The following is a 57671-nucleotide window of genomic DNA, read 5'->3' as shown; positions in this document are numbered from 1 at the left end:
TGTCGTAGAGCACGAGGTTCAGCACGCGCACGAGGTCCTTCGGCCGCGCCGACGGATCCTCCCGGCCGAGCGCGGCGATCGCGCTCTGCACCATGAGCATCACGAGCCCCGATTGCAGCCCGTGCCCCGCCACGTCGCCGATCGCGAGGATGCCGCCTCCCTCCACGGGGAACACGTCGTAGTAGTCGCCGCCGACCTCGCTCGCCGGGATCATCCGCGCTGCCACTTCGAGCCCGGGCACGTCGAGGCGCCGCGGCAGGATCGACGTCTGGATCCGCGCGCTGATCTCGAGCTCCTTTTCGAGCCGCTCCTTCGCCGCCATCTGCTCGCGTGACTCCGCGAGCTCACGCGCCATCCGGTTCATCGCCTCGCCGAGCGCGCGGAGCTCCGTCGGACCTGCCACGGCCGCTTGCGCATCGAGCTTGCCGCGCGACACGTCGCCCACGAACGCCATGAGCCCGTCGAGCGGGCGTGAGAGCCTACGCGAGAGCACGATCGCGAGCGCCGCCGCCGCCGCGAGCGCGACGAGCGCGATGAGCGCCACGCGCACTTCGAGCTCGCGCGACGGCGCGAGCGCGCGATCGAGCGAGCGCGCGAGGTGAACGGTCCGCGCCGCGCCCGCGCCCGTATCCAGCGTCCGCGACGTCGACAGATACGGACCGCTTTCATGCGCGGACGACGCCGTGATCATCCGGAGCACCTCGCTCGGCGCCTCCGATCCATCTTCGAGCTTCGAGTGCGCCACCACCGTGGCCCCATCCGTCACCGCCACGAGGCTGCCCGTCTGGAGACGCACCTCCTCGACGAGCGCATGGTCGAGCTTGAAGCCGAGCACCAGCACGCCGACCGTCTCGGTCCCGAACGAGAGCCGCCGCGCGACCACCTCGTACAGCTTGCCCTCGTTCGTCCACAGCCCGGACCTCTCGCCGTCGCGCAGCGCGCCCGCGAGGATCGGATCCTTCGACATGTCGAAGCCCGACGCCTTCGGATCGGCCACGTCCGCGAGCAGGATCCCCGTCCCGTCCGTCATCAGGAACAGGTCGCTCTTCACGGCCTTGCGCATCTCGTCGGCCACGCCGTAGACGGTCTCCGGGGACACGTCCTCCGTCGCCACCACGGCCTTGAGCCGTGGCTCTTCCGCCACCACGTGCGCCTTCGCCGCGTGCGCGCGCAGCCGTTCGGTGCGGTGCGCCTCGAAGACGCGCGCGCTCCGTTCGAGCGCCTCTCCGAGCTCCTGCTTCGCGCGCCGCTCCAGCACGATCGCCGCGCTTCCCGCCGTGGCCACCGTGATCGCTGCGATGAGCAGCACGATCCAGAGGAGCAACGTGCTCCGGAACTTCATGGCCGCGCCACCACCGTCTTCGGCAGGTGCTCGCGCCCCTTGCCGGTTCGCTGCCCGCCGAACGGAATCTCGATCTTCCCCATCGAACGCTCCTCCGCGGGCACGCCGAGCGCCTCCGCGAGCGCCGGCGACGCCGAGCGCCACGCCACCTCGATCACGACCGATCCCGATCGCGGCGCGTCGAGCTCGAACGCGAGCGTGCGCGTCTCGCCCGGCGTGATCCGCTCGTCGCGCTTCTCGGCGATCGCCGCGTAAAACGGCACCTCGCGCCCCGACTCGTCGACGAGCACCCGCCCGATCGTGCGCTCCTCGCGCGCTTGCGCTCGTCCCTTCTCGTCGAGCGCTTGCACGCGCACCACGACCTGCCTCCCGGGCACCCCTGCCGGCACCGCGTGCCCTGCGCCTTCGTTCTTCAGCACCACGGACACGGCGAGTTTACCTGCGTGGTCCGCCGCCGACGCCACGATCCCGAGCGCCTTCTGCACGATCTCGCCCTTCTCGCCCATGAACCCGTGATGCGCCACGCGCACCTTCCGCTCCGTGCCCGTCGCCGCGTGCGTCGTCTCCGCCGGCATGTGGCATTCCTGGCAGGCCGTGCCCGAGACCCCGAAGCTCGACGCGCGCCACTCGGCGAACTCGGTGATGATCGGCAAGCTCTTGCCGTTCGCGAGCGGCATCGAGAACGCGTGACAGCCGCCGCAGACGCGCGCATCGCGGAACGCGGGCGCGCAACCCATCTTGTGGAAGTAGTTGTCCTTCGCGTCGCAGTACGGACCGAATTTCCGATTTCCTTGGAGGTCAAACGTATACTGCGGCTCGGCAGCATTGTCCCCGACGTCGCGGATGGCGTGGCACGCCTCGCACGTCACGCCCTCGTCGACCGATAACTCCGCCGGATCCGTGAGCCCCGCGAGCGGCGCGTGGCAGACCTCGCACACGGGGTTCTTCGAGCGATCCCGCATCGCGACGTAGAGCGGCGATCTTCGCGCGCGCGCGTGCGCCGACGTCTTCCACTCCGCGTGGAGCATGCCGTGGCAATCGCCGCATCGATCGGCGGGGAACGCGCGGGCGCGCGGCGTTTCGAGGGAGGGTTTGTCCGGGGACGGGGACGCGGACGCTTCGGGGTTCGTCCCTGCGCGCGGGGATCCTTCCCGCGGCGTGGAGGGATCACAGGCGAACGTGAACGCGAGGAGCGCCGTTACTTGTAGCGACCGTATGGCGTCCCGTCCTTTCTCAGGTGCCGCTTCGGCGCCGCGCCTTCCGCGAGCGTCGGCTTGAACGACGCCGTCCCGCCCGCCGCCACCGTCACCTCGCCCCGCACCTCCGGCCCGTGCACTTGCCACGCCACGACCGGATAGGTCCCCGCGGGCACGTTCTTGATCTGGAACGATCCATCCGCGCCCGTCACGGCATAAAAGCCGTTGTCGAGCACCTTGATCTTCGTGACCATGTGCGGGTGGATGTTGCAGTAGACGTCCACCACGCCGGCCTCGCGGAACGTGACGGACTTGCTCTCGCCGCTCTTGTAGAGCCCGAGATCGAAGCGCGCCGCCTTCGAGACCGAAAACACGTTGTGGAAGACCTTGTCGTCGTTCGGGAACTCCACGGTCGTCCCCTTCACGATGACCATCAGCCCCGGCGTGAACGTCAGGTTCTTCTGGCGAATCTCGCGCTTGCCGGCCGGAGCCGGCGGGCCGGGCACGTTCTCCAGGTAGACCACGACGCCCGATCGATCGGCCTTCGGCGCGTCGTCCACGAGGACCGTCACCACGCCCGAGACGTTGCCCACGGCCGGCGCCTCGGCGCGGCTCACGCGCGGGGAGAAGGACAAGGTGAGCGGGATCGTCACCACGCCGAGGGGGATCACGAGGCCTAGGAGGCGAGACCAGAGACGCATGCGCCATTCTCCTCGGGAGCGTCAGTATTTCAGGAGCATCGAGCTCGTGAACACGTCGTTCGGAAACTGGGGGGCGCGGCTCAGCTCGCGGTTCAGATTGTACTCGGCCTTGAGGATGAGATGGGTCCCGAGCTCCATCCGCACCCCGGCCGTCGCGCGCAGGACCTGGGACAGGTAGACGAAGCTCACGCCGCTTCGATGGACCGCGTCGCGCGCGTCGACCCGGGCATATGGCGTGAGCCAGTTCAGCAGCCGATACCCCACCTGCACATAACCGCCGCGGTACCGAAGGCAGGGGGCGAGGCCACATTTCGTGGCGCCCGCGTTTTTTCCGTCGATCACGCCTTGCATGACCTCGGCCGTCACATCGAAATCGTGCCAATCGAGGTGCAGGTCCACGCCGACGTGCGTGTGCAGCGCGTCCTCGGCGCTTTGCAGGTCCTGCGCGCCGATCGAGCCCGAGAGCCCCACCTCGAGCCCCGCCCCGAGCGGCGCGCGCGAGGCGATCCGGCCCGCCACGGTCTTCCAGTCGTTTCGATCGATCTCGCCGTGAAATGGAAACGATTCGCTCCCGTGGCTCCCGTTCGTCACGGCCACGTTCAGGATCATCGCGCCGTCCCAGAATTTCCCGCGCGCCTTCACGCCGAGCGGCGATCCGCAGGTGTATCGACAGAGCAAAGACGGCGTCACGGTGAGCCTGTCGGGCGCCTCGCGGCTCCGGTACTCCCAGCCGAGCACCGAATCGAACTTCCCGGCATAAAGGCTGAGCTCGAAGCGCTCGATCGGGACGAGGTACTCGGCGTACGCGAGCTTGACGTCGATGAAATCGCCGAGCGCCCGATCCCCGGGCACCGACACGTCCCGCGACCGCGGCGCGAAGTCGATCGACGCCGTCAGCGTGAGGTCCTCGCGCGGCGCCGCGAAGAGCTGCATGTTGAGCGCGTTCACCGCGAACGACGATTTTCCGCCGCTATCGATCGCGTCGAACGTGAGCGCCCGCGATTCCCCGGTGTCGGCCGGCTCGCCGCGCGCGTTCACCATCGTCGAGAGCGGGTCCCCATAAAAGACCCACGACGCCGGGATGTCTCCCTCGTACTCCGGGAAATACCGGTACCCGCGGTCGCTCCGTATGCCCGAACCGTTGCCCGTGGCCCGGAAAAACCCGAAGTCGAGGTAGCCGCCGAGCTTGCTCACGATCGGCAAAAGCCGCGTGATCTGCTGGTCGAAGTAGCTCGTGTCGTCCTCGAGCTTCGCGACTTTCTCGGCCGTGGCTGCGTTCTGCTTTGCCGCGCGTTCGAGCTCCGCCACGCGCTCGCGCATGCGGCGGTTCTCCTCTTCGAGCGCCCGGAGCCGCGCCTCGACCCGCTCCGCGGCCGCTGCTTCACGCGCGTTCGTCGTGGCGCTTCCATCCCCGTCCGCGGCTCGCGTAGCACGAGGCACGATTCCGACGATGGACAGGAAGAGCACGAACCCGAGCGGCTTCCTCATGTCCCGACGCGACCCTACAGGGACCGAACGGCCTCGTCGAGCGTTGATTGCGCTCCCGCTTCGCTCTTTGCTTCGGTATGATGCCTCCCGTCCAGGGGGCGCAATTGTTGTCCGAAACCGTGAGCGATCCTGCCGTGCGGCGAGGGGCGCCTTGAGCCAGGCGGCGCTTCCCAGCGAGCTCCTCGCGCGTTTCCGCGGCGTGGCGCTCGAACGGCTCGACCGCGTCGAGGGCGATTGGGGCAACTTCATGCACGGCGAGAGCGGGCCCGAGGTCGCCGCCGTCATGCAGCAGGAGCTGCACACGCTCAAAGGCGAAGCCCGCATGATGCACTTCGGCGGGCTCGCCACGCTCTGCCACGCGCTCGAAGGCCTCGTCGCGGCCGTGGCGCGGCGCGGCCGGCGCGTGCCCGAGGAGGTCGATCTCGTCGTGACCATGGCCATCCGGTTCATGGTCGTGATGCTGCGCAAGAAGGACGCGGCCCCGAGCGCGGGCATGGACGTCGACGGGTTCGTGCGGCAAATCGAGGAGGTCCTCGCCGAGATCTCGGCCGACGAGCCCGAGGCCCCGGTGCCCGTCCCCGAGTCCCGCAGCGCCCCGGTCGACCTGCCCGATCGCGTGTCGATGGCCACGCAGCAGCGCCTCGCGGCCCTCGCGGTGCGGGTCTTTCTGGAGCACGTCGCGGCCGGGCGCGCGCGCGGGCGGCTCGGCGACGTGGTCCGCGCCCTCTCCGAGGAGGTCACGTCCCTCTCGGCCGTCGCCCTCGCGCCGCGGCTCGCGCCCCACGAGCTCGGGGCGCGTGGCCTCGCGGAGAGCCTCGGCAAGGACGTCCACGTCGCCTTCGACGTGGCCGACGTCCGCGTCCGCGCCGAGGTCGCCGAGTCCGTCGAGGTCGTCCTGCTCCACGCGCTCCGCAACGCCGTGGATCACGGCATCGAGCGGCCCGAGGCGCGCCGCGCCGCGGGCAAGTCGCCCGAGGCCTCGATTCGCGTCTCGGCGCGGCAAAAGGGAGGCGAGATCGAGATCTCGGTCGAGGACGACGGCGCGGGCGTGAACCTCGAAGCGGTGCGCAGGCGCGCGATCGACCTCGGCCTCTCCACGCCGGAGATCGCCCTGCGCGCGCATGACGACGAGCTCGCGGAGCTGCTCTTTCGCCCGGGCCTGTCCACGCGCACCGAGGTCACGGACGTCTCGGGCCGTGGTATCGGCCTCGACGCGGCGCGCGCGGCCATCCAGCGGGTCGGCGGCTGTATCTCCATCTCCACGCGCCGCGGCCAGGGCACGACGCTCCGGCTCCGCGTCCCCCAGGCGAGCCACCTGCTCTCCGTCACGTGTTTTCCCGCGCGGGGCGCCGACCTCGTCCTCGCTGTTGCGACGGGCCCCGGCGTCCGCGTCTTGCCGGCCGAAGGGGGCATGCCGGCCATCGATCCGGTGGAATACTTCGATATGGCCCCACCGGGCGGCGCGCGGAGCGGCGAGGGCGTGCGGTTCGAGGTCCGGCGGGGCGACGCACGCTTCACGCTCCGCGCCGGCGGCGCGCCGTATGCGGCCGTGGCTACGCGCCTTTGTCCGACTGCCGACGATTGCCCGGCCGAGATCGTGATGGTCGACGGGACCGAAGTCTTGCTCGTGCGGCCCGAGGTATTCTGACTCCGTCCATACCCCCGTTTTTCCGTCGCGCGCGTGAATCGTGCCCTGGGTTTACGTCCTTCTTGCCGTGGAAGCGGCTCCTCGATACGATGCCGCCAATGGCCCGCGCATGACGCTCGGGCAGGAACCACCCCTCGTCCGGCGAGAGGCCATCCATGAGCGCGAGCACGACGAAGCGACGAATTCTCGTGGTCGACGACAGCGAGATTTGCCGTGAGCTCGTCAAGCTGCTCCTGCAATCTCGTGGCTTCGAGGTGATCACGCTCGACTCGCCGTTCGGCTTCGGCGCCGCCGTCGCGCGCGAGCAGCCGGATCTCGTGCTCGTGGACGTGAACATGCCGGCGCTGCACGGGGGCAAGCTGGTCGAGGTGGCGCTCCAGAAGGGCATCCTCTCGTGCCCGATCGTTTTTCACTCCGACCGGCCGGCGCGGGAGCTCCAGAGCCTCGTTTTGAGCACGGGCGCGTCGGGGTTCATCCCGAAGACGAACGACGGCGACGAACTCGCCTCGCGCATCGAAGAGTATCTGAATGGCACGTGGCAGAAGCGGGATCGCGCTCCGGAGAGCATCCGGCCGAGCACGGCGCCGCCGGGCCCGCGCACGGACGTCCCGCCGCGCATGACGCGCCCCTCGGAGGTCCCGCCCCTCTCCGGCACCTCGTCGCAGTCGCTCCCGCCCTTGTCCGCCGCCGCGCTCTCCTCGCGCACCTCGGACGCCGCGCCGCTCTCGCAACGCAGCTTCGACGCGGCGCCGCTCTCGCAACGATCGCCGGACGCGGCGCCCCACTCGCAGCGGACGATGACCTCGTCGACGGGCTGGGTGCGCGGAAAATTCTGAAATCGCGCGGTTACGGCAGATTGCAGGTCGTGTTGACGTAGGTCCGCCAGACCTGCTGGGCCGAGCCGATGGGCCTTCCGAGCGCGCTCGTGAGCTGGGCATTGCGCCGGATGAGCCGAGCGCAGCCGTGGTTCTGGAATCGCCGGAGATACTGGGCCGCCGCGTTTTTGCATTCGACGACGTCCTGCCAGGTGCACGTCCGCTCCGGCTCCGGCAGCGGGATGAACTCCCCGTGCATTCCCCGTCGATGGCCCCAAGGCATGGGTGTATACCCCTGCGCGATGTCCTGACATGCCTGATTGGCGGCATCCCAGCCCATCTGGAAGGGATTCCTGGTGCAAGCCGCGTCGGCGGCCGCGCTCGTGAAGAGGCCCGCGATCAGCAATGCGGCGAAGGGCCACTGGATCTTCATGATGATTCCCCCGCGGGAATGCCGGGCCCGACCCCCGCGGCCGAGCAGGCAGCCCCGTCTGTGGCGGGACATGGAGCCCGTCCGTCCGGCGTCAATCACCCGCCCGGCGCCCGAACACCCGCGCGCCGAGCTCCGGATCGTCGGTCATGATCCCATCGACGCCCATCGCGAGGAGCGCGCGCATCTCGGCCTCCTCGTTGATCACCCACGCGTGCACTTCGAGCCCACACGTGTGCGCGACCTCCACGAAATGCGGCGTCACGATCGGGATCCCCGAGAAGCTCGTCGGCACCTGCAAGGCGAACCCCCGCGCCACGTAGCCCGGGTTTCCCCCATTGCAGAGGAATTCCAGCGATTCGGGCAAACTCATCCCCGTCAGCACGCCGGGGATGCGCCGCCGGATCTTCTCCATCAAGGACCCGGGCTCCGCCGTCAAGAGCACCCGCTCCCGCGCGTCGTGCCGATCGAGCACCCATTGCACTGCGGAGACCAGCGCCTCCTCGTCCATCTTGAGCTCGATGTTGAGCGGCACGCCCGGCAGCGCCGTCAAAAGCTCGGCGAGCGTCGGGATCCGGATGCCGCGGCCCCGGAAGGGGTACGCGCCGTCCGGATCCCGGAACCGATATCCCGCGTCGAGATCCCGAACCTCGGAAAAACGTTTCTTCGCGGCCGGCCCCTCGCCGTCCGTCGTGCGCGCCACGTCGTCGTCGTGCAGCACGATCACCTCCTCGTCGGCGGTGAGGTGTACGTCGAGCTCGAGGCGGTCCGCCCCCGCCGCGAGCGCGGCGGCGAAGGCGGGCAGCGTGTTCTCGGGCGCCGTGGCGGAGGCGCCGCGGTGCGCGAACAGGCGGGGGCGGGGGCCGTCCTTGTAATGCATGGCGATTACGGAATCGTCACCGGCACCGTGGCCGTGTTGTTGTCGAGGCTGACCTCCTCGAACTCTCGGCTCGGGTTGAGCTTCACCTGGATGAAGTATTCACCCGCCGGCACGTCCGTGATGTCGAGCCACTGGCAATCGAGCGTGTTGCCGTAGAGATCCGACCATCCGCGCTGGATGCCCTGATCCTCGCACGTGTAGATCTTGTTGCAGCCCACGTTCGGGCCGAGGGCGATCTGCTGCGTGTCCTCCATGCAATACGCCTGCTTGCGCCCGGTCACGACCTCCTTGCCGTTCTGGTCGAGCAGCGCGTACGTCGCGAACCCGTTGAAGTGGTAATGGCCGTGGCAGGGCGAGAACAGGAACAGATCCGGCCGCTCCGCCGGCGGCGGCACCGTGAGCGTCGCCATGCCCTGGTTCTTCGCCTCCACGCTGAAGCGGAGGAGCTTGCGCTCGCCCGTCCCGCCCACGCATTGCTCGATGAACGCGCACGAGTTCGGGCTCACGTCGAGCTTGTCGAAGAGGATCTCCTCGGCGAGCCGCTTCTCGTCGATCACGAGGTCCGCCATCGGCTCGTTCGCCGCGTGGCAGCCGCAGTCCGTCCCGCAGAACTCGCCCGCGCCGCAGGGCGGGTCGCACACGGGCGCCTCGTTGTCGCAGTTCGCGAAGACCTGGCATTTCGACGTCGCCGGCACGCAGAGCGAGCCCTCCGCGCACGCGCCGCACGTCCCGCCGCAGCCGTCGTCGCCGCATTGTTTGTCCTTGCAATCCGGCACGCACGGGTCGGGTCGGCATTTGCCCTCGGCCGAGCAGGCGAAGCCCGTGTCGCACGTCCCGCAATCACCGCCGCAGCCGTCGTCCGTGCCGCAATACAGGCCGTCGCAATGCGGCACGCAGCCGTTCGCCGTGAACTTCACCTGCAGGTCGAACGCGCCGTACTGGGAGGCGTCGAACCCGTCGACGATGAGGTAATACGTCCCCACATCGAGAGCCGCGTCCACGCGCGAGCCGTAATCGCCGGGCGGCGCGGCGTCGTCGCTGCAGCCCACGGTCGCCGCGGGTTTGTCGTCCAGGCATTCGTTCGAGGGCGTCGCCGGATTCTCTTTTCGGATGTGGAGCACCGTATCGTAGCCGTAGACACGCGCCTCGATGCCCATCTTCTCCGTCAGCTCGAACTTGTAGACCGACTCCACCGCCGTGCTCGTCGAGTTGCACGTCGGCACGACCTCGTGCAGGCCGTTCGTCGTATCCCCCGTGATGTGATGAACCCCGAGCAGCGCCGTGCCCGCCGGGAGCAGGTCGAGCGGCGACGCGCAGGAACCCGGCTGGTTCGCGGGTTTGCACTCGTTCGTCGCGTTCGCGCACGCCTCGCCCGCGGGACAGCTCCCGCAGCTCCCGCCGCAGCCGTTGTCGCCGCAGACCTTGCCCGTGCAGTCGGGCGTGCAATCCGAGGTGCAGGACGCACACCCCGGCCCGAGCGTATGGTTGCAGGTGTCCTTGTCCTCGTCGCACGTGTCCGTCGTGCATTCGGCGCCGTCGTCGCACGGGTCCTTCCCACTCACGCACTGGCCCGCGACGAGCCGCTCCGCGCCGTTGCAGTAAACGCCGTCGCTGCACGTGAGCTCCGTCGCGGGCGAGACGATCGGCTCGCCGAATCTCGCGCCCTCGTATTGTGCGTTGAAGTTCAGCTTGAAGAGGCCCGTGCGCACGGGCGCCGTCAGCGTGCCCGTGAACGTGCCGCGGCCGTCCGGATCCACCTCGCCGGAGAGCGCGAGCGACGCGCTCGCGAAGCCTTGCCCCTCCGGGAGCGTGAGCGTGACCTCGCCGGGCACCCACGTCGCTTGCCCGCTGTTTCGTGCGTCGACCTTGACGTTGACGGCGCCGCCGGGCTTGGCGCGCGCGTCGATCGTGACGACCGCGTCTGCGATCGCGAACTCGGAGACGTCGTCCGAGCAGCCGGGAACGAGCAGGTGCAGGGCCGGGAGGAAGCAGAGCGGGATGAGCCGTCGATATCGCATGCGAAGCCTCGCCTTTGGAGTCCGGAACGGGTCGAGGGCGCGGCCCTCGAAGCTCGCATGATAAGCGGACCCGCGGCGCGAGCCACGCGCGAAATGTGGGGGATGCGGGAGGTTCCGATGGCAAGCGTCGCAGCTTCAGCCGCCCGCGCGCTCGGGGTTCTTCTCCATGTACTCGGCGAGCCCCTTCTTCGCCATTGCGCGGACCTTGCCCTGCAAGAAGGGCGTCCATCCGAGCAGGATCCCCGCGGGCCCGAGCGCCATACGCGTCCAGCGCCAGAGGTCGAATCGGTCCGTGTGGCGGATGATCTTGCCGTCCTTGAACTCGAACGAGGCGTCGATCACGTTGTGCACGTGCCTCCCCGTGGTCGAGAACGAGTAGTGCGCCTCCCAGTGCGCGCTTCCCGTGGAATCATCGGCGCGCACGTCGCTGAATTCGAGCGTGAGGTCCTTTCCTCGCTCGCAGAGCATGCGCCACATCGCGCGCGCCCCGGCCGCGTCGAGGCCCACGAAAACCGAGTCCGAGAACGTGACGTCCCGGTGATAACAGGCGATCATGCCCTCGGCGTCGCGCTTCTGGAACGCCCGATAAAATTGCTCGATCAAAGCTTGATTGGGGTGCATGGCAGGCGGGCGAGCGGACCACGGGCCGCCGAGGACGTCAAGCCGAAGGGCCACGCGAGCCCGTGCGTGTCGTTCGGCCGTTGACGCCGCGCCCAGGTTCGACCAGACCCACGGCTCGACCTAGGGGAGCCTCGGGCTGAGACGGCCTCTCGCTTTTTGTGGCGGGCCGAACCCTTGGAACCTGAACCGGTTCGTACCGGCGGAGGGAAGTGTCATGAGCACCGTGAAACAGCAGCGGGTCGACGAGGCCCGCCTCCAGACCATCACGCGCGGGCCGCTGCCCGGATCGAAGAAGACCTACCAGACGGGCGTCCTCCACCCGGACCTCCGCGTCCCGCTGCGCGAAATCTCGCAAACACCGACGCGCGAAGGTCACGGCGACGCGGTGCGTCTCGTGCCGAACCCGCCCGTCGCCGTCTACGACACGAGCGGCCCGTACACCGATCCCGACGCCGAGATCGACGTCAAGAAGGGCCTCCCGCCGCTCCGCGCCGCGTGGATCCGCTCGCGCGAGGACGTGGTCGAGCTCTCCGGCGTGAGCTCCGAATACGGAAAGAAGCGCCTCGACGATCGCTCGCTCGACGCATTGCGGTTTCACGCGCCCCGCCGGCCGCTCCGCGCCGCGGCCGGGAAAAACGTCACGCAGATGCATTATGCGCGGCGCGGGATCATCACGCCCGAGATGGAGTACGTCGCGATCCGCGAGCAGCAGCGGGCGAATGCGCGCATTCGCAAGCAGCACCCGGGGCGCTCGTTCGGCGCGGCGATCCCCGAGCGGATCACGCCCGAGTTCGTCCGGGACGAGGTCGCCCGCGGCAGGGCGATCATCCCGGCGAACATCAATCACCCCGAGATCGAGCCGATGATCATCGGCCGGAACTTCCTCGTGAAGATCAACGCGAACATCGGCAACAGCGCGGTCACCTCCTCGATCGAGGAGGAGGTCGAGAAGATGGTCTGGGCCATCCGCTGGGGCGCCGATACCGTGATGGATCTCTCCACGGGCCGGAACATCCACGAGACGCGCGAGTGGATCCTGCGCAATGCCCCCGTCCCGATCGGCACCGTGCCGATCTACCAGGCGCTCGAAAAGGTCGGCGGCAAGGCCGAGGACCTCACCTGGGAGATCTACCGCGACACGCTGATCGAGCAGGCCGAGCAGGGCGTCGATTACTTCACGATCCACGCGGGCGTCCTGCTCCGTTACGTCCCGCTCACGGCGAACCGATTGACGGGCATCGTCTCGCGCGGCGGATCGATCCTCGCGAAATGGTGCCTCGCGCACCACGAGGAGAACTTCCTCTACACGCATTTCGAGGAGATCTGCGAGATCATGCGGGCCTACGACGTGAGCTTCTCGCTCGGCGACGGTCTCCGGCCCGGCAGCATCGCGGACGCGAATGACGACGCGCAGATGGGCGAGCTCGCGACGCTCGGCGAGCTCACGCAGATCGCGTGGAAGCACGACGTGCAGGTCATGATCGAGGGCCCCGGCCACGTGCCGATGCACATGATCGAGCACAACATGACCGAGCAGCTCCGCATCTGTCACGAGGCGCCTTTTTATACGCTCGGGCCGCTCACGACCGACATCGCCCCCGGCTACGACCATTTCACGAGCGGCATCGGCGCCGCCATGATCGGCTGGTTCGGCACGGCGATGCTCTGTTACGTCACGCCGAAGGAGCACCTCGGGCTGCCGAACCGCGACGACGTGAAGGAGGGCGTGATCACCTACAAGATCGCGGCGCACGCGGCCGATCTCGCGAAGGGCCACCCGGGCGCGCAGGCGCGCGACGACGCGATGAGCAAGGCGCGTTTCGAGTTCCGCTGGGAGGACCAGTTCAACCTGGGCCTCGATCCGGAGCGGGCCCGCGCGTTCCACGACGAGACGCTCCCGAGCGAGAATGCCAAGGTCGCCCATTTCTGCTCGATGTGCGGCCCCCATTTCTGCTCGATGAAGATCACCGAGGACGTGCGCAAATACGCCGCCGAAAAAGGCGAGGTATTGCCGGAGAAGGCGCTCGTGCGCGGCATGAAGGAAAAAAGCGCCGAGTTCGTCGAGGGCGGGAGCGAGATCTACCGGAAGGTCTGAGGCTCGAATGGGGGAGGGGAGGGGTGAGGGGGGCGCCCCTTCACCCCTGATCGTTGCCCTCGCCGTCCGTCTTGGCCGTCCTCTTTGCCGGAGCCGCCTGCCACGTCGTGAGCGGGTGCAGGAGCGCGTCCGCGAGCTCCTTCGTCGCCGGCTTCTTCCGCTGAACCGAGCCCAGCACGGCGGCCACGTAATGCCGCAGCGAATCCGTGAGCGCGTCGAGCCGCGGGCGTACGACCGCGCGCTCCTCCGCGGGCACGGAATGGACCATGCCGAGCGCCTTCCCGTATTGCTCGTGCACCTCGCGCAGGTGGTGGAGCAGTGGGGCGAGGCCGATCTGCGCGAGCTTCGGCTCGAGGTTCTCCCGCGTGATCGTCTTCAGCTTCGTGTCGACGACACCATACTCGTCCCGCGGCCGCATGTTGATGAAGCCTAGGCCCTCCTCGACGCCGAGGTGCGCGCCGAGCTCCGCGGCGACGTCCCCGAGCTCGAATTGGCCACGCACCCGCGACCATCCTGCGAGGATCAGGAGCAGCGCCGCGATGGCATTGTCCTCCAGCTTGTCGATGGGCTTGATTTCGCTCGTCGTCGGCTCCGGACCGAGGGCATCTTGCAGGGCTGGAGAGGCGCGTCGAGGCGCACAGGTGCACGGCATACGCAGAGCCGGGCCAGACGCGAAGGCGTGGCAGCACGGGCGCGCGGATCTGCACGAGGGGCCTCGTCCACCGGGGCCGCACGGAGCAGGTCGTCGCGGACAATCAGCCCAGGGAGATCGAGCCGCCCGCGCTGGTGAGGTTGTCCGAGGAGGCGGCGCGGGAGTATGAGGACTGGGGGCTCAGCCCGGCGGATACCTCCGCGCTCGCGGAGGACCGAGCCAGGGAGTGCCTCCAGGGCCTCTGCCATGCCCGGCATCCGAACTTCGTTCCGAAGGACAAGAAGAAGCCCGCCGAGACGCATAGCGGGCAGTCGTTGTCAAGCGGAGGGAAGGCACCTTCGGCAGGCGGCGCGAAGACGACGACGGTCAAGACGACGACGCGGCCCGCCTCCCAGATCGAAATGCATTCAAGGCGCAACGCGAGGCATTTTGGAAAGCAGAGGCGAAGAACAACCCTGGCAAGTATAGCCCGGAAAACCTCGAAAAGATGCGTAATGGTCGTGCTCCCACCGGTCCAGACGGTAAACCCATGGAGCTGCACCACGTCGACAAGACACCCGAAGGAGGGTTGCGCCCCATGAGCAGAACGGAGCACCGACTAGGAAAAAACTACAAGAAAAACCATCCGTAGGAGAGCATCATGGCAACGGAAGAGATCTTCGAGAGCTGCGTTCGATCCGCAGGCGATCTCGCGGGCGTATTCGAGTACGACGGGGAGACGGGCTACTTCTACCTGTACGCCACGGGGGCCACCGGCGAGGCACGAGTCCTCGATGCCATTCATGTGCTATCCGGCGAGGCCGATTTTGCAGTTTCGGATATCGTGATCGCGTGGGACCAAGGCGAGACACGCGTTGGCCTGGCCATTCGTGGCCAACTGCGGGCGTCGTTCGACACGACGAACATGGCCAAGCTGCGTGGAGCTCCTCGAAATGAACCGCAGACCGCGACGCCCAAGAAGAGCAACAAGTGAAGCCGTTTCAAGCAGAGGAGGGGAACGTTGCAGTCGTCACCACTTCTGCAGTCCTCGCGGGCGCCCCCATCTTGCTGGTTTCCCACGATGCCGATGACGGGGGCTGGCAGTTTTTGTGTGGGACGACCAGCGACCCTGCGGACGGGCGCATCGTCCACGTGCGCGAGATCCTCGCGACGGATCCGAGCGTGGTTGAAGTGGCCGATCTCCCGTTGGGGTGGGTCGCTTTTCGCGGCGCCGTAGGAGGTGAATGGACGCGAGAACCCGCCTGAAATACAGACCTGTGTACGCGCCTGGTCTCGGAAGGCACCCCCCACTCCACCCAACCCCACCCACCCCCGTCCCCCCGGAACCCCCCCGCCACGCTCCCGATTGCGTCCAAAGTCGCCCCCGCAGGGTCGAGCAACGCAACGTCGAGCGGTGAACGTGACCCCCCGAGGGTCGGCCGCCGCTCCGCCATGCGCGCCTCGGCACCTCCGAGGTACCTTCCGCCGCTCCCCGTTCCGGCCCCCGAGCCCCGCCGGGCCACGATCCTCGCAAGCCGGAGCGTCGAGCGAGCCCCCCGAGCCTCGATCGCCGCAACGACGAGCGCCGAAAGAGCCTGCCGGACCATCGATCCTCGCTCGACGAAGCACCAATCGACCCCTCGGAAGCCTCACCGCCCGCATCGCCGAGCGCTCCCCGGCACCCTCCCGGGCAGATCACACGCTCGATGCTGCGGATCACCACCCCCCGAAGGGCCCGACGCCCGCTTCGTCTTGCATGGTGCCTCGCCCCCTAACCTCCGCGGCCCGGGCGCTTGCGCGGGCGGCCGAGCAGGCGCCGGCCCGCTTCGAGCAGGTGCTCGCGCAGGGTATCGTCGTCGATGCCTGCATATTCGGGCGAGCCGCCGACCATCGCGAGCCCCGTGAACACGACGTGCACTGCAATCGCGTCGGCGAGGCTCGGGTTTTCCCCGGCGAGAACCGCCTTCATTCGTGTTTTGACGTCCTCGCCGCGTGGCGCCTGGAATGCCCGGTTGACGACCCGCTGGATGCCGGGATCGCTGTTGTACAGGCCGAGCAGCGAGCGCTGGCGGACGATGAGCGCGACGAACCCCGAAAGCGCGTGATCGATCTGCGCGCTCCGGCTCCGGAGCGCGTGCGCCTCTGCGATGATCTGGTCGAGCTCCTGGACCGCGGGCGCGGCGACGGCCTCCGTGATCTCGTCCTTCGTCTTGAAGTGGTAGTAGACGGCGGCCTTCGTGATGCCGAGCTCGTCGGCGATCATCTGCAGCGACGTGCCCTCCACCCCGTGTTCGCTGAACAGCTTCAGCGCGGTGTCGAGCAGTCGTGATCGGGTGTCGGTGGCGGCGGTGCCGGCGGTCATGCGCTCTCCTCGCGGAACGCCAGACAGTACCCGGCTCCTCGCCGCCCGGCACGCTTTCCGAGAGGTCACAGGACTCGCGTCGGGCACTTGCCGGTCGGCTTGTGCCTTGCTTGCCGCTCGGCTAGGCTCTTCGCCCGAATCGAGGTGCAACCATGTCAGCCGATGCCGTTCCGACGCTTCCCGTCACCCGAACCTGCCCCTACGCGCCGCCCGCGGAGCACCTCCGGCTCCGCGAAGAGTGCCCGATCGCCAAGGTAAAACTCCCCAATGACACGACCGTGTGGGTCGCCACGAGCCACAAGGACATCCGGGCGATCCTATCCGATCCGCGGTTCAGCTCCAACCGGCGCCACCCCAATTTCCCCACGCTCTCGTACGACCGTCCGCCCGCGAGCAACCTCAAGCCGATGCTGCTCGAGCTCGACCCGCCCGACCACGGGCCGGCGCGCCGCGCCCTGCTCGGTGAGTTCACGATCCAGCGGATCAACGCGCTCGGGCCGCGCATCCAGCAAATCGTGGACGAGCACATCGACGCCATGCTCGCCGGGCCGCGCCCGGTCGACCTCGTGCAGGCGCTCTCCTTGCCGGTGCCTTCGCTCGTCATCTGCGAGCTGCTCGGCGTGCCCTACACCGATCACGAATTCTTCCAGACGCACTCTGCGCAGGTCGTGAACAACAAGACGCCAGGCGACGTGAAGTTGCAATCGGTCGTCGAGCTCATGACGTATCTCGGGAAGCTCGTGGGCGCCAAGGCGCAGAACCCCACCGATGATTTGCTGGGTCGCCAGATCCAGAAGCAGCTTCAGGAGACCGGCTCTCTCGATTTCGAGGGCATGGTCAGCATGGCGTTCCTGCTCCTCATCGCCGGGCACGAGACCACCGCGAACATGATCTCGCTGAGCACGCTCGTTCTGCTGCAGCACCCGGAGAAGCTCGCCGCCATCAAGCAGGACCCCTCGAAGACCATCGGGGCCGTCGAGGAGCTCTTGCGGTACTTCACCATTGCGGAGTCCGCGCTCGGTCGGGTCGCCAAGGAGGACGTGGAAATCGGCGGCGTGGTCATCAAGGCCGGCGAAGGCATCTTCGCCCTGGCCAACACGGCGAACCGCGATCCGGAGGTCTTCGAGAACGCCGACGAGCTCGACCTCGAACGAGGCTCGCGCAACCACCTCGCGTTTGGCTTCGGCCCGCACCAATGCCTCGGACAAAACCTGGCCCGGCTGGAGCTGCAGATCGTCATCGACACGTTGTTCCGGCGCATTCCCGAGCTCAGGGCTGCCGTGCCTTTCGAGGAGCTCTCGTTCAAGGACAGCTCCACCGTCTACGGCATGAACGAATTCCCCGTCACCTGGTGAGCCGGGCGCGCCGCCGGCCCTCTCTGGTCCTCGGCCCGCCTTTGCCGTAGCATCCGGGTTCTTTCTTGAACCACGGAGGGCGTATGGCATCGGTGGGCATCATCGGGGGCGGATTGAGTGGGCTCGTGGCCGCGAAGACGTTCCTGCGGGGCGGCTTCGACGTCACGGTGTTCGAAAAGGAAGACGAGGTCGGCGGCGTCTGGGCGCGCTCGCGCCGCTACCCCGGCCTCCAGACGCAAAACGCCCGCGATACCTACGCATTCTCCGATTTCCCCATGCCCCGCCACTATCCCGAGTGGCCCGAGGGCGCCCAGGTCCAGGCTTATCTGAAGAGCTACGCCGACCATTTCGGCGTCACGCCGCGCGTCCGCCTCCGCACCCAGGTGGACGAGATCCGCCGCCGCGACGGGGGCGGTTTTTCCGTGGACACGCGGCCTGTGGGCGCCGCCGAATCCGAGCGGAAAACCCACGCCTTCGACCAGGTGATCATCTCGACCGGCCTCTTCAGCCTGCCGCACATCCCCGAGACCCCGGGCCGCGAGGCGTTCGAGGCGAACGGCGGCCGCGTGCTGCACACGACGTCGTTCCACGACACGAGCCTCGTGCGGGGCAAACGTGTGGTCGTCGTGGGTTTTTCGAAGTCGGCGTGCGACGTGGCGTCCGTCTCGGTGGAGCCCGCGCGCGAGGTGACGCTCGTTCACCGGAGCCTCGGCTGGAAGGCGCCGCGGTTCCTCTTCGGGCTCGTGCCGACGAAGTTCCTGCTCCTGAGCCGCTTCTCCGAGATGTTCTTCCCGCATCCACGCGCGGACGGCTTCGAGCGCGCGCTGCACGAAAAAGCCGGCCCGTTCGTCGCCTGGTACTGGAACCAGGTCATGGGCGCGCTCGACAAGGACCTCGGGCTCACGAAGACCGGCCTTCGTCCCGAGCTGCCCCTGAGCGGCGTCGCTTGCTCCCTCAACATGGCGCCCGTGGGCTTCTACGAGGCCGCAGAGCGCGGGGCGCTCAAGCTCCACCGGGGCGAGATCGCGCGTTTCCACGAGGGCGCCGTCGAGACCACCGATGGGAGGCGCATCCCGGCCGACGTCGTGATCTTCGGGACGGGCTTCCGCCAGGAGATGCCCTTCCTCGAACCCTCGCTCCGGCGCGTCGTGCAGGACGAGGAGGGCACGTTCCGGCTTTATCGCGGCCTCTACCACCCCGATGTCCCGGGACTCGGCTTTTGCGGCTTCATCAACAGCCTCTACAGCCAGCTCACCTCGGAGGTCGGGGCGCGGTGGCTCTGCGAGCTCTTCCGGGGCCGGATGAAGCTGCCGCCGCGCGAGGAGGTGATCGCCCGCATCGACGAGCACCTCGCCTTCCGCAAGCGCGAGCGGCCGGACGCGTTCACGGGCGGAGCCTGCGTCGTGCCGTGGAACTTCCACTACATCGACGACCTTTGCCGGGACATGGGGGCGCGGGTGCCGAGGCTGCCGCAAAATCCCTTCCGCGAGTTCCTGCTTCCGGTGGATCCTTCGCTCTACGCGGACCTCGAGGAGGAGCTCGATGCGCGCGCCCGCGAGGCGCGTGATCGCCAGGAAGCATGCACAACCCCCGAGACTTCAAGAAGCTCTTCAAACGCCTTCTCCTGAGCCCCGTCGCGGGCATGTCCTGGGAGGACAAGCTCGCGTTCGTGCGCGCGTACATGCGCGAGCTCGAGTCGCGCAAGGACCCGATGGAGGAGTCCGCCGAGCTCGAACCGGCGATCGAGATCGTCCCGTTCGAGGCCGGTCGAAGGCCCATGGACGAGGCGCTCGGCCCCGGGCTCGGCGCGAGCGAGCACGCGGGCCTCGTGTCGACCGCGGCAAACGGCGCGCACACCGACGACCTCTGCCTGCTCTACCAGGTGAAGGACCTCTACGCGTACGTCGCGCCGTTCCATCGATCGTTCGAGGTCCGCATGTCGGTCGCGTTCCTGCCGCACGTCGAGGGCGACGGCGCGCCGTGCCCCGTCCCGGGGCTTCAGGGCATCGTGCTCAAGCCGCACGTCGTCTCGGCCGCCGCGTACCCGTTCCCCGCGATCGCGGAGGCGTCGTGGAACGAGTTCTACAAGACCGTCTACGTCGCGACGTTGAACCCGGCCGAGCTCCTGCCGCGGCGCGAAGGCAGCCCCGAGGGGCGCGGCTACGACTGGTCCGAGGTCGACGCGTCGCTGCGCGCGCGTACGCCCGACGGCGCCGATCCGTTCACGTTCGCGCACCTCTTCCACCAGAAGCTGCGCGTCACGCTCGCCTTGCACACGGATCACAAATACGTCGCCGAAGACACGATCGAGGCCGAGATCTACGACACGGGCCGCTTCGGATCGCTTTACGCGCGGCTCTGCGAGCGGCTCATCCCGGCCGACACGAAGCTGCAGGCCGAGGCGCTCGACATCCCGGATCTGCACGTCGGCTACCACCCGTGGTTTCCGGTCCTCACGATCGGGACCGACAAAGCGATGCTCTACCTGCACGCCATCCGGCAGGACCTCGGCGAGCAGCGGCGAAACCTGCCCGATCCCGCGTGGCTTTTGCGGGTCGGGTTGTACCTGGAGCTGCTCACGTGCCTCGGCATCTTCGAGGCCGTGCGGGCCGAGCACCCGGATCTGCTCTCGCCGGCCGAGCGCCAGGCGTTCGAGAAGAGCCCGGTCTTCGCGCGGATCCGCGAGCGGCTCGACGTCGCCGCGTGGAAGCGGGTGTGGGCCATGCGCGAGATCGTCCCACGTTCGTCCGACCTGCTCGCGGCCGGGCCCGTGAGCTTCGCGAACCTCCTCCGCAAGCAGAAGGCGACGCTCGCGTTCCTGCACGCGCACCACGAGGATCTGAAGCACGCCATCGCGCTCGCCGGGCCGAACGTCGAGAACGCGCAGGAGACCTGGCACCGCGTCTTCCGCGACGCCGAGCGCGCGGTCCTCAAGAACGGGCTCGCCGCGTTCCCCGAGCTCGGCTGGCTCGACAAACGCACGCGGGACTTCGCCATGTGGCATCAGCGCGGCGTCTTCGGCAGCTATGCGCTCCCCGAGTCGTTGACGGGCGCCTTCGGGGATCAGGACGGCCTCTTCCCCTCGGCGTGCCGGCAGTACCGCCAGTCGATGAACGAGGTCGCGCGTTTTGCCCGCGAGCGTGGGCTCATGGATCACACGGGCGACGAGTGCATCCCGCGCACTGCGAGCCTCTTCGAGGCGTACATGCGCGGCGACAGCGCCCTCGTCGATGCGCTGCAGCGGCGTGACGGCTACGGCGGTGGGCTCGACGCGGCCGAGCCGCTCTCCCTCGGGCCCGAGCCCACGCATGCCGAGATCGCGACCTTGCTCCGGCGCGTGCCGGTCTTCAAGCCGCTCACGGATCGCGAGGTCGAGCGGCTCGCGCAGAAGACGCGCCCTGTCGTGTACGGCCCGCATGATCGCGTGGTGCGCGAGGGGGAGCGGGGCTCGTCGCTCTTCGTGCTCGCCTCGGGCACGGTCGAGGTCCTCGTGCGCCAGCAAGGGGGCCAGGACGTCGCCGTCGCGACGCTGGAGCGTGGCGCGGTCTTCGGCGAGGTCGCGCTGCTCACGGGCAGCGAGCGCACGGCGACCGTGCGCACGACGAGCGAGGCGACGCTCTACGAGATCAGCAAGCAGGCGCTCGCGCCGATCATCGAGTCACGGCCGCAGCTCGTGGTCGAGCTCGGCTTGCTCATCGCGGCGCGGCAGCTCGATCGGGAGGGTCGCATGCGGCAAGCGAGCACGGACGGGCTCACGGGTCGGATCCGGAAGTTCTTGCTCGGCTGACCCTCGTGCATCGACCGCATCGCGGTCGATGCATCAACGGTCCAGGGCTTGCCCTGGTCCGGGTCGAGGGGCGGACAGCCCCTCGTCGGGTCCGGGGTGAAACCCCGGCGCGACGCTGTGAAAGCCCATCTACGTCCCGTCGAGCAGCCAGATCATGGCCTCGGCCTCGTCCTGAAAAAACGCGAACGACGCCAGGCCTTGCTCGGCGGACATGCGGGCGAGTTGCATCTTCGTCAGCGTGCTCGACACGATGTTCGCGGCGCGCACGCAGCCGTTTTTCTGGGCGACCTCCATCGTCCGCTCCACGAAGGCGCTCACGTCGGGCTTCTGGGCCGCGAACTCCGAGGTGTCCGCGAGCACGCGCCAGCGTTTTCCCCAGAGCGGCTGCGTCACGCGCGCGAACTCCTCGTAGTAGGCCCGCGCTTGATCCACGGTCCAGAAGCCCCAGACCGAAAGCCGCACGAGCCTGCGCTCTCGCTCCACGCGGATCACGTGGCCGCTCCGGGGCCGCGATACGGACGACTTTACCCGGTCCTGCGAGGTCGGCGGCGTCGAGTGCCGGCTCGTCCGTGACGGCGTCGGGTGCCTCGTCTCGCCGCTCGGCGGTGGGGTCGACGGGCGGGAGCCGCGTGCTGCCGGGACCGGGGTCGATTCGTACGAGACCGAAATGTACGGCTCCCGCGGCGGAGGCGTGGTCTGGCGAGGGGCTGCGGGATCTTCGGGGAAGAGGGCGTCGGAGAGCGCGACGATCGCGGCGGAGGCGCTCGGGAATCGATCGCTCGGGTTTCGCGCGACGCACTGCGAAAACCAGGCGTCGATCGCCGCGGGCAGCTCCACGCCGTGGCGCCGCCGCGCCCGTATCGACGGGGGCTCGGGCAGCGGGTTGTCGAGGCAACGCGCGAGCGTGATGATCGACGGCGCTTTCTCGAACTCCTCGGTCCAGTAGGGCGCGCCCGCGAGCAGCATGAAGGCCGTGTGCCCGAGCGCGTAGACGTCGACGGCGGGGCCGATGGGCTGGTCCATGAAGATCTGCTCGGGCGCCATGAAGTAGGGGCTGCCGAGGATGCTCTTCGTCTGCATGCCGATGCCGAGGTGGCCGTCGGCCTTGGCGATGCCGAAGTCGAGCAGCTTGATGCACGGCGAGCCGTCGTCGCGGTGCGTGAGGAAGAGGTTGTCGGGCTTGATGTCGCGGTGCACGACGCCCGCGGCGTGGGTCTTGTCGAGCGCGAAGGCGGCCTGCGCGAGGTAGGTGCGCACCTCGCCGAAGGGCAGGGCGCCGCGCTCGGCGACGACCATGCCGAGGTCCCGGCCGCGCAAAAGCTCCATCGCGAGGAAGGGCAGCCCCGAGGGCGCGTCCACGCCGGCGTCGATCACGCGGACGATGTGATCACTCTCGAGCTCCCCGAGGATCCGCGCCTCGCGTTCGAAGCGTGGCTTGAAGTCCGCGTGCTCGGCGAGCAGGGTCGGGTGGATGATCTTCAGGGCCCGGCGTCCGGCCGTGCGCTCGTCCGTGGCCTCGTAGACGGCGCCCATCCCGCCCGTGCGGATCGTGCGCACGATGCGGTATCGCTCGTGGAAGAGCTGCGCGGGGGCGAGAAGGAAGATCGGCACCGTGTCCGCGCCGGGGTCCGACATGTCCCGAGCGTAAGGGCAGACAAACGCCGATTCAAGGCAAGCCGAGATCGTCGTCTTCGAGCTCGGTGGTGCGACCGAGCGCCTTGCAGAGCTCGGTCCACGCCTCTTGCATCGACGTGTAGCGATTCGCCGGCTGGCTCGCGAGCACCCGCGCGACCCAGGGATCCACGGCCTCCGGCAGATCGGGCCGGAGCACGCGCAGGCTCGGTCGCGGGTCGGTCGAGACCGCGCGGAGCAGCTCCACCATCTTGCGCGCCGGGAACGGGAGCCTTCCGCCGATCATGCGGAAGACGACGGCGCCGAACGAGTAGACGTCGGCGCGATGATCGAGGTCCTTGGGTTTGCCCGCCCAGATCTCGGGCGCCATGTACGTCGGGGAGCCGGCGATGGTCCCGTCGCGCGTGACCGTGAAGCCTCCGACCTCCTTGGCGAGGCCGAAGTCGAGCAGCCGCACGCGGCCCCGCGCTCGCGTGCGCAGGACGAAGATGTTCGCGGGTTTGACGTCGCGGTGCACGATGCCGCGCGCGTGGGCGGCGGAGAGCGTCTCGGCGACGGGGCGCATGATCTCGAGGGCGCGATCGACGGGCATCGGCCCGCCTTTCGCCTCGACGCCGCGCACATAGGCCTCGAGATCCTTGCCTTCGAGCAGCTCCATCACGATGTAGAGCGTGCCGTTGTCCGAGCGGTTGAAGGCGAGGATCTGCGTCGCGGCCGTGCCGCTGAGCAGGCCCATGGCGCGGGCCTCGCGGGCGATACGCGTCGTGAAGATGGGCTCGCTCGTGATGTTCGGAAGCAGGCACTTCACGGCGACGGGCGCGCTGAGGTCCATGTCCTCGGCGCGGAACACGTAGCCGTGGCCGCCGCTGCCAATGAGGTCGAGGAGCTTGTACCGACCGTCGATGACATCACCCGCTCGATACGACATGGCGCTCCTCGTCTCCCGCGCGTCCTCGGGCCGCGGCAGGCTCGTACGATACCGAAGGCGCCCCGAGGGCCGCAACGGGCAGCCGGACCTCGCGGCGGGACGCGGAAATCCGCGGGCGCGCCGCGCTCTCGCGGCACCCGGGAGCGTTTCGGGTTGCCTGCCCTCGTCGGCGACGGTAGGAGCCAAAGGCCCCAGCGATCGTCATGGACCGGGACGCGATGGCCGAGCCCGGGCGCGGCGCGGACCCACCGGCCGGGCCTTCGAGGATGGAAGAGCGCCTGCGCGCCACCTTCGAGCACGCGGCCGTGGGCATGGCGCACGCCGACGAGGCGGGCCGGTATCTCGCGGTGAACCCCGCGCTCGCGCGGCTCACGGGCTACAGCGTCGACGAGCTCATGTCGAAGAGCTTCGTCGACATCACCCACCCGGACGATCTCGACGCGGACCTCTTCCAGTCGCGGCGCCTGCTCGCCGGGGAGATCACGTCGTACTCGCTCGAGAAGCGATACATCCGCAAGGACGGCCGGGTCGTCTGGGTGAACCTCAGCGTCTCGCAGGCATGCGAGGCGTCGACGGGGCAGCGCTTCTTGATCGGCGTCGTCGAGGACATCGACGACAAGAAAAACGCCGAGCGCGAGCGGGAGAAGCTCGTCGACGCCTTGATCACCGCCGAGGAGGCGCTCCGGGAGGCGGATCGTCGCAAGGACCAGTTCATCGCGATGCTCGCGCACGAGCTGCGCAACCCCCTCGCGCCCGTCCGCAACGCCGTGGAGGTCCTCCTGCGATCCGGGGCCATGGAGCCGCGGCTCGAGCGGGCGCGCGGCGTCATCGATCGCCAGGTCACCCACATGGCGCGGCTGATCGACGATCTGCTCGACGTCTCGCGGATCGCCCGCGGCAAGCTCGAGCTGCGCAAGGAGCGGTGCGACCTCGGTGTCATCGCGCGGCAGACCGCGGAGGATCATCGCGCGGGCCTGGAGGGCGCGGGCCTGCGCCTGCTCGTCGCCGAGTCCGAGCACCCGCTCTGGGTCGACGGCGATCCGGTGAGGCTCGCGCAGATGATCACGAACCTCCTGCAAAACGCGGGGCGATTCACGAACCAGGGGGGCTTCGTGGAGCTTTACGCGGAGCTCGACCTCCCGCACCGGCAGGCCGTGGTCAGCGTCTGCGATACCGGCGTGGGCATCGAGCCTTCGCTCCTTCCTCGCCTGTTCGATCCGTTCAGCCAGGCGGATCAGGGGCTCGCGCGAACGAAAGGAGGCCTCGGCCTCGGTTTGGCGCTCACGAAGGGGCTCGCCGAGCTGCACGGCGGCGAGGTCACGGCCGAGAGCGAAGGCAAGGATTGCGGTGCGACGTTCACCTTGCGGATTCCGCTCCGGGAGGCGCGCGCCGCCGCCGCCGCGCCCGAGAGCTGCGTCGCCGTGGCGGGCGAAGTGCGCCTCCGGATCCTGGTCGTCGAGGACAACCGAGATTCGGCGGAGAGCCTGGTCGACCTGCTGGTGCTCGCGGGGCACGAGGTGCGGCTCGCCGAGAATGGCGTGGAGGCGCTCGGGGCGGCGTGGGCGTTCCGTCCCGAGGTCGTCATTTCCGACCTCGGCTTGCCTGGAGAGCTCGATGGGTTCGCGATCGCGCGTGCGCTCCGCGCGGAGCCGACGTTTGCGGGGATCGCGCTCATCGCGTTGTCCGGATATGCCGACGAGGAGGCGCGCCATCGCTCGCGCGAGGCCGGGTTCGACACGCACCTGGCAAAGCCGCCCGATATCGCGAAGCTCGAGCAGGCGCTTTCGAATTGCGGGAGCAAGTGACGGCGAATTTGGGCTATCCTTCGCCGCGATGACCCGACGCACTCCGTTCGTCCTTCCGATCCTCCTCGTCCTCGGCTGTTCGGGCGAGGGCCTGCCGCCGGCGCCCGCGCCGACCACGAGCTTGCCGGCCGCGACGCCGCCCGCCGCGACGAGCGCCGCCGCCGCGGAAAAACCGGCTCCGAAGGGCCCCGTCGCGCCGATCGCGAAGAAGGAGCCACGCGTCACCGAGCTCCACGGCCTGAAGCTCGTCGACGACTATGCGTGGCTGCGCAAGAAGGATTCGCCCGAGGTGCTCGAGCACCTGCGCGCGGAGAACGCGTACAGCGAGGCCATGACCGCCTCGCTCGCGCCGCTGAAGGAGCGCATCTACGGCGAGATGCTGGGCCGGCTGAAGGAATCCGACGTGGAGGTCCCTTTCCGGGAGGGCGCGTATCTTTATTACACGCGCACCGAGCAAGGGAAACAATACCCGATTTACTGCCGCAAGGCCGCGGCGGGCGGGGACAAGGCGCCCGAGGAGATCGTGATCGATCCGAACGAGATCGCGAAGACCGAGAAATACGTGGGCCTCGGCCCGCTCGCGCTCTCCGAGGACGGTCATTTCCTCGCGTATGGCCTCGACACCACCGGCTTCCGGCAATTCGTGCTGCACGTGCGGGACCTCAGGACGGGCAAGGAGCTTCCGGATCGGGCCGAGCGCGTCACGTCGGTCGTGTTCGCCAAGGGTGGAAAGACGCTCTTTTATACGGTCGAGGATGCGGTCACGAAGCGCTCGCACCAGTTTTTCCGGCACAACCTCGGCGAAGAGGCGGCCAAGGACGCGCTGCTCTACGAGGAAAAGGACGAGCGGTTCCGCCTGTATGCGGCGCGATCGAGCAGCAAGAAGCTCATCTTCGTCCAGTCGAACAGCCATACGACGAGCGAGGTGCGTTTCCTGCCCACGGACAAACCCAATGCGTCGCTCACGCTCGTCGAGCCGCGGGAGCAGGATCACGAGTACGACGTGGATCATCGCGGCGACGAGCTCGTGATCCGCACGAACAGCCCCGCGAAGCCCGGGGATCCGAAATCGACGAACTTCCGGCTCGTGGTGACGAAGGTCTCGTCTCCGGGGCGCAAAGCGTGGAAGGAGACGATCGCCCACCGCAAGGACGTGATGATCGAGTCCGTCGAGCTCTTCTCGACGTTCGCCGTGGCCTTCGAGCGCGAGGACGGCCTGCGCCAGATCCGGGTGCTCGATCCGAAGAAGCTCTCGCTCGACGGTTCGCATCGGGTCTCGCTGCCCGAGCCGATCTTCACGCTGCGGCAAGGCGAGAACCGCGAGTTCGACGCGCCGTTTTATCGATTCCGCTTCGAATCGCCGACGACGCCCTCCACCGTCTACGATTACGAGCCGAAGAAACGCGCGCTCGTGCTGCAGAAGCGGAGCGAGGTCCCGAACTACGATCCCGGCCGGTACGAATCGAAGCGCGTGCACGCGACGGCCAAGGACGGCACGAAGATCCCGGTCTCGCTGCTCTACAAGAAAGGGACGAACCCGGACGGGAAGAACCCGCTCTTCCTTTATGCGTACGGCTCGTACGGCTTCCCGATCTTCCCGCTCTTCTCGGCGCCGACGTTTTCGCTCGTGGATCGCGGCGTCGTCTGCGCGATCGCGCACATCCGCGGCGGCGGCGAGCTCGGCGAGACCTGGCACGAAGCCGGGCGCATGAAGACGAAGATGAACACGTTCACCGATTTCGTGGACGCGACCGAAGGCCTCGTGCAAATGGGCTGGGCCGCGAAGGATCGCATCGCGATCCAGGGCGGGAGCGCGGGCGGCTTGCTCATGGGCGCGGTCCTGAACATGCGCCCGGACCTTTATCGCGCGGCCATCGCGGACGTGCCCTTCGTCGACGTGATCAACACGATGCTCGACGAATCCCTGCCGCTCACGGTGGAGGAGTTCGAGGAGTGGGGCAACCCGAAGAAAAAGGACGAATTCGAATACATCGCCCGCTACAGCCCGTATGAAAACGTCGGGAAGAAGGCGTATCCGTCGATCCTCGTGAACACGTCGTACAACGACAGCCAGGTGATGTACTGGGAGCCCGCGAAATGGGTGGCGAAGCTCCGCGAGATGAAGACGGACCAGAACGAGCTCCTCCTGCGCATTCACCTCGACCCGGCCGGGCACGGGGGCAAATCCGGGCGTTACGAGCGGATGCAGGAGATGTCGTTCAAATATGCGTGGCTGCTCGACAGGCTCGACGTGAAGGACGGGAAGTAGAGCAGAAGGCGCTGGGGGCCCTTGCGGGTCCTCCGCCGCGGCGGCATCCATGGGGGGATGACCACCGAGCCACGGCTCGCCCTGATCGCCGCCGTCGCGGAGAACGGCGTCATCGGCGTCGAAAACCGCCTGCCCTGGCGGCTCCCGGGCGACCTCGCCCATTTCAAGGCCACGACCATGGGCAAACCCATCCTCATGGGCCGCAAGACTTGGGAGAGTATCGGGGGAAAACCGCTGCCCGGCCGCAAGAACCTGGTCGTCACGCGGAAGGACGACTATCACGCGCCGGGCGCGGTGGTTTGCCACGGCTTTGCCGAGGCCCTCGAACGGGCGCGGCGTTTGGCGGTGGAGAGCGGCGCCGGCGAGGTCGTGGTCATCGGCGGGGAGGGGCTCTTCGCGGAGGCGCTCGTGGAGGCCGATCGGCTGTATTTGACGGAGGTCCACGCCCGGCCCGCGGGCGACGCCTTTTTCCCCGCATTCGATCGGGCGGCGTGGCGGGAGATCTCGCGCCGCGACGAACCCGAGCGGGGGCCGGAATCCCCCGCGTACAGCATCCTCGTGCTGGACCGGGATCACCCGGCCTTCTGACCTCGTCGCTGGAAACCTCAGGCCTGCCGGGGCACGGACCGCGCAGGCTTGCGGGCCTTGCCGCGCTCCTGCATCGCCCACGCGATTCCGTCCTTCAGGCTGCGCACCGTGATCACGCCATGTACGTCGATGCCCATGGTGATGAGCGTCTGCGCCACGTGGGGCTGGATCCCGGTGAATACGGCCTTGGCGCCGATGAGCTTCACGGCGTGCGCCGTGCGCACGAGCGCCTCGGCGACCTGCGTGTCGACCGTCGTGATACCCGTGACGTCGAGCAGGACCGTCTCGGCCGCCATCCGCACGACTCCTTCGAGCAGCGTCTCCAGCACGAGCTGCGCGCGCTTCTCATCGATACGCCCGACGAGCGGCATCGCGAGCACGTCGTCGGCAATGGGGATGAGCGGCGCCGAGAGCTCCCGGAGCGCCTGCTCCTGCGCGTGAATGAGCTCCAGGCGCAAAAGCTCGTTCCGCTCCGCGTGCTCCTCCGCGCGCCGCCGATCCGTGACGTCAATCCCGACGGCCTGAAACTCTGCGACGTTGCCGTCGTCGTCGAAGATCACGCGATCGATCCAGTTGAGCCAGCGAATCTCGCCCCCGGGCGTCAGTACCCGGTGCTCGTTCGAAAGGATCGGCTCCTTCGGCCCGAGCCGAGCGAGCACCTCGGCGATGAGCGCCTGGTCCTCCTCCGGAACGAGCGGCGTGAAGTGGCGGCCGATGAGCTCCTCGCGCGTCTTGCCGAAGTAGCGGCAGTACGCGTCGTTCACGAAGGAGAGCGTGCCATCCAGATTGAACCGGCAGATGAGCTCGCGCTGGTCCTCCACCAGCGCGGCATACATCTGCGTCTTCAACGACAGCTCCCGCTGGAGCTCCGCGTTGCGGCGCTGGAGTTCCGCCACCTGTGCTTCGAGCGAATCCGTGTCCTGACTCATCCCCTCGACCCGTTGAATCGATCGACCGTAAGGCAACACGCCGCGCCGACGCAAGCGCGGCGTGAGGAGGATCCCGAAAGAGAGAGGGAAAGTGTGTAGGGAAACGCCGGATTTACGCTGTCACGAGACGCTCGACCTCGCCGTATGTAGCCGCGATGGCCTCGTCGAGCTTGCCGGCCTCGGGGCCGCCGGCCTGCGCCATGTCGGGCCGGCCGCCGCCGCGCCCGCCCACGATGGCCGCCACGTTCTTGATCACGTCGCCGGCCTTCACCCGGTTCGTCGCGGCCTTCGAGACCATCACCGCGAGCTGCGCCTTGCCCGCGTCCACCGCGCCCACGAGCACGAGGCTCGTCTCGCCGAGTTTGTCCCGCAGCTTCTCCGCGATCTCGCGCAGCGCCGCCGCCTGCGTGCCGTCGGGCATGCGCCGGGCGAGGACCTTGATGCCCGAGATCTCGCGGGCCTCCGCGAGCATCGCGTCGATCCCGCCGCCCCCGCCGCCGCCGGGGCCGCCGCCCTCGATGAGCCGGCGCTCGAGCTCGGCGACCTTCTTCTCGAGCTCGCGCTCGTGCGCCACGATCTTGCCGATCTTGTCCGCGAGGTCGCCGCCTTGCGCCTTCGCCACCTGGCGCGCCTTCTGGATGTCGTCTTCCAGGCCGCGCACGTAGCCGAGCGCGTTTTTGCCCGTCGCCGCGAGGACACGCCGCACGCCGGCCGCGACGCCGCCCTCGCCCGTGATCTTGAAGAGGCCGATGTCGCCGAGCGCCCGCGCGTGCGTGCCGCCGCAGAGCTCGATCGAGTCCTGGGTCATCGTCAGCATGCGGACGACGTCGCCGTACTTCTCCTCGAAGATCGCGACGGCGCCGCGCTTGCGGGCCTCGTCGACGGGCAGGACCTCCGTGAGCACCGGCGCGTTCTCCAGGACCTTGCCGTTCACGAGGTCCTCGATGCGCTCGATCTCGTCGCGCGTGAGGGGCTTGTTGTGGGCGAAGTCGAACCGGAGCATGTCCGGCCCGACGCGCGAGCCCTTCTGCTGCGCGTGCTCGCCGAGCACCGTGCGCAGGGCCCAGTGGAGCAGGTGCGTCGCGGAGTGGTTGCGCCGCGTGGCCGAGCGCGCCGCGTGATCGACGGTGAGCGTGACCTTCTGGCCCACGCTGACCTCGCCCGCCTCGACCACGCCTTCGTGCACGACGAGCCCGGTGAGCGGGCGCTGCGTGTCGGTGACGCGGATGCGTAGATCGCCGGCCGTGATCACGCCGATGTCGCCGACCTGGCCGCCGCTCTCCGCGTAGAAGGGCGTCTCCTTCACGACGACCTCGACGCTCGTGCCCGCGCTCGCCCGATCCACGAGCGCGCGGGTGGGTTTGCCTTCGCCGTCTTTCTTTTCGACCGCGAGGATCACGACGACCTCGCTCTCGCCCGCCTCGCGCTCGTAGCCGGTGAAGACCACGGGCGCGCCGAGCTTTTCACGCGCCTGCCGGTACGCAGGGTCGAGGGCCGCGGTGGGATCGATCGGCCCGTCGGCCTCGTCCGCACCCTTGATGATCTTCTCGGCGCCTTCGAGGTCGACGCCGTAGCCCTGCTCGCCGCAGATGACCTGCGTGAGATCCAGGGGGAAGCCGTACGTCGTGTAGAGGTCCGCGGCCGCGGGGGCCGAGAGCGTCTTGTCGCCCTTCTCGCGCATCTCGTCGAAGCGCTCGTCGAGGATCTTCATGCCGCGCTTCAACGTGGCGCGGAAGCGGACCTCCTCGTCCTCGGTGACACGCGCGATGAGCTCACGCCGATCGCGGAGCTCGGGGTAGACGTCGCCCATGCGATCCACGACGAGCAGCGCGACCTCGTGGAGGAACGGCTTTTCGATCCCGAGCCGGTAGCCGTGCCGGATCGCGCGGCGCATGACGCGGCGGAGCACGTACTCGCGCCGCTGCTTCTCGGGCATCACGCCCTCGGCCACGAGGAAGGCCGTCGTGCGGGCGTGGTCGGCGATGACGCGCATCGAGATGTCGTCCGGCGCGAGGGTCCCGCCGTACTTCTTGCCCGCGATCTCGGCCGCGCGCTCGACGAGCGGGCGCAGGAGGTCGGTGTCGTAGTTCGACGTGACCCCTTGGAGCACGAACGAAATGCGCTCGAGGCCCATGCCCGTGTCGATGCTCGGCGCAGGCAGCGGCGTGACGGGCGCGTCCTTCTCCGCACGGTCGTACTGCATGAAGACGAGGTTCCAGATCTCGGTCCAGCCCGAGCCGTCGAGCCGCGGCTCTTCGCCGAACCGCGCGAGGTCGACCTCGTCGCCCGTGAAGAAGTGGATCTCCGAGCAGGGGCCACACGGGCCGGTGTCGCCCATGCTCCAGAAGTTGTCGGCCATGCCGAGCCGGAGGATGCGATCGTCGCCGAAGCCCGTGACCTTGCGCCAGATCGCGGCCGCTTCCTCGTCCGCGGGGAAGTCCTTCTCGCCCTTGAAGACGGTGACGACGAGCCGCTCCTTCGGGATGCCGTAGACCTTCGTGAGCAGCTCCCAGGCGCTCGTGATGGCCTCTTCCTTGAAGTAGTCGCCGAAGCTGAAGTTGCCGAGCATCTCGAAGAACGTGTGATGGCGCGCGGTGACGCCGACGTTCTCGAGGTCGTTGTGCTTGCCGCTGATGCGGATGCACTTCTGGCTGCTCGCGGCGCGCGTGTACGGGCGGCGATCCTTGCCCGTGAAGACGTCCTTGAACGGGACCATCCCGGCGTTGACGAACATCAACGTGGGATCGTTCTGCGGGACGATCGGCGCGCTCGGGACGACCTCGTGGCCGCGGGAGGCGAAGAAATCGAGGAAGGTGCGGCGGATCTGATGGCTCGAGGCGGACATGGCGCCCGCCCATCTACCATGTTTCGCGCCTCAGAACATGATCCCGAGGTACCAGCGGAGCGTCTGCGCCGTCTCGGTGTCGAGCGCGGGCGCATTGCGGTTCTCCGGGGCGCTCTCGTAGCGGCTGATCTCGCCGGGCAGGTAGTCGAAGCCGCCGAGGGGGAAGAGCACGCCGTACTGGAGCATCGTGTAGAAGCCGCCCATCTGATCGGGCTTGTCGTTCAGCGTGCCGTCCTTCGCCTGGAAATACAGCGAGAAGTCGAGCTCGACGCCGAGGTCGCGCTTGTTGCCCGGCGTCTGAATGAACTCGCTCGCGCGGCTGTAGATGAGCGCCGCGCTGCCGCCGAGGCGCTGTCCGTTCGGGTCGCGCGCGAAGTCGTACTGCACGGACGGGCGGAAGTAATACGCGCCCTGCACGCGGCTCATGATGTTGCGCCAGAGGATGAGGTCGACGCGGTAGTCCGGGTGGAACCGGCCCGTCGAGTACGTCCGGTCGGCCGTGAGCTGCTGCTCGACGCTGCCGCGCGGCGGCGCGAGCCCCTCGACGTCGGGATCACCCGAGGCCCAGCCGAAGCCGAGGTCGAGGCGCAGTTTGTCGTCGAGCGCGCGGAACTCGCTCTGCGCCGCGACGATGAAGCTCCGCACCGTCCAGCCGGTGTCCTCGGGGTCGAGCGGGTTGCGCTCGACGGTGGTGCCGCCCGCGGTCTGGAGGTTGTCGATCATGCCGTAGGTCATCGAGGCCTCGGCCTCGAAGCGGAACTTCTTGTAGAGGAACTGGAACCAGAGATCGGGCGTGAAGAACTGCGCGCCGCGGCGGGCGTAGCCGGCGCGGATGCCCGTCGCCGACTGGCCGAACGTCGCGCTCTTGTCGGCGTCGGTGGTGTCGTTCGCGAGGACCTGGTTGCGGTACGCGAAGTAGATGCCGCCGTTGATGACCGGCAGCCCCTTCGCGAGGTCGAGCCGGGCGAGCTCGGGATCACGCTTGCGCGCGGCCATGAACACGTACTGGCTCACGTCGTCGAGCTGGCCGAGATCGTAGGGCTGGCCTTGCTGCTCGCGGAGCGCCGCGCTCGTCGGCCCCTCGCTGATGAAGTCCCACGCGCCGGCGAAGTAGAGGTCGTACTTCTTGATGCCGGTCACGAACATGATCCGGTCGACCGTGCTCTGGTAGTCCGAGTCGTAGCCGTTGCCCTCGTTGTTGAGGATGCCGAGGCCCCACTGGTTCGGCATGCGGCCGAAGCGGAGGAGGCCGACGGGCGTGACGTACTCGCCCCAGGCGCGCTTGACGATGATGCTGTCGATCGTGCTGGTTTGTCCCGCGACGGGCGCCCACGAGGTCGTCGCGAGCGCGCCGATCGGCGCGTAGCCGCCGCGCGTGCCGACGGTGTAGCCGCCGCCGGCCGCGGGGTTGTTCCAGTACCCCTCGGGCGTGGAGCCGAGGACGAAGTTGTCGAGGATGTCGATCTGCGAAAGGATCCGCAGGTTGTCGCTGATGTGCAGCTCCGGCGTGAGGCGGAAGCGCATGTTCGCGCCGGCCTGCGTGTGGTTCTCGCAAGCCGTGGGCGCCGTGGGATCGTCGCCGCAGAGCGGGACGGTCTGGACCGCGCCCGACGTGGGGTAATACGCGTTGTCGGGCGGCTGCGGCCAGAGCGAGCGATCGGGCAGCTCACGACGACCGAGCGAGAAGTGATGGAAGAGCTCGGCGCGCGTGCGGAAGAGGCCGTGAATCTCGAGGCTTGGTCTCGCCTGTGACCACCAGTCCTCCGCGAAGACGTCGCTCGGCCGCACGCCGACGTCGCCCGTGGGCGGAGGACGATCGGCGCCCTGCCGCTTGAGCGCGCGCGCGTCGCGATCCGGATCCGGCGTGGCGGCGACGGGCGCTGCGGACTTCTGCGCAGGCGAGGTCGAGGTCTGCGGCTTGGCCTCCGGCGCGGCTTGCGTGGGCGCGGCTTCCCCCGTGCCGTTCGGAGGCACGAGCGGCTCGTCCGCGGGCGCGGTTTCCGCGGGTTTGGGCGGCGGCGGCGCCGCGGGCTGGGCGAGGGCGGACCCTGCCGCAGAGAGGCTTGCGACGAGCGCCACGAGGGACGCTGCCGTTCTCGTTCCCGATCCGTACGAGGAGCCTAGGTACCGCGACGAAATTCGCATGGCGCGTTTGCTGCGTGTATCGCGCCGGACGGGGCCCCGCCTTGGAATCCGCGTGCCGCGCGCTTTGGGTGTCGTAACGAGGTTCGTCTCGCCGTGCCCGCGCACGGCTCGTCCGGGCGCTCGGGCAGGGGCGATGTCTCACGCCGAGCGGGTGTGGTCAACGTGGATCGATGTTGGCCGCGTGGCCAAGGGACAGGTTCCGAGGTCCCTCGGGGAAAACCCGGCCCGGCCCCGGGCGTCGCGGACGGCCCCGCCGCGAACGTCCGTTCCGGCGGCTGCGCGCTCCCTCGGGCGTCAGCCGGCCGTCGAAAACGCGTCCAGTACGGCCAGAACGGCCCGAAATTTCACCCGAATCCAGGATCCCCGTTGCGGCGCTCGGGACGGTCTTCTATTCCTGCAATTCTCGTGTACCGCCGTTCCCAACGTGCCGGTCTCCCGTCCGCGCCAAGAGGGTTGATGAGAACGCGACTATCGCCAAGGCTGCTGACTCTTCTCGGACTTCTCTCCGTCTCGCTCGTCCCGACCGCTGCGCTGTCCCAGGAGAGCGCCGCGAGCGGCGCGAAGGATGGCGAGTTCTCCGTCCAGCGCTTCGAACCCGTGCCGGGCTCGAAGAACTACCTCACGGTCGCGGGCGCCCGCATGGACGCCGCGATGGGCTTCACCGCCGGCCTGATGGTGAACTACGCGAACAAGCCGTTCGTGGTGAAGAGCTGTAGGGCAGAGGCCGACTGCAGCGCGCCGAACGCCGCGACGCAGGACGTCGCGGTCATCAGCGACATGTTCACCGCCGACGTGCTCGCGTCGCTGACGCCGGTGCCGGTCGTGCAGATCGGCCTGCGCCTGCCCGTGATGTACGTGAGCGGCTCGGGCATCAACCTCGACACGGGCGGGCCCGATCCGAACGGCCTCAAAGCGTTCGGCGTGGGTGACGCGACGCTCGAAGGCAAGTTCCGCTTCTTCGGCGATCCGAAGACGAGCGCCGTCGTGCTCGGCGGCGCCGTGGACGTGTCCGCGCCGCTCGGGACGATCACGGCGAAGGACAAGTACATCGGCAACAGCACGCCGATCACAGCGGGCGGCCGGCTGATCTTCGACGGCTCGTTCGGCGGGCTCTCGTTCGGCCTGAACCTGCGCGGCGTCTACCGCCCCGAGGCGCGCCTCGGCACGACGACGGTCGGTCCCTTCGAGTTCCGCTACGGCGCAGCGCTCGGCTACCGCGTGAGCCCGACGTTTCGCGTGTTCGCCGAGGGCTTCGGCGGCACGAAGTTCAGCTCGCAGAACGGGACGAACTCGCTCGAGGTCGACGGCGCCATCCAGATCACGCCCCTCAGCGTCCCGCTCGCCTTCACGCTCGGCGGCGGCGCCGGCGTGCTGCAAGGCGTGGGCGTGCCGCTCTTCCGCGCGCTCGGCGGCGTGGCGTTCGTCGCCGAGGTCGGCGACGAGGACGGCGACGGCATCAACGACAAGGACGACAAGTGTCCGTCGATCGCCGAGGACAAGGACGACTTCGAGGACGACGACGGCTGCCTGGAAGACGACAACGACCAGGACAAGGTGCCCGACGTCAAGGACAAGTGCCCGCTCAAGCCGGAGACGATCAACGGCCTGCAGGACGACGACGGCTGCCCCGACGAGCTGCCGGACAAGGACAAGGACGGCATCGGCGACGCGGACGACAAGTGCCCGGACGACTTCGGCAAGATGCGCGTGAAGGAGTTCTACGGCTGCCCGGACAAGGATCAGGACGGCGTCGCCGACAAGGCCGACGGCTGCCCGGATCAACCGGAAGACACGGACGGCTTCGCCGACACCGACGGCTGCCCGGATCCGGACAACGACGGTGACAAGATCAACGACGATCTCGACGAGTGCATCGACACGCCCGAGGTCTACAACGGCTTCAAGGACGAGGACGGCTGCCCCGACGAGTCGCCGGACTCGGACAAGGACGGCATCCCGGACGACAAGGACAAGTGCCCGAAGCAGCCCGAGAACCTGAACGGCTTCGAGGACCTCGACGGCTGCCCGGACAAGGGCCCGTCGCTCGTCACGGTCACGGAGGACGACATCAAGATCCTCCAGCGCGTCGAGTTCGCGACGAACAGCGACAAGATCCAGGGCGCGACGAGCTTCGCCGTGCTCAACGCGGTCGCGAGCGTGCTCGACATCCACAAGGAGATCTTCCTCGTGGAGGTCGCGGGCCACACGGACAACGTGGGCAAGACCGAGGAGAACCGGGCGCTCTCGCAGAAGCGCGCCGAGGCCGTGGTCAAGTACCTGATCGACAAGGGCATCGACAAGGCGCGGATCCAGGCGAAGGGCTACGGGCCGGATAAGCCGATCGCCGACAACAAGCAGTCCGCGGGCCGCCAGAAGAACCGCCGCGTCGAGTTCAACATCCTGAAGTCGGCGAAGAAGTCCCAGGCCGCGCCCCCTCCGTGACGCGACGTGGGGGGCTCCGGTCGGGCTGCTTTGCAGTCCTTCCGCTGCCCCCCGCACCCCCCGCGGCTCTCGGTCCCGAGAGCGCTTGAAGCTTCGATCCAAAAGGAACCAAATCCCGGGTCGGGTGTCCTGGTAGAGTCTTCTCGACAGGATCGGGGGCGCGCCTGTGCCTCCGCATTTCTTCGATGTGGAGGCACCCCAGGATGTCCTCGAACCGCGCTCGTCCGCGCCTCGCCCTCGTGGTGCTGGCGTTCCTCGCCCTGGTTTGTCCGGGGCTGCTCACCGCGTGTCGTGAACCGGAGCGCCCGCTCCTGCCACGATCCCAGACCTGGGCCGAGCTCCGGACGGTCCGTCGCGACGTGCTCGTCGCGCCGCCCGGCGAGCCGGAACGCCCCCCGTACCCGCGAGAACGGCTCGTGGACGGAGAGGTGGTGCGGGTGCAGCCAAACGGGCTCGCGTGGCTCCGGCGGGACGGGGGCGCGACGTTGCTCGTCCGCGGGCCCGCGGAGCTCGTCCTCCACGCCGATGTGATCGACATCAAGCACGGGCGCGTCTTCGTGGATACGCCCGCGACGATCACCACCGAGCTCGCGACGCCGACCGGGCCGCTGCACCTCGCGCACGTGCGCGCGAGCATCGACGTCGCCCAGAAGGACGGCGCGTCGGACGTGTACGTGCTCGCCGGCGAGGTGCGCACGGACGGCTCGGCACGGGCGACGGCCGGCGAGCGGCTCATGCTCGAACCCCACAAGGGCGAGGCCAGCGCGAAGACGTCGCCGGTCTTGACGTGGGAGGACTGGACGGGCGGCCTCGCGACGACGGATCGCGCGGCCGAACCTTCGCCTTACGGCGTGGGCACGGTGGGCGCGCGTCGTCCGGGCGAACAGGGCGCGCCGCGCTTCCCGCTCGCGATCCAGAGGCTCGACGTGCGCGTGAAGATCCAGGACGACTTCGCGATCACCGAGGTCGACGAGGTCTTCTTCAACCCGAGCTCGGCGACGGTCGAGGGCGTGTATCGCTTCCGCACGCCTGCGGGCGCGACGCTGCACAAGTTCGGCGTGGATCGCGACGGCGTGGTGTTCTGGGGCTACGTCAAGGAGAAGCAAGCCGCCGCGGCGCAGTACCAGGCGAACGTCTACGAGGGCAGCAAGGAGGATCCGGCGCTGCTCGAGTGGGAGGCGCCGGGCGTGTACAAGGCGCGGCTCTACCCGATTTTGCCCGGACAATCGCGGCGCGTCGTGGTGCGGTACGCCGAGTGGCTCGGGCGCACGGGCGCGCGCGGCGAGCGTCGGCTCTACGTGTACCCGATGGCCGCCGAGGGCGCCGAGGGGTCGCTGCCGCACATCGAGGAGCTGACGGCGACGGTCGATCTCGCCCGGGCCGGCGCGCGCGAGGTGCGCACGGGCATGAGCGGCGTGCGCGAGGGCGGGACGATCACGGTGCGCGCGCAGGACTTCGTGCCGAGGGCCGATCTCGCGATCGAGCTCTTCGACGACGGCCTCGTCGCGCCGCGCGGCTACACGGCGCCGCACACGATGGATCCCGAGACGGTGCCGCCTTCGGAGCGCGCAGATGCGATGCAACGCGCGAAGACGGAGGCCGACTACGTGATCGTCCCCGTGCGATCCGCGGATGTTCCGCTCGCGAAGGGCGGGCTCGATCTGGCGATCGTGATCGATACGTCGGCCGCGACGGACGCGCCGTCGCTCGCGATCGCGCGGGCGACGACGGCGGCGTTGCTCGCGCACCTCGGCAAGGACGATCGGGTGGGCGTGTTCGGCGGGGACACGTCGCTCGTGCCGGTCGTGCCGGGCAAGGACGCGCTTGCGCCGATCGACGAGGCGGGGCGGCGCGAGGTGCTCGCGCGGATGTCGCGGATCGAGCGAGGCGGCGCGACGGATCTCGGGGCGATGTTGAGCCAGGCGGCGGCGCTGCTCGATCCTTCGCGGCGCGGCGCGGTGGTGTACGTCGGAGACGGCGCGCCCACGGTCGGCGAGCTGCGGCTGCAGGAGCTGCGGGATCGGATGGCGAAGCTGCCGCGGCCGGTGCGGATGTTCGGCGTGGGCGTCGGCGACGAGGCGGACATGGCGCTGCTCGAAGGCCTCGCGCGTGGCGGGTTTGCCGAGCGCGTGGCCGACGCGAACGCCGCGGCGCGCGTGGCGCTGCGCTTGCTCGAGCATGCAGAGCGGCCGGTTTGGCTCGGCGCGCAGGTGGATCTCGGGCCGACGGTGGAGCGGATTTTCCCGCGGGATCTCGGCGCGCTCGTGGCGGACGAGAGCATCGCGGTGATCGGCCGCGTGACGGCGGCGGGGTTGCCGACGTCGATCGCGCTGACGGGGCCCGCGGGTACGGTTCGGACGAACCTGCAGGTGACGCGGATCGAGGACGAGGGGGATCTGCGGCGCCGCTGGGCGGAAGGGCGCCTCTTGCAGATGATGGCCGAGGCGACGGGGCGCGCGGCGATGGTCGATCTCGGATCGCGGCACGCGATCATCACGCCGGTCACGTCGCTCTACGTGCCGACGAAGAACGAGATGACGCCGGAGGAGCGCGCCGAGCTCGAGCGCAAGAAGGGCATGGCGCGGAGCCTCGTGGAGACGAAGCGCCGGATGATGTGGACGCCGATCATCAAGGCGGACGTCGACGACGAAGAAGAAGAGGCGAACGGCGTCGCGTCCGTGGAGGTCGCCGCCGCGCCGAACGCCGACAACAAGGAAGGCGGTACGGGCACGCGGGCGAAGGGCGAAGAGGGCTCCATGGGGAACCCGAACACGCGCGCGACAGGCAACCGTTATGGCGTGCAAGGGCCTGCGGACAACGGCGACCCGCACATCGCGCGGCAAGCAGCGCTGCGCGACGCGGCCGAGTTCGGGATGATCGGCATGCTGAACACGGGCGCGGGTGGTGACCCGAACGCGCCCACGGCGCCGTGGGGCCGCGACGATTCGCTCGGGAGTGACGGCATCGCCGCGAAGGGCAACCAGTGGGGCAGCACGATCGGCGACGCGTACGGCGCCGGCGGGCTCGGGCTCTCGGGCCTCGCCGAGGGCGGAGGCGGACGCGGGGAAGGCATCGGGCTTGGTTCCATCGGGACGATCGGGCAGGGCACGGGCACGGGGCAAGGGTTCGGCTCGGGGCACGGGCGGCTCGGCGGCGCTCACAAGAGCGCGCCGCCGAAGATCATGGAGGCGCCGATCGCGATGCCGAGCGCTGCGGCGACGGCCTCGCCGGTGGCGCCGCCGCAGGCCGCACCGTCGCTGCCGATCACGGCCACGAAGCAGTCGAACGCGCCGGGGGATCCGCTCGCGGGCGGGGACCTGGAGGGCAAGCCGTCCGCAGGCGAGGAGTTCTTCAAGGCCAACGAGAGCCAGAAGCCCGCGGACAAGGCCAAGCGCGCTGCGGGTTCGTCCGGCACGACGATCGTGGTGCACGTGGGCGACGTGCCGCATCAGGCATCGCCGTGCAGCGGCGCCGCGCTCGTGCCGTTCGAGGAGCGCGTGGGCCTGTGGCGCGAGCGGTTCGGGCGCGTCGCAGGCAACGCGCAAGGTGTGCAATCGATCTATCGCGCTGCGCTCTCCGCGTGCGAGGCGCCGACGTGGCGAGAGAGGTCGAAGCTCGTGTCGCTCATGCTCGACGCGATGCCCTCGATCAACGCGAAGGTGAACCTCTGGCGTGTGATGTTCACGGACCTCGGCGTGGCCGACGCGCTCTACCGCGGGATCCTCGCGCGCGTGCGCACGGCGCAGGAGATGCGTGAGCTCCACACGGCGCTCGGCCTGAAGACGATGGATCCGGGCCTGCTCGAGAAGCTCATCAAAGACACGAAGTCGCCCGACGAGCGGGTGAAGAAGCTGCGGGAGCTCGTGGCGCAGTGGCCGGACGATTTCGCGCTCGCGCTGCGTCTGCTCGACATGCTGGAGGACGCGTCGGACGACGCGGGGGCGCGTGAGCTCGGCCGGACGCTCCGGTCGAGGCCCGACGCGGATGCGCGGGTGCGGACCGCGGTCGGCGAGCTGTACCTGCGCCTCGCGGCGAAGGAGAGCGACGCGGGCAAGAAGGCCGCGTACGAGGCCGAGGCGCGAAGGTCGTTCGGTGAGATCGTGGAGTTCGCGCCCGACGATCCGGTCGCGCGGCGCAGGCTCGGCGATCTTTTGAGGGCCCACGGTTGGTACGCGGACGCGGCGCGGCAGTACGAGACGCTGGCGCGGCTCGCGCCCGACGACACGAGCGTCTCGCTCCTGCTCGCGGCGGCCGCCGAGGGCATGGGCAAGCTCGAAGAGGCCATCAAGTGGACCGAGAAGGGCGGCGCGGCGGGCGCGCCCGACGCGGAGCAGAGCCCGGCCGTGACGGCGCGCGCGTTCGCCGCGACGTACCTCGCGTGGGGCCGGCTCCTCGCGCAGAAGAACGGCAAGAGGGACGAGGAGCAGACGCTGCGCGCGCGGCTCCTGCGGGTGATCTCGACCGAGCGCGCGGCCGGCAAGGCGCCGCGTGGGGCGCGGGTGTCGCTCACGTGGTCGCACCCCGAGTTCCATCCGTCGCTCTGGACGAACGGGCTCGGCACGCAGATGCCGGCGCCCGAGGGTGACGTGACGCTGGGCATCGCGCAGGCGCTCCTTCCGATGCGCCCCGACGCACGCGTGGAGGTGCGGCTCGAAGGCGAGGATGTGGAGCACGCGGCGCGCCTCGGCGCCGAGGCGATCCTGACGATCGTGTTCGACGAGGGGGAGGACGGCGAGACCATCGTGAAGCAATCGATCCGCTTCGCGCGCGGCGGCAAGCCGGTGCGAGCGTTCGCCATCTCGAAGGGTGAGGCCCGGGAGGTCGAGCCGTGAGCGACGAGCGACGAGACGAGCAAGACGTGAAGGGCACGCCCGACGGCGAAGCGAACGCGACGGCCGGAGAGGCATCCGTTCGTCCCGAAGAACCCACGGCCGGTGCAGCGGAGAACGCGAGCGGAAGCGAAGGCGAAAACGCGAGCGCAGGCGGCAGCGGGAGCGGCGACGGAAGCGGCAGCGGCAGCGGAGGCGGAGACGGGAGCGACGGCGGAAGCGACGAGAGCGACGACGAAGAGGACGACGACGAACCCGCGGCCGCTGCGCCCGAGCTTCCGCGCGCGAACGAGCGTCGGATCGTCGTGGTCACGCGCGGCGAGAAGCTCGATACGGCCGAGTGGCTGCCCGTCAGTGATCCCCGCGCGCAGGAGCAGATCCGGCGGACCCCGTCGGCTCCCCTGCCGCCCGAAGGCGGGACCCTTCCGCCCGCGCTCTTCGCGATCGTGAGCTCGATCGTGGTCATCCTCGTGACCGTCATGCTCCTGCGCGGGCAAGGCGAGCGGAAGCCGAGCCAGCCGCTCGTGCCGACCGTGGCCGATCTGCAGGCGGTGCACGCGTCGGTGACCGCCGCGGGCGCGCCCGTGCACAAGACGCGGCGGCTCTCGGAGGGCGAAGTCGTCAAGACCGACGCCGACGGTCGCGCGCGCCTGCGCCTCGACGACGGCACGGGCCTCGTGCTCGATCGCTCGACGAGCCTCCGCGTCACGCAGAAGGGCGTGGCCCTCGAGCACGGGCGCATCTTCGTGCAGGGCGCGCTCGGCGCGCGGACCGAGATCGAGCTCGGCGAGGTCACGGGCATCGTCAGCGGCGCGAACACCGGCATCGAGCGCTCGCGCGAGCGTCCGTCGAGCGCGAAGCTCTACGCGGCGACCGAGGAGATCACGGTGCGCGCGGGCGGCGCCGAAAAGACGGTGCGCGCGGGCGAGACGGCCACGGTGGACGGCAGCAAGGTCGAGGTCGCGCCCGAGCGCGGCTACGACGACTGGACGGGCGGCATGGCCGCGCCGTGGGGCGCGAAGGGCGCGCCGCGCAGGGCCGTCGGTGAGCTCTGGGGTCGGCCGGACAAACCCGGCGACGCCGGCTCGCCCCTCACGATCCGCGCCCACGACGTGGAGGCGACGGTCGCGCGCGAGCTCGCCGAGACCGAGGTGCGGACGACGTTCTTCAACGCCGGCAGCACGTCCGTGAACGGCGACTATCGCCTGGCGATCCCGCCGGGCGCGATCGTGGCGCGGTTCGCCTCGGTGCGTGGTGGCAACACGAACGAGGGACACATCGCGCTCGCCACGCGCGATCTGCGCGGCCCCGGGAGCCCGAGCTCGAGCGGCGAGGTGCTCGAGTGGGCCGGCGAAGGCTGGGTCCGCGCGACGATCCCGAGCATCGCGCCCGGCGCGACGGTGCAGGTGATCGTCCGGTACGTCGAGTGGCTCTCGCCGCGGCCGAAGGGCGATGGGAACTGGGTCGTGCAGTACCGCTACCCGATGGTCTCGGACGCCGCGCCGCCGCTCATCGGCGAGTTCTCGGCGAAGGTCGATGCGACGCAGTCGAGCCCGAAGTCGATCGGCGCGGGGCTCGGAGCACGCGTGACGGGCAGCACCGTCGAGCTGCGGCGGCCCGATTATCGGCCGACCGCGGACCTCGTGGTGGACGTGGCGATCGAGCCTTCGTCGTCACCCGCGCGGCTCTTCGTGGCGCCGCCGTTCGAGGGCGACGAGGATGATCCGGCCTCGACGATCCTCGTGCGCACCGAGGTGCCCGAGGCGCGCGCCGAGGACGGGGTCACGCTCGCGCTCGTGCTCGACGTCTCGTCGAGCGTGGAGCCGGCGCTGCTCGATGCGGAGCGCGCGCTCGTCGACGCGGTGCTCTCGGGCCTCGGGGCGCGGGACAAGGTGGTCGTGCTGGCCGCCGATCAGACGGTGCGTCCCATCGGACCGGCCACGATCGGCCCGGTGGACGAGGCGCGCCGCAAGGCGATCCGCGATGCGCTCGGGCAGATCTCGACGGGCGGCGCGACGGATCTCGGCCGCGCCCTCGAAGCCGGCGCGGACGCGCTGCCGGTCGACGCGCCCGCGGGCATGGTGATCTACGTCGGCGACGGCTGGCCGACCGTTGGAGATCCAACGGTCGATCGGATCCAGGCGCGGCTCGCGCGCCGGCAGGGCGGGGCGCCGCGCCTCGGCGCCGTGGGCGTCGGGCCGCTCGTGAACCGCTTCGCGCTGGCGAGCCTGGTGCGCGGCTCGGGCCCGCTGCTCGAGATCGCGGACACGACGGACGCCGCCCGTGTCGCGACCGAGCTCATCGCCGAGGCGCTGCAGCCCGCGGTGGCGGGCGTCGAGGTCGTGTTCGGGACCGAGGTCGATCGCATCTACCCGCGCTCGGCGCGGGCGATCACGGCCGGCGAGACGGTCTTCGCGGTGGGCCGCGTGCGGGGGGATCCGCCTCGCTCGATCACGCTGCGTTACCGCGACGCGAGCGGCGTGCACGAGGAGAAGCGGCCCGTCGTCGTGGAGCGCGCGCTCCGCGAGCAGGACGTGGCGCGGCGCTGGGCGGCGGCGCGCGTCGAGGAGATCGCGCTGAAGGGCAAGGGGCGAGAGGCCGCGACCGACGTGGCCTTGCGCGCCGGGCTGCTCACGCCGTGGACCGGCTTCGTGATCGGCGGCCAGCGCGTGTACTGGCCGACGCTCTTGCAGACGCGCATCCTCGATCTCTCGGCCGGGCCCGAGGCTGGCTTCTCCGCGGCGTTCGCCACGCCGCGCGCGGCGGCCGGGACGCTGATGAACGTCCCGCAGGAGACCGAGTCGGCCGAGGAGGACGACGAGGCCGCCTACAAGGCCGCGGTGGCCGAGGCCGCAGCGCGGCTCCTCGACGAGGCCGGCCCCTCGGTCCGCGCCTGTCGTGACTCGCGCGCGGCGCTCCGGCCCGAGCTCTCGGGCAAACTCGAAGTGAACTTCTCGATCGACGGCGATGGCCGCGCCGACAAAGTCCGCGTGAAGGGCGTCGCCGGCGCGGACGATGACGCGCTCGATCGCTGCGTCGAGGTCGTGGTGCGTGGGATGATCTTCCCCGCGAGCGGGCTCAAGGTGTCGATCGAGGTGTCGCGTACGCTCGGCTTGCCGCCGCCCCGCGCGACGCTGCGCGGACGCAAGTGCTCGCCCACCTCGTTCTTGCCGCTGCCTCTCCGCCGCGGCGTGTGGCGCGAGCGGCTCGATCGCGGCCAGGCCGACGTGGTCTATGTCGAGGCGAAACAGTCGTGCGAGCTGCCCACGTGGACCGATCGTCGCGCGCTGCTCGAGCTCATCCTGGTGAACGAGCCGAATGGCCTCTCGCGCGTGGCCGTTGCCGGTCGGCTCGAGCTGCTCGGCGAGAGCGACGCGGCCGCGTTGATCCGGCGCGAGGCGATCCGCCGCGCGCAGAGCCCCGAGGAGCTCCTCTCGATCAAGCGCGAGCTCGTGGGCAGCGAGCGATACCCCCTGGGCACGTTCCGCAAGCAGTATCGCGCGGCGAACGATGACAAGGGGCGGCTCGCGGTCGTGCGCCGCTTCCTCGGGCTCGCGCCGCACGACGCGCGGCTCCGGCGCCGGCTCTTCGCGCTGCTCGAAGCGCTCGACATGAAGGCCGAGCTTTCGGAGGAGATCCGCCGCGCTCGCCGTGATCCCTTCGCGGACGCGGGCCTGCTCGCGGACGCGGCGTCGGCGCTCCTGCGCATCGGCGACGAGGCCGAGGCGCGCCGCACGTTCGGCGAGCTCTCCGAGCGCGCCCCGCGGGATCCTTGGGCGCGCGCCTTCCTCGGCGATCGCCTGCGCAACGAGGGCTTTTTCGACGACGCCTCGCTCGCGTACGCGGTGCTCGAAGAGCTCGTGCCCGAGGAGCCCGCGGCCGTCATTCGCTTCGCGCTCGCGCATGCGGGCGCGGGCCGGCTCGACATCGCGCACCGCATGCTCGCGCGCGTCGCGCAGACGGGCGGTCGCGCGGGCGACGAGACGCTCGGCAGGCTCGCGGGCTACCTCGCGCACGTCCTGCTCGCCGAGGGCCGTGGTCGCCAAGGGCTCACGGAGTCGGACACGGATCGCCTCGTGCGGGCCTCGCTCGAGCTCCCGTATCCGAACGCCGCCGTGGTCGCGCTCGTCCGCGCGCCTGCGGGCGCCCTCGCTCTCGACGTGAAGCTCCTGCGCGACAAGACCGCGGACCCGCTCGGCCCCGACGTCACCGCGGCGGGCGCGGGCCTTTACGCGCTCCGCTTCGGCCTCGCGGAGAAGTCGCCGATCTCCCTCGAGCTCGCGCGTCCCGAGGAGCTCGCGCCCGCGCGCGCAACGAAGGTCCGCGTCGACGCGCTCGTGCCCGACGGCGACGGCAAGCCGCCGAAGCTCGTCTCGATCGACGTCGAGCTCCCGCCGACCGGCAAGCCCGTGACGCTCCGCTGGACGGGCGGCGCATTCACGCCTGGTTGACGACGCGTCGAGCGGCGGCGGATCCAGGGGCCGCCGCTTGACGTCGCTGCCTCGGATCGGTTGTACTTTTCGTTCTAAACGTTCCGAAACGAACGTATCTCCGCGAAACTCCAAATCATTTCGGTGACTCCGTCCCTCCCGGCGTGGCCTCTTCCGCCGGCGCGGCGGCGTTCGTCGAAAGGTTTGTGCACCAACAGTCTCGAAGGCGGGGCTCGTCCCCGGAGGCTTCTCGTATGTCGAACCGATCGATCGCGCGTGCTGCGCACCTCGTGGTGCTCGCGCTCGCGCTCGCCCTCGTGGCCCTCGTGCCACGCGCCGCGCGCGCGGCGACGAATGTCACGGGCGGCAACGTCATCAACCAGACGTGGACCCCAGCAGGCAGCCCGTACATCGTCTCGGGCGACGTCACCGTGCCCGTGGGCGCGTTTCTGACCATCCAGGCCGGCACCGTCGTGCAGTTCGCGAACGGTGACGTCCAGGCCGCGGGCCTCGACACGGGGCGCACCGAGATCACCGTCAAGGGCCAGCTCAACGTGAACGGCACGGCGGCGAGCCCCGTGACCTTCGCAGCGCAGAGCGGCTCGGGCGCGGGCATCTGGTACGGCATCGTCGTCGAGCCAACGGGTGTCGCGACGATCGCGAACGCCACGATGACGAACGCGAGTTACGCGATTCAATCGAGCGCGGCGGCCATGGGCCTCGCGGTCTCGGACACGGTCATCAACAACTCGACGTACGGCGTCTACCTCGAAGCCGGCACGCCGACGCTGACGAACGTCACCGCGAACAACGGCACGTACGGTTTCTACTTCACGGGCACGACGTCCGCGACCGTCTCGGGTTGCACGGCGAAGAACAACGCGACCTTGGGCGTGTACGTGGTGCCGTCGGGCGGGACGACGACGAACAGCTTCACGGGCTGCCTGGTGCAGGGGAACAGCTCGTACGGCGTGCGCACGGGCGCGAGCTCCGGTGCGACGTCGACGGTGAACATCACGGACAGCACGCTCCACGGCAACGGCACGTACGGCGTGTACGTGTTCGCGGCGACGGGCGGCTCGACGACGGTGAACGTGAAGAGCTCCAACGTGACGGGCCTGGCATCGAGCCCGCAGCAGTACGGCATCTACCGTGTGACGGGCAACGGCACGACGGCGGTGACGACGACGTACTCGAACGTGTGGGGTAACTCGAACGGCAACTACAGCAGCGCGACGGCGGGCACGGGGTGTTTGTCGGCGAACCCGCTGTACGTGTCGGTCCCGACGAACATGCGGCTGACGTCGAACTCGCCGTCGCGCTTCGCGGGTGACGCTGGCGGTGATCTCGGGCCGCTCGACTACACGAGCGATGCGACGCCCGGGTACCACGGGACGTTGTGGGTCAACACGACGCTGACGCTCGCGGGGTCGCCGTACACGATCGCGGGTGACGTGACGGTGGGACCGAGCGCGAAGCTCACGATCGAGCCGGGCGTGGTGGTGAACTTCTCGAACGGCGACATCATGGCATCGGGCGACGACACGGGGCGCGGCGAGATCCGCGTGAACGGCACGCTGGAGGCGCTCGGCACGACGGCTTCGCCGATCACGCTGCGCGCGACGACGGTGGGCGCGGGCAACTGGTACGGCGTCGTGCTCCCGTCGACGTCGAAGGGCGCGACGCTGACGAACGTGAACCTGCTGTACGGCTCGTACGCGGTGTACTCGGCGGCCACCGGCTCGCTCCTCTCGCTCACGAACGTGGCGAGCGACACGTCGACGTACGGCGTCTACCTCGAAGCCGGCACGCCGACGCTCACCAACGTCACCGCGAACAACGGCACGTACGGCTTCTACTTCACGGGCACGACGTCCGCGACCGTCTCGGGTTGCACGGCGAAGAACAACGCGACCTTGGGCGTGTACGTGGTGCCGTCGGGCGGGATGACGACGAACAGCTTCACGGGCTGCTTGGTGCAGGGGAACAGCTCGTACGGCGTGCGCACGGGCGCGAGCTCCGGTGCGACGTCGACGGTGAACATCACGGACAGCACGCTCCACGGCAATGGCACGTACGGCGTGTACGTGTTCGCGGCGACGGGCGGCTCGACGACGGTGAACGTGAAGAGCTCCAACGTGACGGGCCTGGCGTCGAGCCCGCAGCAGTACGGCATCTACCGCGTGACGGGCAACGGCACGACGGCGGTGACGACGACGTACTCGAACGTGTGGGGTAACTCGAACGGCGACTACAGCAGCGCGGCGGCGGGTACGGGGTGTTTGTCGGCGAACCCGCTGTACGTGTCGGTCCCGACGAACATGCGGCTGACGTCGAACTCGCCGTCGCGCTTCGCGGGTGACGCTGGTGGTGATCTCGGGCCGCTCGACTACACGAGCGACGCGACGCCCGGCTACCACGGGACGTTGTGGGTCAACACGACGCTGACGCTCGCGGGGTCGCCGTACACGATCGCGGGTGACATGACGGTCGGTCCGAACTCGAAGCTCACGATCGAGCCGGGCGTGGTGGTGAACTTCTCGAACGGCGACATCATGGCGTCGGGCGACGACACGGGGCGCGGCGAGATCCGCGTGAACGGCACGCTGGACGCGCTCGGTACGACGGCTTCGCCGATCACGCTGCGCTCGACGACGGTGGGCGCGGGCAACTGGTACGGCGTCGTGCTCCCGTCGACTTCGAAGGGCGCGACGCTGACGAACGTGAACTTGCTGTACGGCTCGTACGCGGTGTACTCGGCGGCCACCGGCTCGCTCCTCTCGCTCACGAACGTGGCGAGCGACACGTCGACGTACGGCGTCTACCTCGAAGCTGGCACGCCGACGCTGAAGAACGTCACGGCGAACAACGGCACGTACGGCATGTACGTGACGGGCACCGCCGCGCCCACGGTGCAGGGGCTGACCCTCAAAGGGAACGCGAGCTTGGGCCTGTATTTCGTGCCGAACAGCGGCAATTCGATCATGACGGTCGAGAACGCCCTCATCCGCACGAGCGGCTCGTACGGCGTGCGCACGGGCGCGTCGAGCGGCGCGACCGGCACGCTCAACCTGACGAACGCGACGATCCACGGCAACGGCACCTACGGCGTGTACGTCTTCGCGTCGACCGGCGGATCCATGTCCGTCAACATCAAGAACGCCATCATCACGAGCCTGGCGGCGAACCCGCAGCAGTACGGCGTCTACCGCGTGACCGGCAACGGCACGACGTCGACGAACGTCACGTACTCCGACGTCTGGGGCAACACGAACGGCAACTATTCCAGCGCGACCGCGGGTGCGGGCTGCATCTCGCAGAACCCGAACTTCGTCAACGCGCCGACGGACCTCAAGCTCGCGGCCGGCAGCGTGTGCATCGACGCGGGCACGTCGATGGGCGCGCCGACCTCGGACATCGAAGGCAAGCTCCGCCCGATCGACGGCGACGGGATCAACGGCGCCGCGGTCGACATGGGCGCCTACGAGTACGCGATGGCCGTCTTCTGCGGCGACGGCGTGACGAACGGCGGCGAGGTCTGCGACGACGGCGCGCAGAACGGCCAGTACGGCGCCTGCAAGGCCGACTGCTCCGGGCTCGGTCCGCGCTGCGGCGACGGCATGGTCAACGGGCCCGAGCAGTGCGACGACGCGAACGCGTCGAACACGGACGCCTGCTTGACCACGTGCATGATGGCCTCCTGCGGCGACGGCTACGTGCAGGCGGGCGTCGAGACGTGCGACGACGGGAACACGTCGAGCAACGACGGCTGCCTCGCGACCTGCAAGCCGGCCTCGTGCGGCGACGGGTTCGTGCAAGTGGGCGTCGAGCAGTGCGACGACGGGAACATGTCGAACACCGACGGCTGCATCATGGGCTGCAAGACCGCGTCGTGCGGCGACGGCTACGTGCAGGCGGGCGTCGAGACGTGCGACGACGGGAACACGTCGAACACCGACGGCTGCCTCGCCTCGTGCAAGCCCGCGATGTGCGGCGACGGGTTCGTGCAGGCGGGCGTCGAGCAGTGCGACGACGGGAACATGTCGGACACCGACGGCTGCGTCATGGGCTGCAAGGCCGCGACGTGCGGCGACGGGTTCGTGCAAGCGGGCGTCGAGACGTGCGACGACGGGAACATGTCGAACACCGACGGCTGCCTGGCGAGCTGCAAGCCGGCCTCGTGCGGCGATGGGTTCGTGCAGGCGGGCGTCGAGGAGTGCGACGACGGGAACGTGGTGAACAGCGACCAGTGCCCGTCGACGTGCAAAAACGCGACGTGCGGCGACGGGTTCGTGCAGGCGGGCGTCGAGGAGTGCGACGACGGCAACCTGACGAACGGCGATGCGTGCCTCAACGCCTGCAAGAACGCGACGTGCGGCGACGGCGTCGTGCAAGCGGGTGTCGAGCAGTGCGACGACGGCAACGCGTCGAACACCGACGCCTGCGTCATGAGCTGCAAGAGCGCGACGTGCGGCGACGGCTACGTGCAGGGCGGCGTCGAGGCCTGCGACGACGGCAACCAGAACGACACCGACGGCTGCAAGAACAACTGCAGCTTGCCGGGGTGCGGCGACGGCATCGTGGGTCCGAACGAGGAGTGCGACGACGGCAACGCATCGAGCACCGACGCGTGCCTCGTGACATGCAAGAACGCGACGTGCGGCGACGGGTTCGTCCGCGAAGGCGTGGAGGCGTGCGACGACGGCAACACCGACGACACCGACGAGTGCCCGACGACGTGCAAGAACGCGACGTGCGGCGACGGGTTCGTCCTCGATGGCGTCGAGGAGTGCGACGACGAGAACAGCTCGAACTCCGACGCTTGCGTGCAGGACTGCAAGGCCGCGGCCTGCGGCGACGGCTACGTCGAGCTCGGCGTCGAGACCTGCGACGACGGCAACCAGAACAACGACGACGCGTGCTCGAACCTGTGCACGAGCGCGACGTGCGGCGACGGCGTGGTGCAGCCGGGTGAGGCTTGCGACGACGGCAACGCGTCGAACTTCGACGCCTGCCTGAGCGGCTGCCTCAAGGCGAGCTGCGGCGACGGGTTCGTCTGGGGTGGCATGGAGGAGTGCGACGACGCGAACGGCGTCTCCGGCGACGGCTGCACCTTCGACTGCAAGCTCGAAGGCCAGGGCGGCGCGGGCGGCGGCGGCGGCGCGGGCGGCGACGGTGGCATGGGCGGCGACGGCGGCATGGGCGGCGAAGGCGGCGAAGGCGGCGCGGGCAGCGGCGGGCGCGACCCGGGCAGCGACGAGGGCTGCGGCTGCCGGACCGTCGGCGAGACCCGTGACGCGGGCGGCGCGGTCGTCCTCGTGCTCGCGGGCGCGCTCGTCGCGGCGCGCCGGCGGCGCAAGGCGGCGTAGTTCGTCCGGGTAACGAAAAAAGAGCGGCGGCGTCCTTCGGGATGCCGCCGCTCTTTTTTTGAGGTCCCAGCAATCGCGCGAGGAATGGCGCGAGGCGCGTCAGCCTTTCGCGCGGGGCGTGATACGCGATTGGATCTCCATCAGCGCCGCCCGGGCCCCGAGCGGCAGGCCCACGTGCCCTGCGGGGACCTCGGGCTCGCGCACGTTGAGCCGCACGAGCAGGCCTTCGAGGCTCGTGGCGATCCGCTCGCTGAAATGACGAACCGTGGGGATGGCCGTCCCGGCGCCGCATTCGATGACGACCACGCGGCCGCGCGCCTCGCCCCGCATCGATACGAGCCACGACCCGAGCCGCGCCTCCTGCGCGTCGGCGCGGGTCGAATCCCAGCCTCCGTCGCCGAACATGAGCACGTTGGGCCGGGCCATCGCCCCGCAGCGCGGGCACTTGGGGAGCGGCTCCTTCGCGCGGAACGACGTCGGGTCCACCTCGACCGTGTACGGATCGGCCGGGAAGATTCCGACGCCGCAGTCGCGCGTGCATTGCAGGAAATCGATGGCGCCGTGGCATTCGACGATCCGCTCGGGATCGAAGCCCGCGCGCTGGAACTGGCCGTCGACGTTCGAGGTGAAGACGAAGCAGCCGTCTTCCATCCTGCGGGCGAAGCGCGCGAGCACCCCGAAGCCGTCGTGGGGACGGGTTTTGCGGTAGAGCTCGAGGCGGTGCCCATAAAAACCCCAGGCGAGGGCGGGATCGTTCGCGAACCAGCGCGGATTCGCGAGGGACGAGAAGCCGAGGCCGAGGTCCTTGTACGGCGGGTAGGCCCGCCAGAACCCTTCGTTGCCGCGGAAATCGGGCAGCCCCGAGTCGACGCCCATGCCCGCGCCCGCCGTGATGACGAGCGCGCGCGCATTTTCGAGGGCGCGGGCGGCTTGTTCGAACAGGGATTCATGCGGGGTCATGGGAGCTCCTCGTTTTCGCCCCGGTCGCGAGGGGCGATCACCATCGAATCATCGGTCCGTGGCGAGGTGCCGAAAAAACGCCTGCCCCTTCTCTCCGCGCCGCGGGGGCGAAGACGAAGGGGCAGGGGAGCGCAGAAGGGGTTTTCTGGTGGGTCAGGGCGCGACCGGGGTGCAGGTGCCCGTGGTCGGATCGTTGTCGTTCGCCGTGCACTTGAACTGGGGCATCGCCGGGCAGGGAATCGGCGGGCAGGTCGCCTCGCAGCTCTCGTTCTTGAACTTCTGGAGCGCTTCTTTGTAAGCGATGACCTCGGGCAGATCCTGGGCGACCACGCTGATCGGGCAGCAGGGGCCGTCGATGATCTCCTGGCACTGCGGGATTTCGGGCTGCAGCGGGTAACACTGCATCGCCGGGACGATCTTGAGATTGACGTCCGCTTCGAGCGGATCGCAGACCGCCGCGTTTCCGCCGCTGCCGCCGTTTCCGCCGCCGCCGTTTCCGCCGCCGCCCGCGCCGCCTTGGCCATTGCCGCCCGCGCCCGCGCCGCCGGAGCCATTGCCGCCCGCGCCTGCGCCGCCGGAGCCATTGCCGCCCGCGCCGCCTTGGCCGTTGCCGCCTTGCGCGGTGCCGTTGCCCGCGCCGCCGTTTCCGCCGTCGCCGCCGCTGCCGCCGTTGCCGCCGCCGCCCGTGCCGGGGGGACAGACCTGGCCGGCCGGGCAGCCAGTCGCGCCGCCGGTGGGCTCGACCTGCTCATCACCCGGGCAACCAGCCAAAAACAACGCGGCACCGGCGACCTGTGCCAGCAAGACGATACGCATGACCCCTCCTCGCATAGAAGAAGCTTCTCCAAGAACCGACATTCGACGTAACATGGAAAATTTATAGCCTCGGCGCCAGGCTCCGTCCACCGACTGCGCCGGGATTTTGGCGCTCGCCCCCGCGATGGGTCGCCGCCCCCTACGCCCGATCCCTCAGAGCTCGTTTGGGCACGCGAGGAGCGTCGTGCAGGCCTTTTCCGCGGACCTCGACCGTGACGCCCGGATAGCCGTACCCGTCGTCGTCACGCTGGCCCACGCAGTCGGTCACGCACATGGGCTCGCAGAAATCCGTGCGGCCGAGGTGCGCGTATCGCTTGCCCTCCGGCGAATGGATCCGTCAGTCGTACCGCTCGGTGTGCACGTGCTTGCGGTCGACGCCGAGCTCGTGGCGACAGAGCTCGCGCACGGCCTTCACCATTCGTTCGAGGCCACAAACGTAGACGTGCGGCGCCAGAGGCGCGCCCGCCGCTTCGAGCTCGCGGAGCAGGGCAGGGACGTGCGTCTGGACATACCCGCTCTTGCCCGTCCACGACGCGCCGGGCCGCGAGAGCGTGATCGTGTACCGCACGTGCGGGTGCGCGCGGGTGAAGGCCTCCATCTCGGCGCGGTAGAGGATGTCCTCCTCGAAACGCGCGCCGAAGAGGAGCCACAGCGGCGCCTTCGAACCGACCGCGAGCGCGGCCTGCATCATCGCGCGGAGCGGCGTCACGCCCGTCCCCGTGCCGACGAAGAGCGAAGGGCTCGGGTCATCGGATGCGCGCGTGAAGAGGCCGTGCGGGCCGATCGCCGAGAGGACCGAGCCCTCGGGGAGATCGTGCAGGTACATCGAGCCCGAGCCGCAGGGGACACGCGTGACGGCGAGCTCGAAGCGGCTCGATCCGTCGGGCGCCGAAGCGATCGAATACGCGCGTCGCCGCTCGCCCTCGGGCAGCGGCAAGGCGAGGTTGATCCACTGACCCGGGTCGTGATCGAGAGGCCGACCATCGACCCGTTCGAACACGAGCTGCCGCACCATCGGCGCGATCATCGTCGCCGACGCGAGCCGCACCTCGAACGTCTCGGGTTTTTTCATCCGGCGACGCGGAACATAGGGGGAGGTGACGTTACGTCAAGCGGGCCCATCCGTAGGATCCCTGCGCACCGAAAAGCCCGCCATCACCGCGCGCCCCTCGGCCTCGGGATCCCATGCGATGCCGGCGCCGACTTCGAGCGTCCCCGGCGGCAACGAGAGCGCCGCAGCCACGATCGGGCCTAGATCCAGCGCCTCGACGAGCGGGCCGACCTCGCCCGCGAGCGGCGCCGAGAGCACCCGCGCATCCGCCACGCGCGAGAGCCTCGCCCGCGCATCGCCGCCGAGCGCGACCTTGAGCGAGGCGAGATCACGCGCCACCTCGTCGACCGGCGCGCTCGCGAGCCAGGCCCAAACGACGAGGCCGGGCATGTCCGCGATCGCCGCGGCCGCGCTTCGCTCGGAGGGGAGCGAAGGCCTCCCTGTGCCCGCGCTCGGGCTCGCCACGGCCGCCACGAAGAGGCCCGGCGGCGCGAGGCAAAACGAGGAAAGGCGGGCGAGGTTGCGTTGCGCGGTGGTCTTCGCCTCGGCCAGGCGCGCGAGCTCGTCCGGCGCGCCGTGGAGGAGCTCCACCTCCTGCGCCACGGAGAGGTGCGGCAAGCCCTGCGACGCGGCCGCGATGGCTTTTTCGGAGGCGCGCGCGTCGGACTTGGAGAACGTCCGATCGTCCCGCAACACCTCGGCGACGCGGCCCGCGAGGCCGAGCGCGGCGAGCTGCGACGCGGGGCCGAAGAAGGTCGAATGCGCGCGCGGCTCGGGCGCGGAGGCGTCCGCGCGTGCTTCGGTCCGCGCGCGATCCCAGCTCGTCAGCGCGGCGCCGAGAGGATTGCCGACCTCGCCGAAGAGCGTCGCGGCCGCTTCGAGGTCTTCACGCGCGTTCGTGTCGCCGAGGTCCATCCGGGCGCGGCCGATCGCGCGCGTGGCGTAGGCGATCCACAGGCGGAGCGGCGGGCGCGCGGCGGCGGCGATCTCGCGGGCGCGGGTCGCGAGCGCGAGGGCGTCGTCGGGGCGGCCGCGCGCGCTCGCCACGTCGGCGAGGAAGTTCAACGCGCGGGCCTGGCCGAAGACGTCGCCCACACGCGAGCAGAGCCACTCCTGCCGCTGCAGGAAATGCCGCGCTCGTTCGAGGTTGCCGAGCGCGAGCGCGGCCGAGCCGAGCTGCCCGAAGGAGATCGCCTCCCCGATGACGTCGCCGTGCTGGTGGTGCAGCTCGGCCGCGTGCTCGAGCAGCTCGCGCGCCGCGCCGTGCGCGCCCATGACCACGTAGAGCGTGCCGAGCGAGTTCAGGATCTTCGCGCGTTCGTCGAGGAACGGCTGCGATCGTTCGAGCGCCCAGAGCAGGCTCCGCTGCGTCGCGGCCGCGTCGCCGAGCAGCCGCTCCGCCGTGCCGCGGTAGTGCGTCGCGACCACCTCGACGAGCGCGTCGCCGTCGGCCTCCCGCGTGAGCGCTTCGAGCGTCGTGATCGACTCGCGATACACGGGGCGCGGGCCACGCCGCACGGCCGCGAGGATCGCCTCGCACCGCGCGATCTTGCTGGCGCGTATCTCGCCGAGATCAGCGAACGCCGCGGCCGCCGCGGACAGGCTTTCGCGCGCCACGTCGAGGGCGCCTTCGCGTTGACCGAGCGCGCCCTTCGCGAAGAGACGCGCGGCGGCGCGCAGCGGGTCGAGGTCTTGGGCTTCGAGGCGCGCCATCTCGGCGTGCGCCTCCTCCGCGGGCGCGCTCTTCAGGAGCCGCGCGATCGAAGAGACCTCGTTCAAAGGGTCCAAGGGACGGATCATGATGAGAGCGCGCCTCCGTGATCGATCTGCGCGGGGGGCATCGAGACACGCGGAAGGCCCGCTTCGCGTTCGAGCCGCCGGGCCGCGAGCGCGTGCAGCGCGGCCTTGATGTCCTGGATCGAGAGATCGGAACGGTCGCGCCGGAGCCGCGCGACGTGCGCCGCCACGTGGGGCGCGGCGAACGAGGTGCCCGTCCACCGCCGCTCGCCGCCGCCGAGCGCGGGCGCGAGCACGTCGTTGCCCGGCGCGAGGATCTCCCAGTCGACCGTGATCTCGGTTCGCAAGAACTCCGGATCGTCGGACGACGCGCGCCCCACGCCGATCAGGGATTTGAAGCGGCCCGGGTAGGTCCGGAACGCCGACGCGTTCGGCCCCGAGGCGACGAGCACGACGCCGGCCGTGTATGCGATGTCCGCGATCTCGTAGAGCTCGACGATCGACTTGTAGTCGGTGGGTCGCAAGGGAGCGCCCTTCGGCACGTCGATGCCGAGGCTCAAGTTCACCACGTCGAAGCCCTCGCGCACGCAGAAGCGCACCGCCGCAAGCAGCCCGTCGCGCGAGCATCGGCCCTCGGGCGAGAGCACGCAGACGCTCGTGATCTCGGCGAACGGCGCGAGCCTGTGGATGATGCCCGCGCACGCCGTCCCGTGGCCCGAGCGATCGACGGGATCGTCGGGACCAACGGCGTATCCTTCGCCCTTCCGCTCGACGCGGAGCGAGCGGAGCTCGGCATGCACGAGCCACGGGTGCGACGTGTCCACGCCCGAGTCCACGAGGGCGACGCGCACCCGCCGCGACGCTCGCGCCGCTTCTGGGTTCGTCTCCGTCATGGCGTCCCGTCGTAGGAAGCCACGCCGCCCATCGAGGCCGCGTAGGCGTCGATGCGCGCGAGCACCTCGGCGCAGAGCATGGCCTCGGCCGGCCCGCGATCGCAGAGCTTGCCCACGGCGAGCGCGAGCTGCAGGCGCTCCTTGTACGTCGGTCCGAGCCGGAGCGCGTGGATGTACTGCGCGAGCGACTCGCGCAGCGACGTGGGCGCGTCCGCGCCGAGCAGGTCCGGAAGGGCCCGCGCGAAGAGCGAGAAGATCATCTGCTCGGTGCGGAACGACTCCACCGTCAGTGCGAGCACCTCGGCGAGGCGCTCGGCCATCTCCAGGTGGTGATCGCCGAGCGGCGCATCCTCCGCGAGCAGAGCCGCGCCTCCGATCGTGGACTCGCCGATGCGGATCGGGACGAAGATGCCGGCCGTGGGCTTCGTCGCGAGCGCGGGGCGCAGCGCGGCGATCATCGGGTCGTCCGGGCCGAGCTCCGCCGCGTGCGCGCCGCCGCCGCCGAGCAGGTAGGCGAAAGGCGTCCCGCTCGGCAGAAACTCCAGCGTGGTGCGGCGATACCCTTGCGTGTCGGCCACGACAGGGACGCTGAGCCGTCCGAGCGTCTCCACTTCGAGTGCGACGAGCGCCTCGG

At 69.5% G+C, this 57671-nt stretch carries 35 protein-coding genes and 1 riboswitch (2 of these 36 cut by a window edge); of the genes, 14 read left to right on the top strand and 21 right to left on the bottom strand.

Annotation, left to right across the window (positions count from 1 at the left end):
* The 4 genes in view from QHF84_RS17095 to QHF84_RS17080 are tightly spaced (at most 21 nt apart) and all read right to left on the bottom strand, a layout consistent with a single transcriptional unit that may run on beyond the window.
* Positions 1-1342: the 5' portion of a SpoIIE family protein phosphatase gene (locus QHF84_RS17095; protein ID WP_281314371.1), read on the bottom strand. 458 nt of this gene lie to the left of the window's left edge; 1342 of the gene's 1800 nt are visible here — the first part of the coding sequence; the start codon lies at positions 1340-1342; its stop codon lies beyond the left edge, outside the window.
* Positions 1339-2559: a multiheme c-type cytochrome gene (locus tag QHF84_RS17090; protein WP_281314549.1), complete on the bottom strand. Its 1221-nt coding sequence runs from the start codon at positions 2557-2559 to the stop codon at positions 1339-1341. The genes QHF84_RS17095 and QHF84_RS17090 overlap by 4 nt, the downstream gene beginning before the upstream one ends.
* On the bottom strand, positions 2541-3239 hold the full coding sequence (locus tag QHF84_RS17085) for a plastocyanin/azurin family copper-binding protein (RefSeq protein WP_281314370.1): 699 nt from the start codon (positions 3237-3239) through the stop codon (positions 2541-2543). The genes QHF84_RS17090 and QHF84_RS17085 overlap by 19 nt, the downstream gene beginning before the upstream one ends.
* 21 nt (positions 3240-3260) lie before the next feature.
* The gene (locus QHF84_RS17080; RefSeq protein WP_281314369.1) at positions 3261-4727 is read right to left on the bottom strand and encodes a hypothetical protein; all 1467 of its coding nucleotides are present in this window, start codon (positions 4725-4727) and stop codon (positions 3261-3263) included.
* Between the two features lie 151 nt (positions 4728-4878).
* Between QHF84_RS17080 and QHF84_RS17075 the strand changes: the two genes are divergently transcribed.
* Together QHF84_RS17075 and QHF84_RS17070 are read left to right on the top strand one after the other, a co-directional pair.
* A complete protein-coding gene (locus QHF84_RS17075; RefSeq protein ID WP_281314368.1) occupies positions 4879-6375 on the top strand; it encodes an ATP-binding protein in 1497 nt (498 codons plus the stop codon).
* Between the two features lie 155 nt (positions 6376-6530).
* A complete protein-coding gene (locus QHF84_RS17070) occupies positions 6531-7211 on the top strand; it encodes a response regulator (protein WP_281314367.1) in 681 nt (226 codons plus the stop codon).
* A gap of 10 nt (positions 7212-7221) precedes the next feature.
* Here QHF84_RS17070 and QHF84_RS17065 read toward each other — a convergent pair whose 3' ends face one another.
* The 4 genes from QHF84_RS17065 to QHF84_RS17050 form a co-directional block, all read right to left on the bottom strand.
* Entirely contained in the window at positions 7222-7623 is a 402-nt protein-coding gene (locus QHF84_RS17065) for a hypothetical protein (RefSeq protein ID WP_281314366.1), read from the bottom strand.
* A 91-nt stretch (positions 7624-7714) separates the two neighbouring features.
* Positions 7715-8500, bottom strand: a complete 786-nt coding sequence (locus QHF84_RS17060; RefSeq protein ID WP_281314365.1) for a glycerophosphodiester phosphodiesterase — start codon at positions 8498-8500, stop codon at positions 7715-7717.
* Positions 8501-8505: 5 nt separating this feature from the next.
* Positions 8506-10518 carry a lysyl oxidase family protein gene (locus tag QHF84_RS17055; RefSeq protein WP_281314364.1) on the bottom strand — a complete coding sequence of 671 codons (2013 nt, stop codon included), beginning with the start codon at positions 10516-10518 and terminating at the stop codon, positions 8506-8508.
* 135 nt (positions 10519-10653) lie between these two features.
* Positions 10654-11139, bottom strand: coding sequence for a nuclear transport factor 2 family protein (locus QHF84_RS17050; protein WP_281314363.1), 486 nt, complete (start codon positions 11137-11139; stop codon positions 10654-10656).
* A gap of 112 nt (positions 11140-11251) precedes the next feature.
* Positions 11252-11365, top strand: a riboswitch (TPP riboswitch).
* Between QHF84_RS17050 and thiC the strand changes: the two genes are divergently transcribed.
* Complete coding sequence (thiC, locus tag QHF84_RS17045) at positions 11354-13234, top strand: phosphomethylpyrimidine synthase ThiC (protein WP_281314362.1); 1881 nt, start codon at positions 11354-11356, stop codon at positions 13232-13234. Its footprint overlaps the riboswitch before it by 12 nt.
* Positions 13235-13274: 40 nt before the next feature.
* Here the strand turns inward: thiC and QHF84_RS17040 are convergent, their stop codons facing one another.
* On the bottom strand, positions 13275-13886 hold the full coding sequence (locus QHF84_RS17040; protein WP_281314361.1) for a hypothetical protein: 612 nt from the start codon (positions 13884-13886) through the stop codon (positions 13275-13277).
* Between the two features lie 640 nt (positions 13887-14526).
* On the opposite strand from QHF84_RS17040, the gene QHF84_RS17035 reads away from it, so the two are divergent.
* The gene (locus QHF84_RS17035; RefSeq protein WP_281314360.1) at positions 14527-14859 is read left to right on the top strand and encodes a DUF2251 domain-containing protein; all 333 of its coding nucleotides are present in this window, start codon (positions 14527-14529) and stop codon (positions 14857-14859) included.
* Positions 14860-15636: 777 nt separating this feature from the next.
* On the opposite strand, the gene QHF84_RS17030 is transcribed toward QHF84_RS17035, so the two are convergent.
* A complete protein-coding gene (locus QHF84_RS17030; protein WP_281314359.1) occupies positions 15637-16227 on the bottom strand; it encodes a TetR/AcrR family transcriptional regulator in 591 nt (196 codons plus the stop codon).
* A gap of 152 nt (positions 16228-16379) precedes the next feature.
* Between QHF84_RS17030 and QHF84_RS17025 the strand changes: the two genes are divergently transcribed.
* The 3 genes from QHF84_RS17025 (at position 16380) to QHF84_RS17015 (ending at position 21369) form a co-directional block, all read left to right on the top strand.
* Positions 16380-17582, top strand: coding sequence for a cytochrome P450 (locus tag QHF84_RS17025; protein ID WP_281314358.1), 1203 nt, complete (start codon positions 16380-16382; stop codon positions 17580-17582).
* Between the two features lie 83 nt (positions 17583-17665).
* Positions 17666-19210: an NAD(P)-binding domain-containing protein gene (locus QHF84_RS17020; protein ID WP_281314357.1), complete on the top strand. Its 1545-nt coding sequence runs from the start codon at positions 17666-17668 to the stop codon at positions 19208-19210.
* On the top strand, positions 19162-21369 hold the full coding sequence (locus QHF84_RS17015; protein WP_281314356.1) for a cyclic nucleotide-binding domain-containing protein: 2208 nt from the start codon (positions 19162-19164) through the stop codon (positions 21367-21369). Before QHF84_RS17020 ends, QHF84_RS17015 begins: the two co-directional genes overlap by 49 nt.
* A 129-nt stretch (positions 21370-21498) precedes the next feature.
* On the opposite strand, the gene QHF84_RS17010 is transcribed toward QHF84_RS17015, so the two are convergent.
* Positions 21499-23004 (bottom strand): serine/threonine protein kinase, encoded by a 1506-nt coding sequence (locus QHF84_RS17010; protein WP_281314355.1) that lies wholly within the window; start codon positions 23002-23004, stop codon positions 21499-21501.
* 31 nt (positions 23005-23035) lie between these two features.
* Positions 23036-23929 (bottom strand): serine/threonine-protein kinase, encoded by an 894-nt coding sequence (locus tag QHF84_RS17005; protein WP_281314354.1) that lies wholly within the window; start codon positions 23927-23929, stop codon positions 23036-23038.
* A gap of 203 nt (positions 23930-24132) precedes the next feature.
* Between QHF84_RS17005 and QHF84_RS17000 the strand changes: the two genes are divergently transcribed.
* Genes QHF84_RS17000 through QHF84_RS16990 form a run of 3 tightly spaced genes read left to right on the top strand, consistent with a single transcriptional unit; the run spans position 24133 to position 28591 of the window.
* Positions 24133-25734: a PAS domain S-box protein gene (locus QHF84_RS17000; protein WP_281314353.1), complete on the top strand. Its 1602-nt coding sequence runs from the start codon at positions 24133-24135 to the stop codon at positions 25732-25734.
* A gap of 28 nt (positions 25735-25762) precedes the next feature.
* Positions 25763-28003, top strand: a complete 2241-nt coding sequence (locus QHF84_RS16995) for a S9 family peptidase (protein WP_281314352.1) — start codon at positions 25763-25765, stop codon at positions 28001-28003.
* A gap of 57 nt (positions 28004-28060) precedes the next feature.
* Entirely contained in the window at positions 28061-28591 is a 531-nt protein-coding gene (locus QHF84_RS16990) for a dihydrofolate reductase (protein WP_281314351.1), read from the top strand.
* Between the two features lie 17 nt (positions 28592-28608).
* Here the strand turns inward: QHF84_RS16990 and QHF84_RS16985 are convergent, their stop codons facing one another.
* The 3 genes from QHF84_RS16985 to QHF84_RS16975 form a co-directional block, all read right to left on the bottom strand.
* Entirely contained in the window at positions 28609-29520 is a 912-nt protein-coding gene (locus QHF84_RS16985) for a PAS domain S-box protein (protein ID WP_281314350.1), read from the bottom strand.
* A gap of 112 nt (positions 29521-29632) precedes the next feature.
* Positions 29633-32365, bottom strand: a complete 2733-nt coding sequence (alaS, locus tag QHF84_RS16980; RefSeq protein ID WP_281314349.1) for an alanine--tRNA ligase — start codon at positions 32363-32365, stop codon at positions 29633-29635.
* 30 nt (positions 32366-32395) lie between these two features.
* Positions 32396-34444, bottom strand: a complete 2049-nt coding sequence (locus QHF84_RS16975; RefSeq protein ID WP_281314348.1) for a TIGR04551 family protein — start codon at positions 34442-34444, stop codon at positions 32396-32398.
* A gap of 522 nt (positions 34445-34966) precedes the next feature.
* On the opposite strand from QHF84_RS16975, the gene QHF84_RS16970 reads away from it, so the two are divergent.
* From QHF84_RS16970 to QHF84_RS16955, 4 genes are all read left to right on the top strand, one after another.
* On the top strand, positions 34967-36952 hold the full coding sequence (locus QHF84_RS16970) for an OmpA family protein (protein ID WP_281314347.1): 1986 nt from the start codon (positions 34967-34969) through the stop codon (positions 36950-36952).
* 203 nt (positions 36953-37155) lie between these two features.
* On the top strand, positions 37156-41784 hold the full coding sequence (locus QHF84_RS16965; RefSeq protein WP_281314346.1) for a VIT domain-containing protein: 4629 nt from the start codon (positions 37156-37158) through the stop codon (positions 41782-41784).
* Positions 41781-46232 (top strand): VIT domain-containing protein, encoded by a 4452-nt coding sequence (locus tag QHF84_RS16960; protein WP_281314345.1) that lies wholly within the window; start codon positions 41781-41783, stop codon positions 46230-46232. Before QHF84_RS16965 ends, QHF84_RS16960 begins: the two co-directional genes overlap by 4 nt.
* 233 nt (positions 46233-46465) lie before the next feature.
* The gene (locus QHF84_RS16955) at positions 46466-51580 is read left to right on the top strand and encodes a DUF4215 domain-containing protein (protein ID WP_281314344.1); all 5115 of its coding nucleotides are present in this window, start codon (positions 46466-46468) and stop codon (positions 51578-51580) included.
* Positions 51581-51679: 99 nt separating this feature from the next.
* Here QHF84_RS16955 and QHF84_RS16950 read toward each other — a convergent pair whose 3' ends face one another.
* The 6 genes from QHF84_RS16950 to QHF84_RS16925 all read right to left on the bottom strand — a co-directional run.
* A complete protein-coding gene (locus QHF84_RS16950; RefSeq protein WP_281314343.1) occupies positions 51680-52540 on the bottom strand; it encodes a Sir2 family NAD-dependent protein deacetylase in 861 nt (286 codons plus the stop codon).
* 153 nt (positions 52541-52693) lie between these two features.
* Positions 52694-53356 carry a hypothetical protein gene (locus QHF84_RS16945; RefSeq protein ID WP_281314342.1) on the bottom strand — a complete coding sequence of 221 codons (663 nt, stop codon included), beginning with the start codon at positions 53354-53356 and terminating at the stop codon, positions 52694-52696.
* A gap of 337 nt (positions 53357-53693) precedes the next feature.
* On the bottom strand, positions 53694-54428 hold the full coding sequence (locus QHF84_RS16940) for an FAD-dependent oxidoreductase (RefSeq protein WP_281314341.1): 735 nt from the start codon (positions 54426-54428) through the stop codon (positions 53694-53696).
* Between the two features lie 36 nt (positions 54429-54464).
* Positions 54465-56207: a tetratricopeptide repeat protein gene (locus QHF84_RS16935; RefSeq protein ID WP_281314340.1), complete on the bottom strand. Its 1743-nt coding sequence runs from the start codon at positions 56205-56207 to the stop codon at positions 54465-54467.
* Complete coding sequence (locus QHF84_RS16930) at positions 56204-57037, bottom strand: S8 family serine peptidase (protein ID WP_281314339.1); 834 nt, start codon at positions 57035-57037, stop codon at positions 56204-56206. The genes QHF84_RS16935 and QHF84_RS16930 overlap by 4 nt, the downstream gene beginning before the upstream one ends.
* Positions 57034-57671, bottom strand: the 3' portion of a protein-coding gene (locus tag QHF84_RS16925; RefSeq protein WP_281314338.1) for a hypothetical protein. Its footprint extends 175 nt past the window's final position; 638 of the gene's 813 nt are visible here — the last part of the coding sequence; the start codon falls outside the window, past its right edge — the gene reads right to left on this strand; its stop codon occupies positions 57034-57036. Before QHF84_RS16925 ends, QHF84_RS16930 begins: the two co-directional genes overlap by 4 nt.

It is taken from the genome of Polyangium sp. y55x31 (genome assembly GCF_029946505.1).
In the GTDB taxonomy this organism is placed as follows: domain Bacteria; phylum Myxococcota_A; class Polyangia; order Polyangiales; family Polyangiaceae; genus Polyangium.
This window is presented reverse-complemented; position numbering and strand designations above follow the sequence as displayed.

Coding starts and splice junctions, on each gene's coding strand:
- QHF84_RS16930 (WP_281314339.1), bottom strand. CDS start 57,037: ATGACGGAGACGAACCCAGAAGCGGCGCGAGCGTCGCGGCGGGTGCGC.
- QHF84_RS17035 (WP_281314360.1), top strand. CDS start 14,527: ATGGCAACGGAAGAGATCTTCGAGAGCTGCGTTCGATCCGCAGGCGAT.
- QHF84_RS17000 (WP_281314353.1), top strand. CDS start 24,133: ATGGACCGGGACGCGATGGCCGAGCCCGGGCGCGGCGCGGACCCACCG.
- QHF84_RS17025 (WP_281314358.1), top strand. CDS start 16,380: ATGTCAGCCGATGCCGTTCCGACGCTTCCCGTCACCCGAACCTGCCCC.
- QHF84_RS16970 (WP_281314347.1), top strand. CDS start 34,967: ATGAGAACGCGACTATCGCCAAGGCTGCTGACTCTTCTCGGACTTCTC.
- QHF84_RS16950 (WP_281314343.1), bottom strand. CDS start 52,540: ATGACCCCGCATGAATCCCTGTTCGAACAAGCCGCCCGCGCCCTCGAA.
- QHF84_RS17055 (WP_281314364.1), bottom strand. CDS start 10,518: ATGCGATATCGACGGCTCATCCCGCTCTGCTTCCTCCCGGCCCTGCAC.
- QHF84_RS17020 (WP_281314357.1), top strand. CDS start 17,666: ATGGCATCGGTGGGCATCATCGGGGGCGGATTGAGTGGGCTCGTGGCC.
- QHF84_RS17060 (WP_281314365.1), bottom strand. CDS start 8,500: ATGCATTACAAGGACGGCCCCCGCCCCCGCCTGTTCGCGCACCGCGGC.
- QHF84_RS16955 (WP_281314344.1), top strand. CDS start 46,466: ATGTCGAACCGATCGATCGCGCGTGCTGCGCACCTCGTGGTGCTCGCG.
- QHF84_RS16935 (WP_281314340.1), bottom strand. CDS start 56,207: ATGATCCGTCCCTTGGACCCTTTGAACGAGGTCTCTTCGATCGCGCGG.
- QHF84_RS16985 (WP_281314350.1), bottom strand. CDS start 29,520: ATGAGTCAGGACACGGATTCGCTCGAAGCACAGGTGGCGGAACTCCAG.
- QHF84_RS17010 (WP_281314355.1), bottom strand. CDS start 23,004: ATGTCGGACCCCGGCGCGGACACGGTGCCGATCTTCCTTCTCGCCCCC.
- QHF84_RS16965 (WP_281314346.1), top strand. CDS start 37,156: ATGTCCTCGAACCGCGCTCGTCCGCGCCTCGCCCTCGTGGTGCTGGCG.
- alaS (WP_281314349.1), bottom strand. CDS start 32,365: ATGTCCGCCTCGAGCCATCAGATCCGCCGCACCTTCCTCGATTTCTTC.
- QHF84_RS16995 (WP_281314352.1), top strand. CDS start 25,763: ATGACCCGACGCACTCCGTTCGTCCTTCCGATCCTCCTCGTCCTCGGC.
- QHF84_RS17050 (WP_281314363.1), bottom strand. CDS start 11,139: ATGCACCCCAATCAAGCTTTGATCGAGCAATTTTATCGGGCGTTCCAG.
- QHF84_RS17030 (WP_281314359.1), bottom strand. CDS start 16,227: ATGACCGCCGGCACCGCCGCCACCGACACCCGATCACGACTGCTCGAC.
- QHF84_RS16990 (WP_281314351.1), top strand. CDS start 28,061: ATGACCACCGAGCCACGGCTCGCCCTGATCGCCGCCGTCGCGGAGAAC.
- QHF84_RS17070 (WP_281314367.1), top strand. CDS start 6,531: ATGAGCGCGAGCACGACGAAGCGACGAATTCTCGTGGTCGACGACAGC.
- QHF84_RS16945 (WP_281314342.1), bottom strand. CDS start 53,356: ATGCGTATCGTCTTGCTGGCACAGGTCGCCGGTGCCGCGTTGTTTTTG.
- QHF84_RS17065 (WP_281314366.1), bottom strand. CDS start 7,623: ATGAAGATCCAGTGGCCCTTCGCCGCATTGCTGATCGCGGGCCTCTTC.
- QHF84_RS17040 (WP_281314361.1), bottom strand. CDS start 13,886: ATGCCGTGCACCTGTGCGCCTCGACGCGCCTCTCCAGCCCTGCAAGAT.
- QHF84_RS17015 (WP_281314356.1), top strand. CDS start 19,162: ATGCACAACCCCCGAGACTTCAAGAAGCTCTTCAAACGCCTTCTCCTG.
- QHF84_RS16940 (WP_281314341.1), bottom strand. CDS start 54,428: ATGAAAAAACCCGAGACGTTCGAGGTGCGGCTCGCGTCGGCGACGATG.
- QHF84_RS17085 (WP_281314370.1), bottom strand. CDS start 3,239: ATGCGTCTCTGGTCTCGCCTCCTAGGCCTCGTGATCCCCCTCGGCGTG.
- QHF84_RS17005 (WP_281314354.1), bottom strand. CDS start 23,929: ATGTCGTATCGAGCGGGTGATGTCATCGACGGTCGGTACAAGCTCCTC.
- thiC (WP_281314362.1), top strand. CDS start 11,354: ATGAGCACCGTGAAACAGCAGCGGGTCGACGAGGCCCGCCTCCAGACC.
- QHF84_RS17080 (WP_281314369.1), bottom strand. CDS start 4,727: ATGAGGAAGCCGCTCGGGTTCGTGCTCTTCCTGTCCATCGTCGGAATC.